This is a genomic window from Stenotrophomonas sp. 1337 (assembly GCF_031455455.1).
GTDB classification, from domain to species: Bacteria; Pseudomonadota; Gammaproteobacteria; order Xanthomonadales; family Xanthomonadaceae; genus Stenotrophomonas; species Stenotrophomonas indicatrix.
Map to the genome: position 1 here is coordinate 1 of NZ_JAVDSR010000022.1, position 46,026 is coordinate 46,026.

A 46,026-nucleotide genomic window follows, 5' to 3' on the forward strand; every position below is an offset into this window, starting at 1 on the left:
CGCGCGGAAGCCGCCCACCAAGGTGGGCATCTACCAGGGCGTTCGCTGGCATGGCCCGGCGCTACCGATCCACCATGACCCGGTAGGTGCCAACCTTGGTTGGCACGCGCGGAAGCCGCCCACCAAGGTGGGCGACTACCAGGGTGTTCGCTGGCATGGCCCGGCGCTACCGGTCCACCATGACCCGGTAGGTGCCAACCTTGGTTGGCACGCGCGGAAGCCGCCCACCAAGGTGGGCAACTACCAGGGCGTTAGCCGGGCATGGCCCGGCGCTACCGGTCCACCATGACCCGGTAGGTGCCAACCTTGGTGGGCACGCGCGGAAGCCGCCCACCAAGGTGGGCATCTACCAGGGCGTTCGCTGGCATGGCCCGGCGCTACCGATCCACCATGACCCGGTAGGTGCCAACCGTGGTTGGCACGCGCAGAAGCTGCCCACCAAGGTGGGCGACTACCAGGGCGTTCGCCGGGCATGGCCCGGCGCTACCGGTCCACCATGACCCGGTAGGTGCCAACCTTGGTTGGCACGCGCAGACGCCGCCCACCAAGGTGGGCATCTACCAGGGCGTTCGCTGGCATGGCCCGGCGCTACCGATCCGCCATGACCTGGTAGGTGCCCACCTTGGTTGGCACGCGCGGAAGCCGCCCACCAAGGTGGGCGACTACCAGGGCGTTCGCCCGGGCATGGCCTGGCGCTACTCCCCGATCCAGCCATCCAGCAGGTCGGCGAACTCATCGGCGTGCTCCTCCTCCTGCGCCAGGATCTCCTCCAGGATGCGCTTGGTGGTGGTATCGCTGTCGCCGATGAAGTTGATCATCTCGCGGTAGCTGTCGATGGCGATGCGCTCGGCCACCAGATTCTCGCGGACCATGTCGCGCAGGTCGCTGCCTTCCTTGTATTCGGCGTGCGAGCGTGCGGTCAGCGTGTCCGGATTGAGGTCAGGCTCGCCGCCGAGCTGGACGATGCGTTCGGCCAGCTTGCCGGCGTGCGCCTGCTCCTGTTGTGCGTGCTCGAGGAACTCGCCCTTGACCGCATCGGCCAGCATGCCCTTGGCCATGAAGTAGTGCCGGTAGTAGCGCAGCACGCATACATATTCGGTGGCCAGCGCGTCGTTGAGCAGCTTGATCACCACCTTGCGGTCGGCGCTGTAGCTGTCGGTGATCGCTCCGTCTTCGATGTTCTTCCGTGCCCGCTCGCGCAGGGTCTGGCGATCGCTGATGCCAGCGACCTTGGCGGAAGGGGAGGTGTTGCTGGCTTTGGCTGGCTTGTTGGACATGGCTGGCCGGTTTCCTCTGCAGTAAGGGTTTCAGGTGGGCAGGTGATCCAGTACGTAGTCGGCTGACGACACCTCGAACTGGCCGGGCTCCTCGATCCAGGCCGCGCGCACCGTGCCGTCCACCACGTACAGGGCAAAGCGACGCGAACGCGTGCCCATGCCGGATGAACTTGCATCCAGTTCCAGGCCAAGTGCACGGGTCAGTTCGGCATTGCCGTCGGACAACATCAGCAGACCGTCGGGTACGTGCTGGTCGGTGGCCCAGGCTTTCATCACGAACGGGTCGTTGACCGCCACGCAGTAGACATCGATGCCGCGATGGCGGAACGCCTCGAACTTTTCCACGTACCCGGGCAGGTGGCGGGCCGAGCAGGTGGGGGTGAACGCACCGGGCACGGCGAACAGCACCACCTTGCGCCCGTCGAACAGGGCGTGGGTATCGAGGGTCTCGATGCCTTCGCGGATGCGCTTGAGGGTGACTTCCGGAATACGGTCGCCGACATGGATGGTCATGGGAACTCCTTGCTGGGTGAGGGTAGGGGCCAGGAGGGGACGGACGCGTCAAGACATTGGAAAACCCATGTATACACCCCATCTCCGTCGTCCGCGGCGGGCGGTCAGCCACAGCATGGGGCCGGGCGATGGCAGGCGCATTGCGCTGGATCAGTCGGCCTCACCGTTGCCGCACGACCGGCGGCGTAGCATCGCCGGCGCGTAGAATGAACCCGGGGCGGCGCCCACCGGCGCGGCCGAAGCGAATCGAGGTAGCTGGATGGAATTCAAGGATTATTACGCCACCCTGGGGGTGGAACCGAGCGCGGGCGAGGCGGAGATCAAGACCGCCTATCGCCGGCTGGCACGCAAGTACCACCCGGACGTCAGCAAGGAGGCCGGGGCCGAGGACAAGTTCAAGGCCATCAACGAGGCCTACGAGGCGTTGCGCGATCCCGAGAAGCGCGCGGCCTATGACCAGTTGCGTGCGCAGGGCTATCGTCCGGGCGAGGAATTCAACGTGCCGCCGAACTACGGCGGTGGCGGTTTCAATTTCGAGGAAGTGTTCGGCGGCGGTGGCCCCAACGGTGGTTTCAGCGACTTCTTCGAGAGCCTGTTCGCGCGCCAGCGCGGCGGCCAGGGTGCAGGCCCGGGCCCGGGCTTCAGCAGCCATGGCCATGCGCCCAACCGCGATACCCGGGCCAAGCTGTCGGTACCGCTGGAGGCGGCCTACAGCGGCGACAGCCTGCGCATCACCGTCAACGGCAAGCAGCTGGACGTGCGCGTGCCCAAGGGCATCCGTCCCGGGCAGGTGATCCGCCTGGCCGGGCAGGGCAATCACGGCGGCAACCTGCTGCTGGAAGTGGAGTACGCCGCGCATCCGCAGTTCGAGGTCGACGGCCGCAACATCCTGTACACGCTCCCGGTCACCCCGTGGCAGGCGGCGTTGGGCACCAGCATCAGCGTGCCGACCCTGGGCGGCGCAGTGGAACTGAAGATTCCGGCCGATTCCGATGCCGGTCGCAAGCTGCGGCTGCGTGGGCGCGGCCTGCCGGGCAGCCCGGAGGGTGATCAGATCGTCGAGCTGGAGATTGTCGCCCCGGCGGCGACGGACGACGCGCAGAAGAAGGCCTATCGGAATCTGGCCAAGGCGTTTGGCGAAACGATCTGAAATTCGCTTCGGTGGGTGCGGACCACGGTCCGCACGCCTTGCGGTAGTGCCGGCCGCTGGCCGGCAGAGGCGTGCCAACCAAGGTTGGCATCTACCAGAGCGGTGGGTCAGCCTTGACCGGCACGCCTTGCGGTAGTGCCGGCCGCTGGCCGGCAGAGGCGTGCCAACCAAGGTTGGCACCTACCGGAGCGGTGGGTCAGCTTTGACCGGCACGCCTTGCGGTAGTGCTGGCCGCTGGCCGGCAGAGGCGTGCCAACCAAGGTTGGCATCTACCAGAGCGGTGGGTCAGCTTTGACCGGCACGCCTTGCGGTAGTGCTGGCCGCTGGCCGGCAGAGGCTACCGGAGCGGTGGGTCAGCCTTGACCGACACGTCTTGCGGTAGTGCCGGCCGCTGGCCGGCAGAGGTGTGCCAACCAAGGTTGGCACCTACCGGAGCGGTGGGTCAGCGTTGACCCCCACGTCTTGCGGTAGTGCCGGCTGCTGGCCGGCAGAGGTGTGCCAACCAAGGTTGATACCTACCAGAGCGGCGTCAGCCTTGACCGGCGAACACCCGCTCCAGCACTTCGGACAGTTCGTCTTCCGAGAACGGCTTGGTGATGTAGGCCTTGGCGCCCTGGCGCATGCCCCACATGCGGTCGGTGTCCTGGTCCTTGGTGGTCACCAGGATCACCGGAATATGCCGGGTCGCCTCATCGCGGGCGAGCGTGCGGGTCGCCTGGAAGCCATTGAGGTTGGGCATCACCACGTCCATCAGCACCAGGTCGGGCAGCTCGGCCTTGGCGGTCTCCACCCCGGCCGCACCATCGGTGGCGGTCAGGATCTGGTGCCCGAGCTTCTCGACGATGCGCTGTATCCCCAACAGCTGCGACGGTGAGTCGTCGACGATCAGAATGCGTGCCATGTTGTTCCCCATGTGATGCCGGAAGTGTAGTGCCGGCATCCTGTTGGCGGGAGGGCGACAGCTGCCGTCCGTCGCCTGCCTGCGACGTTCAGTCGATCCGCACCACCGTGCGGCCAAGCGAGCCGCCCGCCAGCATGCGATCGAACACCGCAGGCAGACCGTCCAGACCGACTTCGGCGGTGCAGATGCGGTCCAGGTGCTGCGGTTTCCACGCGTCACCCAAGCGTGCCCACACTTCTTCGCGCAGCGCGCGCGGGGCATTGGCCGACGAAACGCCGAGCAGCGAGACACCGCGCAGGATGAAGGGCATTACGGTCATGTCCAGCGTCGGGCTGGCGGCCAGTCCCGCACTGACCACGCTGCCGTAAGGCACGGTCTGGGCCAGCAGACTGGCCAGCATCGGCCCGCCGGCGTTGTCCAGGCCACCGCCGAAACGTGCCGACTGCAGCGGACCGGTGTCGGCAAGGGCATCACGCGGCAGCACCTCGGCAGCACCGATACCGCGCAGGAAGTCGCTCTGTTCCGGTTTGCCGCTGATCGCGTGCACGGCATAGCCGGCGCGGCTGAAGATGTCCACGGCCAGAGCACCGACCCCACCGCTGGCGCCGGTAACCGCCAGTGGCCCAAGCTCGGGCGTCTGCCGGTTGTCCTGCAGGCGCAGCAGCGCCAGCGCGGCGGTGAAGCCGGCGGTGCCCAGCACCATCGCCTCGCGTGGGCTCAGGCCCGCCGGCTGGGCGATGACCGCGCTCGATTCCAGTCGCACGTACTGGCTGTAGCCGCCATCACGGGTTTCGCTGAGGCCGCAGCCGGTGGCCAGTACCGCATCGCCCTCGCGCCAGGCCGGATCGGTGGAGGCGACCACCGTGCCGGCCACGTCGATCCCGCCCACCAGCGGGAAGCGGCGCAGGATGCGGCCTTTGCCGGTGCCAGCCAGGGCATCCTTGTAGTTGACCGAGGACCAGTGGGCGCGGATCAGCACCTGGCCGGGGTTGAGGTCGTCCAGACGCAGCGGGACCAGGCCGCTGCGGTAGCCGGCGTCGTCTTTTTCGATGCGGAAGGCGGTGAACGGGGTGGTGGGGGCCATCGGCGTTGCCTGACTTCGAGGAAAACGCCACCTTACCCGCTCCAGCCCCTTTCAATCCTGCCGGTCCGCCCCATCTTGTATGATCGGTAGTGGTTAATGGCTGGCGTTGCGGGAAGGGCCCGCGTCGCAGCCCACATCTTGATGGAGCGTGCATGGCCTGGAATACACCCGGCGGCAACAAGGGCGGACAAGGCCCCGAGGACAATCGACGCGGGCCGTTCGGGTCGCGCGGCGGTGGCAATGGTGGCGGCTGGGGCGGATTGCCCGGACCGCTGAAGGACCTGTTCGACGGCGGCATCCTGCGTTGGGTGGTGGCGGCAGTGGTCCTGCTGGTGCTGTTCTCCAGCTTCCAGCTGATCGGCGAACAGCAGCGTGGCGTGGTGCTGCGCTTCGGCCAGTTCTCGCGCGTCCTGACCCCTGGCCCGAACTTCAAGTTGCCCTGGCCGATCGAATCGGTCACCAAGGTCAACGCCACCGAGATCAAGACCTTCTCGATCCAGGTGCCGGTGCTGACCCGCGATGAGAACATCGTCAATGTCTCGTTGAACGTCCAGTACCGCATCGATGACCCGCAGCAGTATCTGTTCGGCACCGTTGATGCCAACCAGGTGCTGGAACAGTCGGCGCAGAGCGCGGTGCGCGAGGAAGTCGGTCGCGCCGACCTCAACGCCGTATTGAACAACCGTGGCCCGCTGGCCGTGGCCGCCGAAGAGCGCCTGCAGACATTGCTGCGTGCCTTCAAGACCGGTCTGACCGTGACCGGCCTGACCCTGCAGGACGCCCGTCCGCCGGAGGAGGTCAAGCCGGCCTTCGACGAGGTCAACGGTGCCCAGCAGGTCAAGGAGCGCCTGATCAACGAAGCCCAGGCCTATGCGGCCAAGGTCGTGCCTGAAGCGCGCGGCCAGGCCTCGCGTGCCCGTACCACCGCCGAGGGCTACAAGCAGGCCGTGGTGTCCAAGGCCGAGGGTGATGGTCAGCGCTTCAGCCTGCTGCAGGCCCAGTACAAGGACGCACCGGAAGTCACCCGCAAGCGCCTGTGGCTGGAAACGGTGCAGCAGGTGCTGAGCGAGAACCGCAAGGTCATTGGTGGCGATGGCCGCCAGCTGATCTACGTGCCGATGACCGGTGATACCCGTGCCAGCACCTCGGCACCGGCGCCGGTTCCGAACCCCGATGTGGTGATGCCGTCGCTGCCGGGTACCACCGCAGTGGAAGCTTCCCGTGATCCGGGCCGGCCGGTGGGCCGCCCGACCGGGCGTTCGAGCGGCCGTGAGGAGGGCAGCCGATGAGAAATTCAATCTGGATCGCCGTTGTCGTAGCGGTGCTGCTGGGCCTGCTCGGCTCGGTGTACGTGGTCCGTGAGGACCAGACCGCCATGGTCCTGAACCTGGGCAAGGTGGTGCGTTCGGACATCAAGCCGGGCCTGCACTTCAAGCTGCCGGTGGTGGAAACGGTGCGGGTGTTCGACCGCCGCTTCCAGGTGCTGGACACCGCGCCGGCCCGTTACTTCACGGCCGAGCAGAAGGACGTCAGCGTCGACTTCTTCGCCATCGGTTACATCTCCAACGTGGGTGATTACTTCCGTGCCACCGGTGGCGATCCGCGTATCGCCAACGCCCGCCTGGCACCGATCATCACCGACTCGCTGCGTAACCAGATCAACTCGCGCACCCTGCAGCAGCTGGTCTCCGGCGACCGCAGCGAGCTGATCGCCGAGCAGCTGAAGGGCATCAACGAAGCCGTTGCCGGGCTGGGCATGCAGATGATCGACCTGCGCATCAAGCAGGTGGACCTGCCCACCGACAGCCAGGTGATCAATGACGTGTACGAGCGCATGCGCGCCCAGCGCAAGCAGGAAGCCGCCAAGCTGCGCGCCGAAGGCGAGGAGCAGTCGCTGACCATCCGCGCCCAGGCCGACCGTGACAGCACCGTGCTGATCGCAGAAGCCGAACGCGATGCCCAGCGCCTGCGTGGTGAAGGCGATGCCGAGGCCGCACGCATCTACGGCAAGGCCGGTTCGGCTGACCCGTCGTTCTACGCGTTCTACCGCAGCCTCGAGGCCTACCGTGGCTCGATGACCGACGGCAACGGCGTGATCGTGCTGGACAAGAACGACCCGTTCCTGCAGTACCTCAAGAACGATCGCTGAGTCCGCACGGCAGTACCTCACGGGGCCCGGCCATACGCCGGGCCTCGTGCTTTTCCGGAGTTCCCCCATGAAAGATCTGTTCGCCGCCGTCTGTCTGGTCGCGGTGCTGGAAGGCCTGTTGCTGTTCGTGGCCCCCGTGGCCTGGAAGCGCATGGCCGAACGCCTGCTGGACCTGCCCAGCCCGGCCCTGCGCAGCTTCGGTGGCCTGGTCCTGCTGGCCGGGTTGAGCCTGCTGTGGTGGGTACGGCATTAGAAGGGTGGTGCCGGCCGCTGGCCGGCAACCTGGGACTGCCGGCCAGCGGCCGGCACTACCGGGGCGGGGTGGCTGACCGGCTGGTGAAGCCGCCCGTCGGAAAGGTGGCACCGGACCCCGGAAACCCGGATAATGCACAAAAGCCGGACGGGCCTCCCCGTTCGGCTTTTTCCGTGTCTGGGCCTTCCATCGCCGGCCGCTCCCCGTTTGGAGCCGCCACCCAAGCGCTGGCCAGCCCCGCTGCGGTTTACCCGTCCGCGGCCCCGATGGCCGCAACAAATAGAGGAACCCGTCATGGGTCAGTCTGTCGTAGTGCTTGGTGCCCAGTGGGGCGATGAAGGCAAGGGCAAGATCGTCGATCTGCTCACTGAGGAAATCGGCGCCGTCGTGCGCTTCCAGGGCGGCCACAATGCCGGCCACACCCTGGTCATCAACGGCAAGAAGACCGTCCTGCACCTGATCCCGTCGGGCATCCTGCGTGACGATGCGCTGTGCCTGATCGGCAACGGCGTGGTGATCTCGCCGGCCGCGCTGCAGAAGGAAATCGCCGAGCTGGAAACCTCCGGCGTGGAAGTGCGTTCGCGCCTGAAGATCTCCCCGGCCGCGCCGCTGATCATGCCGTACCACATCGCCCTGGACCAGGCGCGCGAACGCGCTGCCGGCGGCAAGGCGATCGGCACCACCGGTCGTGGCATCGGCCCGGCCTACGAAGACAAGGTGGCGCGTCGCGGCATCCGCATCGCCGACCTGCATTATCCGAAGCAGCTGGAAGAACTCCTGCGCACCGCGCTGGATTACCACAACTTCGTGCTGACCAAGTACCTGAACACCGACGCGGTCGATTTCCAGAAGACCTTCGACGAGGCGCTGGCCTTCGGCGAATACGTGCAGCCGATGAAGTCGGACGTTGCCGGCATCCTGCATGACCTGCGCAAGCAGGGTAAGCGCGTGCTGTTCGAAGGTGCGCAGGGCGCGCTGCTGGACATCGACCACGGTACCTACCCGTACGTCACCAGCTCCAACACCACCGTCGGTGGTGCGCTGGCCGGTGCCGGCGTCGGCGCCGATGCGATCGACTACGTGCTGGGCATTGCCAAGGCCTACGCGACCCGCGTTGGCGGCGGCCCGTTCCCGACCGAGCTGGACGATGAAATCGGCCAGGGCATCCGCGACCGCGGCGCCGAATACGGTGCCTCGACCGGCCGCCCGCGTCGCTGTGGCTGGATGGACATCGTCGCGCTGAAGCGCGCCGTGGCCATCAACGGCATCAGCGGCCTGTGCATCACCAAGCTGGACGTGCTGGACGGCATGGAAAAGCTGAAGGTCTGCATCGCCTACGAATACAACGGCAAGCGTACCGAGTACGCGCCGCTGGACGCGCAGGGCTGGGAAGAGTGCACCCCGGTGTACCTGGAGTTCCCGGGCTGGACCGAAAACACCCACGGCATCACCAACTGGGACGACCTGCCGCCGGCCGCACGCGCCTACCTGCGTTCGCTGGAAGAGCTGGCCGGCTGCCCGATCAGCATCGTCTCCACCGGCCCGGACCGCGACCACACCATGGTCCTGCAGGATCCGTTCGCCTGAGCGATGCGGCGATGCCAGACGCTGCCTGGCAACGCTGCCGCACCGGTAGCGCCGGGCCATGCCCGGCGTCGCTGAAAGAAGAAGCCCCGCGAAAGCGGGGCTTTTTCGTTAGTGTGTACGCAATGCCAGCAGGGAAGCGGATCGATGACCGGCGATGTCAGCGCGAAAGGGACGCGGGTGCTGCGGATCACCCTGTGGGTGTTCTGGGGCCTGTGGGCAGTCGCCTGTGTGGTGTTGGCGGTGGGCGCCGTGGCCAACCACCTCGCGTCACGCACGCAGACCCTGCCGCTGGTGCTGAGCCCCGGTGCGAGCGCGGAGATCACGGTCTACCGCTTCATTGATGATCGTCTGCGGTTGCGGCTGCGTTACCCGCCCAACGCCGCCGACCCGGCCCTCGACCCCGACGTGCTGATGCGTGTCGACACCCCCAACGAGCATGCGGACTTCCGTGCGGGCGTGCGTTCTGGCCCAGCCGGAACGGATGTTGTGCGCAGGCTGGAAACCGTTGAAACGGCTGTTTTTACCGCCGCGTACTTCGGCTATGGCCGCGGTGATGCATTGCCCCGTGGCCGCTCCTGGCTGCGGGTGACCGTGCTGGAAGTGGAGCCGGCGCTGGCCGGCAGGCCGGCAACGATCGAAGTGCAGCCGCCGTTGGATCTTCTGAAACTGACCGACCTCGATTACCTCTGGCTGTGGCCGTTCTTCTTCTGGAAACTGGCAGCGCTGCTGCTGCTGGTTCCAGGCATCGCACTGGTGATCTTCACCATCGCGCTGCGCAGGCAGCGTCCACGCACTGCCTAGCCGCCACGACCAGACCGTGCGGGTTGCGACTTAATCCCCTCCGTCCCCTTTTTTCAGCAATGGATAGGGATTGATCGACTCGCCCTTCCACCATTGCTTCTCCGGGCCCAGCACGTGCACTTCGAAATGCAGGTGCGGGGCTTCGGGGTTGGCGTTGCCGGTGCTGCCGACGTAACCGATCACATCGCCGCGCTTGATGGTCTGCTTCTCGGCCAGGCGGTCGGCGTAGCGCTGCAGGTGCGCGTAGTAGTAGCACCAGCGGCCGCTGGGTTCGAACTGATAGATGGTCAGGCCGCCGCGTTCGCTGTCGAACAGCTTCTCGACATGGCCATCGGCCACCGCCAGCACCGGTGTGCCGGCAGCAGCCATGATGTCGATCGCATCGTGCACGCGGCCTTCGCTGCGTGCGTCGGTGAAGGTGTCCTGCAGTTGCGAGGGCGTGATGCCCTGTACCGGCAGCAGCAGGCCGGAGGGTGTTTCGCCCGTTGCTGCTGGGGCGGGCGCAGCGATTGCCGTTGTCGCCTGCTCCACGGGTACGGCACGGGCGCTGTCGGCTGCAGCGGAGGTCTGCGCCACTGCAAGGGGGCGGCCACCCGTGTCATCGGGCGGCTCGCCATCACGCTGCAACCACCATCCGGCTGCCACGCCCATCACCAGCCCCAGTACGATCAGTTGCGCTAGTCGCATCGGCTCACTCCTGCATGACGACCGGTACCGACGTATCCACGGCTGCAGCCACGCGCAGCACATCCCAGTTGGTCATGCGCACGCAGCCGTGCGATTCGGTCTTGCCGACATGGCCGGGCACCGGCGTACCGTGCAGGCCGTAATGGGGTTTGGACAGGTCGATCCAGACCCGGCCGACCGGATTGTTCGGGCCGGGCGGAATCGTGGCCTTGCGATCGCCCTTCCTGGCATCCCAGAACAGCTTCGGGTTGTAGTGGAATGGCGGATCCGGGTAGACGCCGAGGATCTTCCACTCACCGATCGGCAGCGGGTCGTGCTCGCTGCCCGACGACACCGGTACCTGCGCGATCACCTTGCCCTGCGCGTCCAGCAGCTGCAGGGTGGAGTCGGATTTGTCGACCACCAGTTTGGCGGCCTTGGGCAATGCAGCGGGCGCAATGTTGGGCACCTGGATGCGGCTGCCGGCCTTGCTCAGATCCACACCGGGATTGAGCGCCTTCAGCAGCTCCGGTGCGGCATGGAAGCGCTCGCCCAGCGCTTCCTCCACGCTGCTGAAGCCCAGTGCCTTCAGCTTGGCCTGGTCGGCGGGCTTTTTGGGAACCGCAACGAACGGACCGGCCACGTCCTCTGCGGTCAGCGTGTAGCTGGCAAGGGGGCCGACCGAGTCGGCCTGCAGGGCCTTCCAGGTGGCGTCGTCCAGTTCGCCGCTGACCGTCAGCCCGTGCGCTGCCTGGAAGCCGGACACCGCGCGGCGTTGATTGCTGCCCACTTCGCCATCGATCTCGCCCGGAGAGAAATTGGCGCGGTCCAGAAGTACCTGGGCGTGCAGGGGCGAGTGCGCCGCCGTATCCGGGCCGGCCTTTTCGGCGATGGGTGCTGGCAGGCCGGCGGGCGGGGGCGTCTGCGCAAAGGCGGGCGACATCAGCAGCGACAGGGCGAGCAGGGCGGGGCGGCATACGGGCATGGGCATCTCCAGGCAGATCACGCCTCCACCCTGCCCGTGGACGCTGCGCAGCCGCCGTGAAAGAAAACTGATGCCAGCATGAGCAGTGGGGCCGGGCCGCCGGGCCATCCTCCCGCGGCAGAAGCGGGAGGCCGGGTCTCACCAAGGTGAACGGCTTCCGACGCAGTAGAGCGGGAGGCGATCAAGATTCCCGGCTGGCGGGCCGATATGGACGCATCCCCCCGTTTTGGATTCACCCCATGAACTACTTGAGGAACGTCAGGGTCGCCTGGCGTCTTGGGCTTGGCTTTGGCCTGTTGTTGTTGCTGGTTGCCGCCGTGGTCGCTACCGGTGCCACCGCCACGATGGTGCAGAAGCGCGCGATGGAGCAGGTGGTCGAGGTTGGCGTAGCCAAGGTGCGGCTGCTGTCGGAGATGCTCGATGCCAACAACCAGATGATGGTCGTGCGCCGCGAGATGCTGATCCGCCAGGGCGAAGACCGTGCCAACGACGAGCAGCGCATCGCCGCTCTGGTCAAGCGCTACGAGGCCAGTTGGACGGCCTACCAGGCCCTGCCCGGCGATGCCGAAGGCAAGGTGATCGGCGAGACCATCGCCGCCAAGCGCGCGCTCGCCCGTCCGCTCAACAAGCAGACCAGCGAACTGATGGAACAGGGCGATTTCCCCGGCGCCGTGGCGCTGACCCTGGGCCCGGTGCAGGAAGCGGCCAATGGCTGGAACAAGGCGCTGGCCGATGGCGTGGCCTATGAAGAAAAGGAAAGCCGCGAGGCCGCTGCCGAGGCGATCCGCCTGGGCGAGCGCAGCCTGCTGCAGCTGCTGGTGCTGGGTGGCGTGGCGCTGCTGGCAGGCATCACCGCATCGGTGCTGATCGGTCGCAGCATGACCGGCCCGCTGGCGCGTGCAGTGCAGCTGGCCGAGCGCCTGTCCAAGGGTGAACTGGACCAGGAATTCCGCCTGGGCGGCCGTGACGAGCTGACCCAGCTCGGCGAGGCCATGGCCAGCGTGCGCCAGAGCGTGCAGGCCGCCATCGGCGCGCAGCTGCAGATGGCCGAGCAGCATGAAGCCGGCGCGATCCGTTACCGGATGGACGCCAGCGCGTTCCCCGGCGACTTCGGTCGCATGGTGCAGGCCACCAACCACCTGGTCGAATCGCACGTGCAGGTGCAGCTGCTGATGGCCGAGGTGATGCAGCGCTATGCCATCGGCGACCTCAGTCGCGATCTGCCCGAGTACCCGGGTGAGAAGGGTACGCTGACCCGTACCCTGGCGGCGGTGAAGCAGAGCCTGATGGCGATCAACGCGCAGATCGATGAACTGGCCCGTGCCGCGCGCGCTGGCGATTTCAGCGTGCGTGGCGACGCCGCGGCATTCCAGTACCAGTTCCAGGCGATGGTGAACCACCTCAACGGCATGATGGCCAGTTCGCAGGCCAGCATCGCCGATGTCTCCGACGTGCTGCGCGCCATCTCGCATGGCAACCTCACCGCGCGCATGGAGGGCGAGTACGAGGGCGTGTTCGCGCGCATGCGTGACGATGCCAATGCCACCACCACGCAGCTGACCGGAATCGTGCGTGGCATCCAGGTGGCCGCCGACAGCATCAACAACGCGGCACAGGAACTGGCGGCCGGCAACAACGATCTGTCGCGCCGTACCGAACAACAGGCCGCGAATCTGGAAGAGGCTGCCGCCTCGATGGAAGAGCTGACCTCGACCGTGCGCCAGAACGCCGAGCTGGCACGCCAGGCCGACAGCGAAGCGCATGCGGCCGGCGTTGCCGTGCGCGAGACCGAGCAGGCCATGGCGCAGATGGCCACGGTGATGGGCGAGATCGACCAGTCTTCGGCGCGCATTTCGGAAATCTCCACGGTGATCGATGGCATCGCCTTCCAGACCAACATCCTGGCGCTGAACGCTGCAGTGGAAGCGGCGCGTGCCGGCGAACAGGGCCGCGGCTTTGCGGTGGTGGCCAGCGAAGTGCGTACGCTGGCACAGCGTGCCGGTGTCGCTGCCAAGGAGATCAAGGAGTTGATCGAGGACGCCGCTGCCAAGGTGCAGAGTGGTCTGGCCGTGACCGTGGAATCGGAAGCCGCCATTGCCCGCGTGGCCCAGGCGAGCTCGCGTACCACCCAGCTGATGAGCGATATCGCCGCCGCCAGCAAGGAACAGGCGGCCGGCATCGAGCAGGTCAACCAGGTGGTGGTGCAGATGGACCAGGTGACCCAGCAGAACGCTGCGCTGGTGGAAGAGGCGACCGCTGCCAGCCGCGCGCTGGAAGAGCAGGCGCATGCGCTGACCACGTCGGTGTCGGTGTTCCAGCTGGAGCAGGGGGCACGCATGCCCAGCCTGCCTGCACGCGCGGCGTAAGCCAACGACAGCGCGATGTTGGATGGCGCCCTGCATGCGATGACCCGCATGCAGGGCGTCGATGCACGCAACGGTTGAGGGCCGCTAGCGCCCGCGTGCCGAGCGTTCGATCAACCAACCGGCCGCGTACAGCAACAGCAGGGTTGGCGGAACCAGCACCGCATACGCGGTCGACCAGGGCTTGCCGTACAACAGGCTGCCTGCGCCGATGGCATCAAGCGCGGCGGACTGCAGGGTGATGGGGAGTGCCATCAGGATGTAGGTACCCTTCGGGTCGGCGTCTGTCTGCGCGCCGTGGACCAGCCACGCGGTCAACAGCAGGTAGACCACGCACAGCGCAAGGCCTGTCCAGCTCAGCAGTCGTCGCATCTTCATCTGCAGGCCCCCTGTCAACGGACGTCGAAGCGGGCCTGCAGGGGCAGGCTTACATTCCGCAACAGATCCCTGACCACCACCTGCGCGGTCCACGTGCCCTTCGGGTCACCTGCCTCGGCAACGAACTTCAGCTGCACACTGGTCATGTACAGCAGGGTTGGCGGGCCGGGCAGGGCGGCAGTGAAGCAGGGAACATCGCGTTCGTCGACACTGGTACTGCCGTCCGGGCGAAGCATGCGCAGATCGCAGTGCACCTTGGGTACGCGGTTCTCATCCAGTTGCGGGTTGGACAGGAATGTCAGCAGGAACAATTCTCCGCCCAGGTGGACTTCGCTGGCCTCGGTAAAGCTGGGAGTGCTCTCCGGTGGAGTTTCCCACTTGGCCCGCCAGTCGGCGTCGGAGGTGACCAGCAGGGATGCCGCAAAGCCATCGCTGGATTTCATGGCATCGGTCTGCGGCACCGCCTTGCCGTCGCCATTTATCCAGCCATCGCTGGCAAAGGTGGTCAGTGGCAGCATCAGGGCCATCATGGCCAGTGCGTAGGTCCCTCGCATCAACGCTCTCCTTGGTAGCCGCATCCTGCGGCAGAGCCGGCAGTATCGCGCAACCTTGGCCGGCACAGCAGAGGGAGAGCCAGGAAGAGGTTCCTTCGCCTGCCGATCCGGGCGATGCTTGCCAGCAAAGGAGCTGGCATGGGAACGGGACGTGAGGAAAAAACAGGGCTGTGATGCCGCGTCGGCCGTGCCGCTGCACGTACTGATGCTGCCAGGCCTGGATGGCACCGGCAGCATGTCGACCCCGTTGCTGTCCGCACTGCAGGCTCATGGGCTGACGACGCAGGCGATCGCGCTGCCTGCGCAGGGCGGGCAGGATTACGCCACGCTTGCCAGATGGCTGTGGCCGCAGCTGCCCCGTCACCCCTTCATCCTGCTTGCCGAGTCCTTCTCGGGGCCGTTGGCGGTCGAGCTGGCCGCGCGCCAGCCCGCAGCGCTGCGCGGACTGGTGCTAGCCGCGACCTTTGCGCGCCGGCCCGTGCCATTGCCGGCAGCCGGCGCGGCACTGCTGTCACCGGCCTGGCCGGTGCCTCCCGTGGCGTTGCTGGCGCGCCTGCTGCTGGGGCGCTGGCGCACCGGTGAACACATGGCGATGCTGCGCGCTGCGTTGGCTCAGATTCCAGCGACCACGTTGCGGCAACGCGCCGCAGCGACCCTGCGGGTGGACGTACGCGCATTGCTGCCGCAGATCGGGGTGCCGACGCTGTGCCTGCAGGCGGGTCATGACCGGCTGCTGTGGCCACCGAGCGTAGCCGAACTGCAGACCCTGCTGCCGGACGCGCGGCACGTGACCCTGGAAGGGCCGCATCTGCTGCTGCAGGCCCGTGCCGAACCGGCCGCCGCGGTGGTGGCCGGTTGGGTGAGGGCGCTGCCCGCCACCGGCTAACTGCTGGCGCGGGTGCGTGCGGCCTTCTTCGCCGCGGTCTTGCGTACCGCCTTTTTTGCTGCACGGGTCTTTGCGGCCTTCTTCGCAGCGGTGCTGCGTGAGGCGCTCTTCTGCGTTGCCTTCCCGGCGGCCGCCTTCTTTGCAGGGACCTTCGCAGGGGCCTTCTTCACCACCTTCTTTGCAGCAGTCTTCCTGGTGGCGGCCTTCTTCGCAGGCGTCTTCTTCGCAGCGGTCTTATTCGCCACCTTCTTCGCCGGCGCCTTGCTTGCGGAAGCCTTCTTCGCCGTTGTCTTTCTGGCCACCTTCTTCGTTGCCTTGCGCGCGCTGCCGCTGCGCTTGCCACCACCATCCTGCTTGTTCACGGTGGCCCAGGCGATGCGCTCGGCGGTGCCTTCACTGGCACCGCGTTCGCGCTCACTCTCTTCGATATGCTCGGCCTGGCGCTTCTGCTTGTCGGTATAGGCGGATTTGTCACCACGGGGCATGGGGATTCTCCTGTCGGATGGTCAGGCCAGCAGGCGCAGCTTCGGCTCGCGTGCCCACTGGCGGGTGGCGGCAGCGGTGAGGAAGGCCTTGCTGTCCTCGGCCTCCACGGTGCCGGCATCGTTGCCGACGCGCGCTGCCTTCAACAGGGCCTGTGCGCCTTCGTCACTGGCGATGGCTTTCAGGTGCGCCCAGGCATCGCTGACAAAGCCCACGGCTGCCGCTTCCTTGGCCAAGGCCTTGCCGGCGTCGGCACTCAGCACGACCGCCACTGCGTCGAACACCACCGACGGGGTACCGGCCAGCTGTCCATCGGCGGCCTGCGTTTTGCCGTCGCTGAGCGTGGCACCGCCAATTTTCGGCGCGACCAGCTTGACGCTGGCGCCGGCCTTTTCGGCGGACTTGCGCAGATTGGCGATCACCCGTGCATCGGAGCCCTCGTCGAACAGGATGCCGATGCAGCGCCCCTGCAGCAGGGGCTTGTTGCGGCCGATCACGCGGACCTCGGGTGCGGCGGGCAGGTCCTGTGCAGGGGTTGCCGTCGGTGCCGGGGCGGGCAGCGTGCCCAGTGCCAGCCCGTCGGCCACGCGCTTGGCCAGGCCTTCGTCGATGTTGCGCAGATGGCTGACGGTGCGCACGCGCACCTTCTCGGTTTCCACCTTCGACAGCTCGAACACCAGCGCCGAGGCCAGGTGCGCCTGTTCCGGTTTTTCCAGGCTGCGGAAGAACATCCGCGCCTGGCTGTAGTGGTCGGCAAAGCTCTCCGCGCGGGTGCGGCCCTTGCGCCCATCATCGGCGCTGGCGTGGCTGCGGAAACCGGCGGGCGTCTCGCGCGGGCTGTCTTCCTGCAGCGAACTGGGGTCGTAGGCCACGCGCCCCTTCGGCACCTGCATCTGCATGTGGCCATCGCGCTGATGGTTGGCGAACGGGCACTTCGGTGCGTTGATCGGAATCTGGTTGAAGTTCGGTCCGCCCAGGCGGATCAGCTGGGTATCCAGATAGGAGAACAGCCGCCCCTGCAGCAGCGGGTCATTGCTGAAATCGATGCCCGGCGGCACGTTGGCCGGGCAGAAGGCGACCTGCTCGGTTTCGGCGAAGAAATTGTCCGGCCAGCGGTCCAGCACCATGCGTCCGATCACCTGCAGCGGCACCAGCGACTCGGGGATGATCTTGGTCGGGTCCAGGTGGTCGAACGGGAAGCCATCGGCCTGTTCTTCGGTGAACAGCTGCACGGCCAGCTCCCACTCTGGGAAATCGCCGCGCTGGATCGCCTCGAACAGGTCGCGGCGGTGGAAATCGTTGTCGGCGGCCTGCAGCTTCAGCGCCTCGTCCCAGACGGTGGACTGCAGCCCCAGCTTCGGCCGCCAGTGGAACTTGACGAAGGTGGAGTTCCCTTCCTCATCCAGCAGGCGGAAGCTGTGGATGCCGAAGCCTTCGATGGTGCGCAGCGAGCGCGGAATCGTGCGATCGCTCATCGCCCACATGATCATGTGCATCGATTCGGGCATCAGCGAGACGAAATCCCAGAACGTGTCGTGTGCGCTGGCCGCCTGCGGGAAGGCGCGGTCTGGTTCCATCTTCACCGCATGGATCAGGTCGGGGAACTTGATCGCGTCCTGGATGAAGAACACCGGAATGTTGTTGCCGACCAGGTCCCAGTTGCCTTCCCTGGTGTAGAACTTCACCGCGAAGCCGCGCACGTCGCGCGGGGTGTCGACCGAGCCGGCGCCGCCGGCAACCGTGGAGAAGCGGGTAAACACCGGCGTCTTAACCCCGACCTCGGTGAGGATCTTCGCCCGGGTCACCTTGCCCAGCGAGCGGGTCAGTTCGAAGAAGCCGTGGGCGGCCGAACCGCGCGCGTGGACGATGCGCTCGGGAATACGCTCGTGGTCGAAGTGGGTGATCTTCTCGCGCAGCAGGAAGTCTTCCAGCAGGGTGGGTCCACGCGGTCCCTGGCGCAGGGAGTTCTGGTTGTCTGCAACCGGAATGCCCTGGTTGCTGGTCAGTACCGGATGGGCGCCTCCTGCGAGCTGATGCAGTTCATCGCCCTGGCCGCGGCTGTCACGGTCGGCGGAGGTGGTGGCGGGAGCGCGCTTGCCGGTCGGCTTGCTGGCGGCCATGGAGGATCTCCTGGAGCGGGTAGGGGGCAGACTCCAGACAGTGGCGCCGCCGGCGTTAATGCACGGTCCCGTAGGAGTGAACGCGCAGACAAATCGGCGGCTCGGGTATGCTTGCCGCATGCGAGTCGAACCCGCCGACATCGAAGCCCTGTTCGACGCCATTCCGGACGTGCTGTTCTTCATGAAGGACCGCCAGGGCCGCTACACCTACGTCAACCAGACCATGCTGCGACGGCTGGGCCTGCGTGCGCGCAAGGACGTGATCGGACGCACCGCGGCCGAGATCTACCCCACCGGCCTGAGTGCGGACTATGTCGACCAGGACGCACGCGTGCTGTCCGGCGAGGTGATCGAGAACCTGATGGAGCTGCACCTGTTCGCCAACCGCGAACCGGGCTGGTGCCTGACCTGCAAACGCCCGCTGCTGGTGGACGGGCAGGTCGAGGGGCTGATCGGCATTTCCCGCGACCTCGGCCAGAAGGACAGCCTGGGGACCCAGTACGAGCAGCTCCGTCTGGCCTTGGCCCACCTCAATACGCACTACGCCGAGAACGTGCGGATGCAGACGCTGCTGGACATCACCGGGTTCTCGTTGTCCAAGCTGGAGCGCAGCTTCCGCAAGGTGTTCCAGATGACGCCGCAGCAGGTGCTGACCCGGCTGCGGATCCAGATGGCCATGCACCTGCTGCATGGCAACGAGAGCATTGCCTGCATCGGCCAGGCCTGCGGTTTCAGCGACCAGAGCGCGTTCACCCGCAAGTTCAAGGCTGAAACCGGTTTCTCCCCGCGCGCCTACCGCGCCCGTATCGGCGGCAATGTCGGCGAGCCGGTACCGGCCTGAGTTTCCTGCTGCGCTGTGCCTATCCCCGCGGCGGCTGGACACGGTAAGGTGTCGCCCTTGTAGCCGCCGCCAGCCCTGCCGATGCCCGCCACCCCCGATACGACCGCTTCGCCCTCCCGCCTCGGCCATTCGCTCAAGCCACGCCAGCTGATCATGATGGGGCTGGGCAGCGCCATCGGCGCCGGCCTGTTCCTCGGCTCCGGCGTGGGCGTGCAGGCGGCCGGCCCGGCGGTGCTGGTGTCCTACCTGGTGGCCGGTGCGCTGGTGATCATCGTGATGAACGCGCTGGGTGAAATGGCCGCGGCCAAGCCGACCAGCGGTGCGTTCTCGGTGTATGCGGCCGATGCCATGGGCGCCACCGCCGGTGCCACCGTGGGCTGGCTGTGGTGGGTGCAGCTGGTCATCGTGATTGCCGCCGAGGCAGTGGGTGCGGCCGGGTTGCTGGCCACGGTCTGGCCGGTGGTGCCGGTACCGATGGCGGCATTGGCCTTCATGCTGTTCTTCACCGCGATCAACCTGCTCGGGGTGAAGAACTTCGGCGAGTTCGAATTCTGGTTCGCCATCCTCAAGGTGGCGGCGATCCTGGCCTTCATTGCCGTGGGCGTGGCGCTGCTGATGGGCTGGCTGCCGCAGGTGGCCTCGCCGGGCCTGAGCAACTTCACCGAGCACGGTGGCTTCGCACCGAAGGGCTTGGCCGGCATCGGCGCGGCGCTGCTGGTGGTGGTGTTCGCCTTCGGTGGCACCGAAATCGTGGCCGTCGCTGCGGCGGAGACCGAAGACCCCGAGCGCAGCATCGCCCGTGCCATCCGCACCGTGGCCTGGCGCATCCTGGTGTTCTACATCGGTTCGCTGAGCGTGATCATCGCCGTGGTGCCGTGGACCAGCGAAGCGCTGAAGTCGCCGTTTGCCGCGGTTCTCGATGTCGCCAATATTCCGGGCGCGGCCACCGCCATCACCCTGATCGCGGTGATCGCCCTGCTGTCAGCGCTCAATGCCAACCTCTACGGCGCCTCGCGCATGATGTATTCGCTGGCGCAACGCCGCGAAGCACCGGCCGTGCTGGGCTGGACCGATCCGCGCCAGGTGCCGGTGATCGCGGTGCTGGCCAGCGTCCTGTTCGGCTTTGCTGCCACCATCATGGAACTGCTGTTCCCGGACAAGGTGTTGCCGGTGCTGCTGAACATCGTCGGCTCCACCTGCCTGCTGGTGTGGACGTTGTCGCTGGTCTCGCAGCTGGTGCTGCGCCGTCGCGCCGACCGCCTGGGCACGCGCCTGCCGTTCCGCATGGCAGGCTTCCCGTGGCTGACCGTCTGTGCGCTGGCGATCCTGGCGCTGATCTTCGGCCTGCTGCTGAGTGAAGCGCATACGCGCCTGCAGTTCCTGTCGATGGTGGCGCTGACGGCGACCATCGCGGCCAGCAGCGCCATCGCCCGGCGCATGCGCGAGGCGTGATGGGGCCGCCGGGCATGGCCCGGCGCTACCGATACGCCGCGCCCACATTCCGCGTGCCATCCTGATCGGGTGGGCCATCACCGGCCCGACGAACGGGAGCACCGCATGCTGCGCAGCCGTCCCTTCCTGATGTTCACCGGCCAGGCCGAAGCGGCGCTGGCCCTGTACGCCGAAGCCTTCGCCGAATTCCGCCTGCTGGCCCTGCAGCGCCACCCGGACGGGGCGGGGGCGGGCGTGCCCGGGCAGGTCCGCCAGGCCATTTTCCTGCTCGGCGGCACCCACTACCTGTGCTTTGACAGCCTGGATGTGCACGACTTCACCTTCACGCCCTCGATGTCGCTGTTCGTCGAGTGTTCCGGCGCCGAATCATTCGAGCGTGCCGCGCGCGTGCTGGGTGACGGCGGGCACTGGCTGATGCCGGTGGGCGAGCAGGATTTCAGCAGCCGCTACGGCTGGGTGCAGGACCGCTTCGGCGTGTCGTGGCAGTTGAGCCTGGGGCAGATGCCCGACCCGTGACGCGTTCTGCCGCTGCGCTCGCCGGGCATGGCCCGGCGCTACGGGAAAACAAAAACGGCCCGCTTGCGCGGGCCGTTCTCATTTCCGATGCCGCGATGGCTTACGCCTCGACTTCATCATCCTTGTAGGCATCGACCGGGATGCAGGCACACATCACGTTCTTGTCGCCGTACACGTTGTCGACGCGGGCTACCGGCGGCCAGTACTTCTGCAGCTTCAGGCTCGGCAGCGGGAAGGCGGCCAGCTCGCGCGGGTAGGCGTGGGTCCACTCGCTGGCGGTCACGGCCGTGGCCGTGTGCGGGGCGTTCTTCAGCGGGTTGTCCTCGCGGTCCAGGCGGCCGTCTTCGATCGCGGTGATCTCTTCGCGGATCTGGATCATCGCGTCGATGAAGCGGTCCAGCTCGTGCAGCGATTCGCTTTCGGTCGGTTCGACCATCAGCGTGCCGGCCACCGGGAAGCTCAGGGTCGGGGCATGGAAGCCGAAGTCGATCAGGCGCTTGGCCACGTCTTCGGCACCGATGCCGCTGGTCTTCTCCAGCGGACGCACGTCCAGGATGCACTCGTGCGCGACCAGGCCGTTGCGACCGGTGTACAGGGTCTTGAAGTGCGGGGCCAGGCGCTTGGCGATGTAGTTGGCGTTGAGCTGGGCGACCTGGGTGGCCTTGCGCAGGCCCTCGGTGCCCATCATCGCGATGTACATCCAGCTGATCGGGAGAATCGAGGCGCTGCCGAAGCTGGCGGCGCTGACCATGCCGACCGGACCGTTGTCACCCAGCTTGCCCGGCAGGAACGGGGCAAGGTGCGACTTGACCGCACACGGGCCAACGCCCGGGCCGCCGCCGCCGTGCGGGATGCAGAAGGTCTTGTGCAGGTTCAGGTGTGAAACGTCCGAACCCCACTTGCCCGGCTTGGCCACGCCGACCAGGGCGTTCATGTTGGCACCGTCGGTGTACACCTGGCCGCCATGCTTGTGGATGATCTCGCAGATCTCCACCACCTCTTCCTCGAACACGCCGTGCGTGGACGGGTAGGTCATCATGATCGCGGCCAGGCGGTCGCTGTACTTCTCGGCATTGAGGCGGATGTCTTCGACGTCGACGTTGCCGTTGGCATCGGTCTTGGTGACCACGACCTTCATGCCGCACATCTGCGCCGAGGCCGGGTTGGTGCCATGCGCCGAATCCGGGATCAGGCAGATGTCACGGTGATCTTCGCCACGCGAGCGGTGGTAGGCGCGGATCGCCAGCAGGCCGGCGTACTCGCCCTGCGCACCGGAGTTCGGCTGCAGGCTGACGGCGTCGTAGCCGGTGCACTCGACCAGCATCGCTTCCAGCGAATCGATCAGTTCCTTGTAGCCCAGCGCCTGCTCGGCCGGCACCAGCGGGTGGATCTGCGAGAACTCCGGCCAGGTCACCGGGATCATTTCGGCGGTGGCGTTGAGCTTCATGGTGCACGAGCCCAGCGGGATCATCGTGCGGTCCATCGCCAGGTCCTTGTCGGCCAGCGAACGCAGGTAGCGCAGCAGTTCGTGCTCGCTGTGGTGGGTGTTGAACACCGGGTGGGTCAGGAACGCGGACTGGCGCAGCAGGCCGGCCGGCAGCGCATCGGCGGTGCTGGCATCGAGCGCGTCCACATCAACGGTGGCACCGAACAGCGCGCCTACGGCGACGATGTCGGCGCGGGTGGCGGTCTCGTCCAGGCTGATGCCGACCGAACTGCTGTCGATCGCACGCAGGTTGTAGCCGGCGGCACGGGCCTTGGCATGGATCGCGTCGGCGTCGACACCGGTGACGTGCAGCGTGTCGAAGAAGTCGGCACCGACCTGCACACCGGCAGTGCGCAGCGCGCTGGCCAGGATGGCGGCCAGGCGATGGGTGCGGCGGGCGATGCGGGTCAGGCCTTCCGGACCGTGGTAGACGGCATACATCGAGGCCATCACCGCCAGCAGCACCTGTGCGGTGCAGATGTTGGAGGTGGCCTTCTCGCGGCGGATGTGCTGTTCGCGGGTCTGCAGGGTCAGGCGGTAGGCCGGGTTGCCCTGTGCGTCGATCGAGACGCCGATCAGGCGGCCCGGCATCGAACGCTTGTAGGCGTCACGGCAGGCCATGAACGCAGCATGCGGGCCACCGAAGCCGAACGGCACGCCGAAACGCTGGCTGTTGCCGACCACGATGTCCGCACCCCATTCGCCCGGGGCGGCCAGCAGGGTCAGTGCCAGCAGGTCGGTGGCCACGGCCACCAGGCCGCCGCGCGCGTGCACGGCATCGACCAGCGCCTTGTAGTCGCCCACCTGGCCGAAGGTGTCCGGGTACTGCAGCAGCAGGCCGAAGGCTTCCGCTTCCAGCGCTTCGGCCGGGGTGCCCACGCGCAGCACGATGCCCATGGGCTCGGCGCGGGTGCGCAGCAGTTCCAGCGTCTGCGGGTGCACGGCGTCGTGCACGAAGAAGGTGTCCGACTTCGACTTGGCCGAGCGCTTGGCCAGGGTCATCGCTTCAGCGGCGGCCGTGGCTTCGTCCAGCAGCGAGGCGTTGGCGATTTCCATGCCGGTCAGGTCGGCGCACAGGGTCTGGAAGTTGATCAGCGCTTCCATGCGGCCCTGCGAGATTTCCGCCTGGTACGGGGTGTAGGCGGTGTACCAGGCCGGGTTTTCCAGGATGTTGCGCAGGATCACGTTCGGCGTGTGGGTACCGTAGTAGCCCTGGCCGATGAAGCTGCGCAGCACGGTGTTCTTGTCGGCGATCGCGCGGATCTTCGCCAGCGCCTGCACTTCGGTGATCGACTCCGGCAGCGCCAGCGGTGCCGGCGACTTGATCTTGGCCGGCACGATGGCATCGGTCATCGCATCCAGCGAGGCGTGGCCGATGACGCCGAGCATCTGCGCGATCTCGGCATCGTTGGGGCCGATGTGGCGCTCGACGAACGCCGAATGGTGCTCGAGCTCACGCAGGGAAGGGGTGTTCTGGGACATGGCGAAGGATCCGTCAGGAAAGGGCACACGCACGGGCACAAGCCGCCGGTCGGCGGTCTGCGGGCGCCCCTCTGTCCTTTTGCCTGAGAGTTTAAAAGCGCGGAAAACCGCAGCTTCGTGCCCCTTCGGCGCCGGATCGAACCGGTCTCTCCAGAGTTCTGTTACGGGTGGTATCGGGCCTGAGCGATTACGGGCGTTGCGCCTTCGGCAGCGGTGACCTGCTTCTCCCACCGTGTTGCCCGCCGATTATAGCTCGTTGCCGGCGCCTGACGGTGGCCCGGGCTGGCCTCACGGGGCTGAATGGCCGATGGCCCGGGCGTGCGTTCTGTGCATCCGTGCATGGCATCGCGCGCATTCCCCACCTATGATGGTGGGATTCTCGTATTCATCTGGCGCCGTCCCTGCTGCAGGGGATCGGCGCCCGCCGTGCGTGTCATGCATGGCCCTGCCGGACGCTTGCCCGATGACCGCCGCCGTTGCTCCTTCCACCCGCCGCATGGCCCTGTTGCTCGCTGGCCTGGCCATGTTCGGTCCGTTCTCGATCGACACCATCTTTCCCGCGTTTCCGCAGCTGGCCCAGCGCCTGGCGGTGGACGAGGTGGCGGTGCAGCAGACCATCAGCGTCTACCTGCTGTTCTACGGCCTGATGAGCCTGGCCCATGGCCCGCTGTCCGATGCGTGGGGACGCAAGCGGGTGATCCTCGGCGGCCTGGTGATCTTCGTCGGCGCCTCGGTGGGCTGTGCGTTGTCTACCGACCTGACCACGCTGCTGGCGTTCCGCGCACTGCAGGGCCTGTCCGCCGGCGTGGGCATGATCGTCGGCCGCGCGGTGATCCGCGATCTGTACCACGGCCACGACGCGCAGCGGCTGATGAGCCAGGTGTCGATGCTGTTTGGTATCGCCCCGGCCATCGCGCCGATCATCGGTGGCTGGATCCTGCTCAGCGGTGCCGGCTGGCCGCTGATCTTCTGGTTCCTGGTGGTATTTGCGCTGGTGCTGCTGGCGGCCACCGCGCGCTTCCTGCCGGAAACCCATCCGGTGGAGGCGCGGATCGCCCTGTCGCCACGCACGTTGCTGCGCGATTACGTGCGCATCGGCTTCAACCCGCGGTTCCTGCGCCTGGCCCTGGCCGGCAGCATCGGGTTCGGCGGCATCTTCCTGTACATCTCCTCGGCGCCGGCCATCGTGATGCAGCACCTGCATCTGGGTGAAGGTGGCTTTGCGTGGTTGTTCATTCCCACCATCGGCGGCATGACCACCGGTTCGTTCCTGTCCGGGCGCATGGCCGGGCACAGCACACCGACCCGGCAGGTCGCGCTCGGTTTCACCCTGTGTGCGGTCTCTGCCGTGCTGAACATCGGCTACGTCACCCTGGCGCCGCAGTTCGCGCTGCCGTGGGCGGTGATGCCGATCTTCCTTGGCGGCATGGGCATGGCGCTGATCTTCCCGATCCTGGCGCTGGCGGTGCTGGACATGTATCCGCTGCAGCGCGGCCTGGCGTCGTCGCTGCAGGCGTTCGTGCAGCTGATGATCAGCACCGTGGTGGCCGGCGTGGTATCGCCGCTGCTGCACAGCAGCCCGCTGCACCTGGCACTGGGACAGGCGGGCTTCTTCGCGGCCGGCTTCGTGTTCTGGTACTGGGAGCACCAGCGCGAACGCGCATCAGAGGCAGCCAGCACGGCGCATTGAGCGTCGTGCAGGGGTAGGGCGCGTCATCACGCGCGGATCCGTTGCGGCGCTGCGGGCAGGGATTAGGCTGGGGTTTCCAGCGAGCCGGTTCGTGGGTGCACGACAGCCAGCCATTCCGATGTCGTCGCATGAGGTACCCGCATGGCTGCGCAGCAGACCTACCGCCTGTTCGAGGTGGCGCTGAAGGAGCGCCGCGTTCTTTCTCCTTCCCTGGACCGCATGGTGTTCACCGGCGCCGACGTGGCGCACATGAAGACCGAAGGCCCGGACCAGCGAATCAAGGTGTTTTTCCCCTTGCCCGGCCAGGACGCGCCGGACGTGCCCAGCGGCGAAGACTGGTATGCCCGCTACCGGGCACTGCCCGATGAGGCGCGGCCGCCGATGCGCACCTTTACCCTCCGCCAGCTGCGTGCCGGCGAGTGCGAGGTCGACATCGACTTCGTGCTGCATGGCCAGACCGGACCGGCCTCGCGCTGGGCCACGCATGCACGGCCGGGCGACCGCGTGGTGCTGCTGGCCCCCGATGCCGACTGTGCGGACAGCAGCGGGGGCTGGGAATGGAAGCCGCCAGCCGGGGTAGGCCAGGTGCTGCTGGTGGCCGATGAGACCGCATTGCCGGCGGTGGCCGGCATCCTCGAGGAACTGGCCGGGCTGGCCGATCCGCCGCGCACGCTGGCCCTGCTGGAGATCGCCCAGGCCGGTGATGCGGTGCCGTTGAAGACCCCGGCCACGGCCGAACTGGTGTGGTTGCCACGCGGGCAGCAGGCCCATGGGCAGCGGCTGCTGCAGGCAGTACAGGCGCGGCTGGCGGCGGCCGCGACCGTCGCCGGGGCTGCCGAGCTGGACGACATCGACGTTGATGCGCAGATCCTGTGGGAGCAGGCTGACGCCAGCGCGGACGGCGCGCTGTATGCCTGGGTAGCGGGCGAGGCCGGCGCGGTGATGGCGATCCGCCGGCATCTGCTGAAGGACTGCGGCCTGGATCGCCGCGCGATCACCTTCATGGGGTACTGGCGGCAGGGGCGGGTACTGGACTGAGCCGCTACCGCACGGGCGTGAACCGGCATGCAGGGGGTGTGGGTTATCCTTGCGCCCCCGCAATGCAAGCCCCACTGATGTCGACCTCTTCCAAATCCCGCCGCGACCAGCGCCGTCGCCAGGAACAGCAGGCTGCCAACAAGGCCGCCGCCACCGCCTCGCCCGTCGAGCCGCACGCCGAGCTGCGCGACACGCAGCGCACGCTGCTGGCCGGCATCGTCCGTCGCGATGGCGAATGGGTGCTGGGCATGGATGGCCGCATCGCCGGCCAAAGCGAGAGTGCGGCCCAGGTGCTGGCGCTGATCATGCAGGCCGGTGAACTGCACGAACGGCAGGGCACGCCGGTGCGCCTGATCTATTCGGATGCGCTGCGCGATGCGGCGCAGGCCGAAGCCAACGAGAAGGGGCAGACCTTCGAGGAATTCAAGGCCGCGCTGGCCGCGCAGCTGGCGGCGAAGAAGAGCAACTGATCGTCATCGCGGTAGCGCCGGGCCATGCCCGGCGGCTTTTCATTACGCCGCTGCGCTCGCCGGGCATGGCCCGGCGCTACCGAAACGGAAAAGGGCGGATCCTCGCGGATCCGCCCTTTTTTCATTTCGCCGCCGGTGCCGCGTTGGCCTGCCAGCCGCACATCTGGCCTTCGTTCTGCTGCTTCAACCAGGCATTGACCGGGCTGAAGTACTCGATCATCGGGCCGGCATCGAGCTTGTCCGAGCCGGTCAGTTCCTTCAGCGTGGCCTGCCACGGCTGGCTGGCACCCTTGCTCAGCATCGCCCAGTACTTCTGGCCGGCTTCCTTGTTGCCGTAGAAGGTGCACTCGTGCAGCGGGCCCTTGAAGCCGGCGGCATCGCACAGGCCCTTGTAGAACTGGAACTGCAGGATGCGCGCCAGGAAGTAGCGGGTATACGGGGTGTTGCCCGGCACGTGGTACTTGGCACCCGGGTCGAAGAATTCCTCGCCACGGGCGCTGGCCGGGGCCACGCCCTGGTACTTGGCCTTCAGGTCCCACCATGCCTTGTTGTAGTTGTCCGGGGTGATCGAACCATCGAACACGCCCCAGCGCCAGCGGTCGATCATCAGGCCGAACGGCAGGAACGACACGCCCGACAGCGCCATGCGCATCTGGTTGTTGATGACCGCTTCGCGGCTCTCGGTCGGCGCGTCGACCAGCCCGATCGAGCTGAGGTACTTCGGCGTCATCGCCAGCACGATGGTGTCGCCGATCGCTTCATGGAAGCCATCGTTGGCGCCGCCCTGGAACAGCGGCGGCAGCGGGTTGTAGGCCAGGTCGTAATAGATGTGGCCCAGCTCGTGGTAGATGGTGGTGAAGTTCTCTTCGTTGGGCTTGATGCACATCTTGGTGCGCACATCGCCTTCCATGTTCATGTCCCACGCACTGGCGTGGCAGACCACGTCGCGGTCATCGGGCTTGATGAACTGGGTCTTGTCCCAGTACGACTGCGGCAACGACGGCATGCCCAGCGATACGTAGAAATCCTGTGCACGCTCGGTCATCTGCTTGGCGGTGCGCAGTTCGGCCTCGCGTTGCGCCTTGTACTGCGCGGCTACGTTCGCATCCTTGCCGGCCCTGGCCAGCGCCGCGCTCAGGTTGGTCTGGTACTGCTTTTCCAGCGCTGCAGTGATGTCCAGGCTGCCGGCGCCCGGATACGGTTCCAGCTGGTCCCACAGGTTGGACCAGTCCTGCTGCCACATGTTGCCCATCAGGTGCGCGGCGATCAGGCCGTTGCCCACCTCGGCCTTGTCCTTGCCATAGGTCTTGTCCAGCTTGCCGCGCGCGTAGCAGTGCAGCTGCTCGTACATCGGCTTGACCTGTTCCCACAGGCGATCGGTTTCCGGGCCGATCTGCTCCGGCGGCATGTCATAGCCACTGCGCCACATCTGCCCGGCATCGGTGAAGCCCATGCCCTTGGCACCTTCATTCACCAGGCCGACGAACTTCTGGTAATCACCGCGCATGCTCTTGGTGGTGCTGTGCCAGCCCTGCCAGGCATCGAGCTGCTGGTCATAGTCGCGGCTGCGCGCCAGCACCTGCTCCAGTTCGCCCAGCTGGCGGCAGGAGTTGGGATCGTTGGCGTCGGTGCAGTACTTGCCTGCGCCGTAGCTGCCTTCCATGCGGGTGGCGATCTGGGTCAGTTCGGCCAGCTTGGCCGGGTCGCGCGGCGCCGGCATCGACGACATCAGCTTCAGCAGGTGGATCGCGCGCTTGCTGTCTTCGCTCATCGGCTTGCCGTCGAACTTGCCGGCCTGCTCGATCCAGCTGTTGAGCTGGGTCAGCGAACGCTCGTTGGCCTTGGCCGCGATGCGCTCTGAATCGCTGTTGATGTAGGTGGAGGACAGCCACTGCGCCGAGGTCATCTCCGGGTAGGCCGCCTTGAATTCGGCATTGATGCGGGCCACGAACTGGTCAGCGGTTTCGCCGGCCGGTGCACTGCTGCTGGCGGTCTCGGTGCCTGGGGCGGCTTCCTTCTTGCAGGCGGCCAGGGCCAGCGTGGCGGCGGCGATTGCCGAGGCCAGCAGGAGATGACGGTGTTTCACGGGCGATCCTTGGGTGGTGAACGACCGCCGAAGGCTAGTGGGCAGGCGTTGCCACCGCAAGTGGCGGAAGTCGGCCGGGCGGCGCCCGGGGACCGCGACATCGCATGCGCGCTGTCGCTCCCACGCTTCGCTGCGCGAAACGTGGGCCCCACTTACCAGCTCCCAGACCCCCGCCGCTTCGCGGCCGCCCCCTGACTCAGGGTGCTCTGCCCCAGACGCAATTCGGTGATGGCAGTAGATCCACGCCATGCGTGGATGAGATCTGTCAGAAATCGAGACTCAAATTCGGATCCGACCCCGTGCCGACCAACGGTCGGCACCCACCAACAGCAGCGGAAATCTGTCGAAGGCGGGGTGGGTCCGGTGGCGGGAGTGTCCGCGGCATGGATGCCGCGGCCAAGCCCCCATGGACGGGTTTACGGCGTCTCCCGCCACCGGACCCACCCCGCCATCCCTCAGGAAACCCGCTTCTGCGTTTGCTTCGGCTGTTGCTGTTGCTTGCAGCAGGTGCAGGGCTGCAAGCCCTGCCGAACAACCCTAACTCTCGCAGTTGGCGAACAGGTCGCGATCGCGTTCGTACAGCGAGGTCTTCACCTGCATCAGCCCCAGCACCGACGGGAACAGGTTGTCGTGGTCGGTGTAGCTGGCCGAGCGCTTGCGCACGCACTGCAGGTCCAGTCCACGGCTGCTGGCGAAACCTGGCGAGAACCACATCGTCATCGGCACCCGGGTCTGCTCGGCCGGTGCGATCGCGTACGGCACACCGTGCAGGTACAGGCCCTTTTCGCCCAGCGATTCACCGTGGTCGGACAGGTAGATCATCGCCGTGTCGTAGTCCTGCAGGCCCTGCAGCGTGCCGATGGTCTTGCTCAGGAAATGATCGGTGTACAGCACGGCGTTGTCGTAACTGTTGGTGATCTCTTCGCGCGAGCAGCGACCAATATCCTGGGTGTCACAGGTCGGGGTGAAGCGACGGAAGGCGGGCGGGTAGCGCTCGAAATAGGCCGGGCCATGGTTGCCCAGCTGGTGCAGCACCACCACTCGATCACCCGGGCGCGCACGCACCTGCGTCGCCAGGTCCTGCAGCAGGATCTCGTCCATGCAACGGCCATCGGCACACAGCCCCGGCGTGGTCGCATCCGACAGCGACTGGAAGTCCAGGCCCTCGCATACGCCCTTGCAGCCGGACTGGTTGTCGCGCCACAGCGGCGCGATGCCCGCGCGGTTCAGTACATGCAGCAGCGACTGGTGCGCACGGATCTTCTTCTCGTCGTACTCGTGGCGTCCCCATGGCGAGAACAGGCAGGGCAGCGAAACCTCGGTGCTGGTACCGCAGGAGTGCATGTCCGGGGAATTGACCACCGCCGCCTGGGCCAGCTCCGGCGTGGTATTGCGGCCACCATTCAGGCCCCAGTTCTGCGCGCGTACCGTTTCGCCCATCACGATCACCAGCAGGCGTGGCTTGCTGGTCGCTGCGCGCGGGGTCGCCTTGGCATCGGTACCGATCGGCAGCTTCGGCGCGCGTTGCACCGGGTTGTCGCCGCGCAGGGCACGCGGCAGCCCCAGCAGCACATTGGCCGGCGTGGCCAGGTAGCGCACTTCGCGCTGGTTGCGCATCAGCGCCGACACATCCTGGAAGGACACCAGCGCGCCACCGAGTGCGGTGACCGCAGCGACCAGCAGGAAGCCGATGCGCCACAGCAGGCTGCGGCCCCAGCTGCGGCGGCGCAGGTCAACGCGCCACAGCACCACCATCGGCAACACAGCCAGCAGCAGGACCGGCCACAGCAGCGACACCGTCATCAGTTCGCGGCTTTCCTTGGGGTCGGTAGCCAGCACGTTGCGCAGCATGTCCGCATCCAGATAGATGTGGTAACGGCTCATGTAGTGCGCGGCAAACGCGGTGACCAGCAGCAGCACGCTGATCACCACCTTGGCATTCCAGCGCCACACCAGGATGCCCAGCAGCACACCGTGTGCACCCAGCAGCAGCAACAGCAGTGAAAGCGCATAGCGCAGGCTGCCCGGATGGCTGGCCATGGCGCTGTGCCAGAACAGGCCATTGCCGGCCACAGCGAAGAACAGGCTGGTCAGCACGATCAGCGCTTCGGTGGACAGCTGTGGCCGCCATGCGCGGATGCTGGCCAGTGTGGGCAGCCGCAAGGAACGTTGGACCGATGCGTTCATGCAACCGCCTCCTGGCGGGTCGAGCGATCCAGCTGGCGGCGGACCACCAGATACAGGCCCAGCGACAGCAGCCAACAGATCAAGGCGGTGGCAACGTCATGCGAAAGGAAGTGGGCGCCGCGCAGCTGTTGGCCGATGCCGAACACCAGGCCGCTGCCGAGGCCGATCCACAGCCCGGCCCAACGCCAGGCGGGGCGCCACAGCAGCGCGAAGAAGTACAGGCACATCCATGCGTATCCCGCGCTTGCGTGGCCGGCGGGGAAGCAGGCGCGGGCGGGCATGCCGGTCGGGCGGCTGCTGAGAAGACCGACGAACGGATCGTGTCCGCCATAGCGCAGCAGATCCCACGGGCAGTCCATCGGTACCAGCGACTTCAGCAGCGAGATCAGCCCGGTGCCGAGTGCCACGGCCACCACCACATACAGCAGCGCCCAGCGCAGCGTGCGATCGCGGCCGCGGCGCCAGTGGTGGAAGCACAGCAGCATCGCCACCAGTGCCGCAGCGGTGCTCAGCCACTTGCCGGCCTTGTGCACCACCGAACGCGTCAGCCATGCATCCTGCAGCGCCCAGCGGCCGCCTTCCAGCCGGAACAGATGGTCGGCCAGCCACTGGTCGCCACCCAGGCCCATCAACACGGTGAACACCGCAACGCCGATGACAGAAGGCAGCCAAAGATGGGTAACGGCAAAACGCGACGCCAGCAGCGAGGGCGCAAAGGAGACTGCCGGGACAAGAGGGCGAGCGGGCATGCAGGGAAGGGGCCGTTACGGGAATCCGCGGCCATGCTCGTCACTGGCATGTCGGAGAAGGGTCGTACACGCGTTTGCGCCGGGTTAATCGGTGCCCGGCGCGAATCATCGTTCAGTCTTCTTCGTCGTTGGCGCCTGCACGCTCGGCATGGCAGGCCGCATCCCAAGCGGTGCCCGGAAGCAACTGCCAACGATTGCGATTGGCAACACCGATCTCGATGACCTGGGCCGGATCGACACAGGGGCTCATGGCCTTGTCCAGTACCAGCAGCCAGCGCTTGTCCGGCGCCTCGGCCAACCATGGACCGGCGTCGTGCCACTGCTCTGCCCACGGCCGCTTGAAGCCGAACTCGCGCACCGGCCGGTCGGCCTGCAGCAGGTTCTGTTCGCGCCAGGCCACCAGCGCCAGCTCCGCATCGGGGCCGATCCGTGTGCCCACCCGGCGCATCACCGCCGACGCCGAGGCGTAGGGGTCCAGCGCCGGTATCAGCACCAGTCCGTACAGCATCCACAGCAGGCCGTGGGTGAGCAGTACCAGCGTGGCCGCGCGTCGTATCCGCAGCCACACCGCCAGCGTCGCCACGGCGATGGCGAAGGTCAGCAGGCCATCGCCGAACACGGGCAGCAGGGTGTCGGGCATCGCCCGCCGGGCCAGCTGCGCCTGCGCCCAGGGGCTGTCGGTCAGCATCATCACGCCAAGCGCGCCGGTGGCCAGCATCAGCAGCAGGCTGTAGCCGAACAGGTAGCGGCGCACGCACAGGCGACGCAGCAGGCCGGGCAACAGCGGCGCCACCGCCAGTGCCATCGCCGGCAGCATCGGCAGCACGTACACCTCGCGCTTGCCGGGGCTGGCAGTGAAGAACAGCAGGACCAGCGCGGCCCAGCCCAGCAGCAGCCACTGGCGCTGGTCGCCGCGACGCAGCCGGCGCCACCACGGCTTGACCATCAGCGGCAGCAGCAGCGCACCCGGCAGCCACAGCGTGGCGATCACCTGCAGGTAGTACCAGACCGGCTGGCGATGGTGCCAGGCGTTGGCATAGCGGGTGCCGGTCTGCTTGAACAACAGCTCGTGTGCGTACGACTGCAGCGATGCACTGGGTTCATGCAGCAGCGCCCAGCCCAGCGGTGCCAGCCACACCGCCGTACCCAGCAGGAAGGCCGGAATCAGCCACAGCAGGCTGGCGGGGTGGGGGCCGTCCACCGGCTGGCCGCGACGGCGCTGGTACAAACGCCAGCCCAGCCAGGGCAGCACCATCAGCAAGGGCAGGAAGCCCACCCCCTTGGTCACCGTGCCGACGCCGGCAGCAAAGCCGGCCAGCCACAGGGCCGGCAGGTTACGGCGCTCGCAGAGGTGGCGCAGCAGGCCCCACAGGGCCAGCGTGGTCATGCCCACCAGCACCATGTCGATCTGCGCGCGCTTGGCCATCAGGCCGAACTGCAGGGTGCAGAACAGTGCGCCAAGCGCGTACAACGAATGCCGTGGCGACCATAGACGGCGTGCCAGGTCGGACACCAGCCACAGGCTGAGCAGCGCGGCCAGCAGCGACGGCAGCAGGAACGACCACTGCCAGCTGCCGACCACCTGGTGGGCGGCGGCCTGCAGCCACATGAACACCGGCGGCTTCTCGGCGTACAGCTCGCTGCCCCGGTGTGGCAGCAGCCACTCGCCGCTCTCCACCATGGCACGTGCGGCCAGCACGAAGCGTGGTTCGTCCGGTGGCTGCGGCTGGCGCATGCCAAGCCCGGCCGCCAGCGCCATCACGATCAACAACCACAGCAGCGGCAGGTGCCAACGGCGGGGCAGGGCAACGGGCACGGCAGGCTCCGGGAGCAAAACGGCCATTCTGATGAGGGGCACGTGGGAAAGCCGTCGGAGCGGCCGGCATGGCGACCGCATTCCGACATCCGCAGCGCTACCATGGCATGAACTTCCGTGGATGTTTCGTGCATGCGCCTGTTGGTGATCGAGGACAACCGCCAGTTGGTGGCCAACCTGTTCGACTATTTCGAGTCGCGCGGGCATGTGCTCGACGTGGCCCCGGATGGCATCACCGGCCTGCACCTGGCCGGCAGCCACCCGTATGACGCGGTGATCCTGGACTGGATGCTGCCGCGCATGGAAGGCCCGGAGGTGCTGCGGCGGTTGCGCTCCGAGCACGCCTCGGAAGTGCCGGTGATCATGCTGACCGCGCGCGACGAACTGCCGGACAAGATCGCCGGCTTCCGCGCCGGCGCAGATGATTACCTGACCAAGCCATTCGCATTGCCGGAACTGGAAGTGCGCCTGGAGGCGCTGCTGCTGCGCGCTCAGGGTCGCAATCCGCGCAAGCGCCTGCAGGTGGGCGACCTGGTGCTGGACCTGGCCAGCCTGGAGGCGCAGCGCGCCGGCCAGGTGCTGCACCTGTACCCGGCCTGCCGCAAGCTGCTGGAAGTACTGATGCGCGCCAGCCCGGGCGCGGTCACCCGGCAGCAGCTGGAATTCGCCCTGTGGGGTGACGAACCACCGGACGGCGACCTGCTGCGCTCGCATGTGTACGAACTGCGCCGCAGCGTGGACGGCCCCTTTGCCGACAAGCTGATCCACACCCTGCCACGGGTGGGCTACCGGCTGGCGTCCACCGCAGGCGCGGACGCACGGAACGATGACGATGGCGCGTAAGCCCGGGCCGCTGTACCGGCGGGTGGTGTGGTGGCTGCTGGGCTACCTGGCGCTGATTTCGCTGGCGGTGTTCAGTGTGGGCAACTACGTGCACGAACACGCCGAGCACGCGGCGTGGCGCGCGCTGCTCAATTCCGAACTGGACAGCATCGTCGAGCACACCGAGCACGAGCCGCACTATCGCTGGCAGGACTCGGACACGCTGAGCCTGTTCCGCTTCAATGAAGCCAACATGCCCGCCAGCCTGCGCACCCTGCATCCGGGGTTGCATGACGGGGTGATGATCGGCGAGCGCGAGACGGCGGTGATGGTGCGCGATACCGGCTCGATGGGGCGGGTTGCGTTGGCCCTGGACATCTCCGATTTCCACGATCTGGAACAATTCGCAACGCGCTGGGTGATGCTGGCCGGCATCATCATGATCTTCGTCACCGTGTTGATGGCCTCCTTCGGCATGGAGCGCATGGTGCGGCCCTTGAGCCTGCTGGCCCAGCACATCGGTGCACTGCGGCCCGGCGTGCAGGGCCAGCGCATTGACGTCGATCCGCGCGGCAGTTCCGAGCTGCACACCATCGCCGATGCGCTGAACGATTACCTTGATCGCAACGAGCAGTTCGTCGAGCGCGAGCGGGTGTTCATCAGTACCGCAAGCCATGAACTGCGCACGCCGATCGCCGTGATGACCGGTGCCGCCGAACTGGCGCTGGAGCAGCCCGGCCTGCCTGAGCGCGCACGACAGCAGATGCAGCGCGTGCTGCGTACCGCGCAGGGCGTTGAGCAGCTGATCGAGCTGTTGCTGGTGCTGGCGCGTGATCCCGCTCGCCTGGCTGCCCGTGCCGAGCGCATAGCGCTGGACCAGCTGCTGCCGGAGATCGTCGACGACCATCGCCACCTGCTGGGCGACAAGGACCTGAGCATCGGCATCCAGGCCGCGCCGGTCGACATCGTCGCGCCGCTGGCGGTGGTGCAGGCAGCGATCGGCAACCTGCTGCGCAATGCCATCGAGAACAGCGGCCGCGGTCATATCGAGCTGCGCCTGACCTCGGCAGCGGTGTTGACCCTGCAGGACCCCGGCCATGGCATGAGCCCGGAGGAGATCGCAGCGATCCACGCGCGGATGGCCCGCGGTGAGCGCGGCGACCGCGGCGGCATCGGCCTGGAACTGATCGCGCGGCTGTGCGAGCACCTGGGCTGGACCCTGCAGCTGCAGCCCTGCCAACCGCGCGGCACCCTGGCCTCGCTCGACTTTGGTACATCGCGGCCAGGCTGACCTGTCCGTCGACCAGGGTCGACGCCTACCAGGCAATGGCCGCGTGCGTTCTGGTAGGTGCCAACCCTGGTTGGCACGCTGGCCGCGTCACCGCCCCGTTGGTCGCGCCACGTGCTGGTCGATCAGGATCACGTTGCCATCGGGATCGGCCAGCTGCAGATAGGCCGGACCTTCGCCATCGGGATCGGCACGCGCTGTGAGCGCGATGCCCTTGGCGTCCAGCTCGGCCTGTACCTCACGCACGTCCTGGAAGGACGCCAGTTCCTGCTTGTGCTGGTCCCAGCCGGGATTGAAGGTGAGCAGGTTGCCCTCGAACATGCCCTGGAACAGGCCGACCACGATGCCATTGTTGCGCAGTACCAGCCAGTTCTGCGCCGCATCACCACCGGTCACCGAGAACCCCAGCGCTTCGTAGAACGCACGTGAGGTGGCCAGGTCCTTCACCGCCAGGCTGACTGAAAAAGCGCCGAGTTGCATGGGGCAGGCTCCAGTAGGGAATGCAGCGATTCTCGGCAGGCCCACGCGCTGCCGCAAGCAGCGCAGCATGACCCTGCGTGAAGACTATGTTAATTTCGACCCGCGCCGCTTATGCGGCGCTTTTCTTTTCCGCTCTTTCGATCGACAGAGGATCCCATGCCGACCGAACCCGCTACTGCCCTGATCAGCAACGACATCGTTGGCCTTGGTCTGATCGCCGCCACCCTTGCCCTGATCTTCTGGGCCGCCAGTGGCCCGACGCCCCTGCTGAAGAAGATCTTCGCCTGGGTGCCTGCACTGCTGCTGTGCTATTTCATCCCCGCCATCTACAACACCGCCGGTGTCATCGATGGCCACAACACCTCGCTGTACAACCCGGTCGCCCGCGATGTGCTGTTGCCGGCGGCGCTGGTCCTGCTGACCCTGTCGATCGACCTGAAGGGCATCGCCAAGCTGGGGCCGAAGCTGCTGCTGGTGTTCTGCGCCGGTACCGCCGGCATCATGCTCGGCGCCATCGTCTCCTTCCAGGTGATGAAGCTGATCCATCCGGAAACCGTGGCTGGCGACACCTGGGCCGGGATGGCCGCGTTGGCCGGCAGCTGGATCGGCGGTGGCGCCAACATGGTCGCCATGCGCGAAGTGTTCGGCACCGATGCCACCACCTTCGGCCAGTTCGCGGTGGTCGACGTGGCCTGCGCCAGCCTGTGGATGGCGATCCTGTTGTTCATGGCCAACCGCGCCCAGCAGATCGATGCCCGCAACGGTGCCGACACCCGCGCCATCGATGAGATGAAGGCGCGCATCAGCGCCTACGAGGCACAGAACGCGCGCATCCCCAGCATGACCGACCTGATGGTGATCGTCGGCGTGGCACTGGGCGGCGTCGGCCTGGCCCATGCCATCGCCGCACCGCTGTCGGGCTGGTTCAAGGCCAATGTCAGCTGGGCCAGCCAGTTCAGCCTCGACAGCCAGTTTGTGTGGGTGATCCTGCTGTCCACCGCGATGGGCCTGACGCTCAGTTTCACCCGTGCACGCCGTCTGGAAGCGGCAGGCGCCTCGCGCCTGGGTACCGTGTTCCTGTACTTCCTGATCGCCTGCATCGGCATGCAGATGAACCTGTTGTCGCTGCTGGATCGTCCATGGCTGTTCCTGCTGGGGGCCATCTGGATGGCCACCCACGTGCTTGTGCTGTGGATCGTGGCCAAGCTGGTGCGTGCGCCGCTGTTCTTCTTCGCGATCGGTTCGCAGGGCAACATCGGCGCCGCCGCCTCGGCACCGGTGGTGGCGGCAGCATTCCATCCGACGCTGGCGCCGGTGGGCGTGCTGCTCGGTACGGTCGGTTATGCCACCGGTACCGGCCTGGCGTATGTGACCGGGCTGATCCTGAAGTGGATGGCCAACGGCTGAGCCCTCTCGCGGCCAGCGACGGAGATCAGGAACGGGTAGAGCCGAGCCCACGCTCGGCTGCTTTTCGCGGGACACTGCCGGAACTGTGCGGCACATACCGGAACGTATGGCGCGTGCGTCGTAGCGTGGGAAGCTCCTGCCGGCGTTGCCGGCGACGTTCGATGGGGCCGTCGATGACGAAGCAATGGAGGTTTCGGGTTTCCGCACTGGTGCTGTTGCTGGCCAGCACGGGGGCCTTCGCGCAGGGACCGGTGAGGGCCGGCGGCGCCGATGTGCAGGTGCTGACCGATGCCGGTGCGCGCGAGGTGGCGGCACTGATCGCCCAGCCAGGGTTCGCCGATGCAGTGCGCAGCTCGCTGCATGCGGCGCCGGAGCAGGGCGTGCCGGTGCAATCGTTGATGGGCCGTTTCGATCCGCAGGCGCAGACGCTGGCCAGTGCATCGCTGGCTGCTGGCGATCGCCAGCTGCGCCAGCGCAAGGGGCTCCCGGCACAGGGGCAGGGGCTGCTGCAGCTGCGTGCGTACGTGCCCGAGGGGCACTCGCTGGCGGCCATCAATGCGCATCCGCTGTGGGTGGCCAGTCTGCCGCGTGGCAATGATCGCGACTGGACCACGATCACCGCCTACGACGCGCAGGGCCGCGCGCATGTACTGGATGCGAAACGGGCCCCGGACTTTCCGGTGCTGATCGTCGACGTCGACACGCGGCGTGCCGTGCAGGAGGGCATGGCCCTGGTCAATGCGGGGCTGAAGGCCCGCGGCCTGCAATCGCCCGAACGCATCCAGCTGTCGGCTGACGGCACGCAGGCGTCGCTGGATATCACCCGCCTGGACCGCATCCGCCTGGCGGACGACCAGGAGCCCTGGGCGCTGGGGGCAGCCGAGGTGTTCGCTGTTGTTTCCGGTCTGCAGGTGGGCGCCACCGCACCGGAGATGGTCACCGTCGACATGCCGTACCTGGACTACGACGGTACCGACTACACCCCGCAGCAACCGCTGATCATCTGGGGCAACTATCGCTTCAACGCCGCCAACGTGCAGCTGTTCGAAGATGACGGCGATACCAATTACCAGGAGCTGCTGGTGGCGCTGAGCAACGGCGTCAAAGCCGCACTGGGCGCCTTCGCTCCTGAGTATGCCGTCATCGCCGACATCGCAGGCGCGATCCTCAAGGCCATGCCCACGTCGTGGTTTGCCAACGACATCGACTATATCGACAGCTACTACCTGTTGCAGCGCGGCCAGGCCTACCAGGACCGGATGGGAGCGGCCAACAACGCCAAGGTCACCCTGACCCCGATCACCCTCACGGAGTAGTCCCGCCGGGCGGCGCCCGCAACCGCCGACATCCACGAACAGAAAGGGGCCTGATCCGTTCTCCAGGGAAAACGGATCAGGCCCCGGATGATTCGCACCGTCACCGGAAATCTGTCAAAGGTGGGGCGGTGTGGGCTTGCAGGACCGTTGGCGCCATGGATGGCGCCATCGAGCCCCCATGGACGGGTTTACGGCGTGTCCTGCAAGCCCACACCGCCCCGTCAAACCCACAGAACCCCAGAGCCGACGCTCCAGCAGTTGCGGTTGCAGTTGATGTTGCCGTTGCCGTTGCCTCTGCGGGCGCCGGGCTGCAAGCCCGGCACCCACCGGGAACCTCAACAGCAGCGACCACCGTTGCGCCCGCCATACCGCGCTTCCTGCCGCTCGCGGAAGAACGTCTTGTAGTCCATCGGCTCGCGGTCCGGATGCTTCTCCCGCACATGCCGCACATAGTTGTCGTAGTCGGGAATGCCGCAGCACAGCCGCGCCGTCTGCACCAGGCGTCGCCAGATCCGGCGATGCGCCTGGTACTGCCCCACCGGAACCAGTTGTGTACTCATTACAGGTCCACCATTTCATGCGGCTTCAGCGCCACGTACGGGGTCTCGCGGTCGCTGCGCTGCGGATTGCGGCGCGCCGCCACGATCGTCTTGATCGAATACACCAGCACCGACGCCACCACCAGCAGGAACAGCGCGGTCAGGCCGGTGTTGACGTAGGCGTTGACCACGATCTGCTGCATCTGTGCGACCGACTTCGCCGGTGCGGTGATGGTGCCGCTGGCCAACGCGTCCTGGAACTTGTGTGCCTGTGCCAGGAAGCCCTGCGCCGGATTGCTGTCGAAGATCTTGATGAAACCAGCATAGGTGGTGCAGATCAGCAGCCACACCGCAGGCACCGCGGTGACCCACGCGTAGCGGTCACGCTTCATCTTGAACAGCACCACCGTGCCCAGCATCAGCGCGATGCCCGCGAGCATCTGGTTGGAGATGCCGAACAACGGCCACAACGTCTGGATGCCGCCGAACGGATCGACCACGCCGGTGTACAGCAGGTAGCCCCACAGCGCCACGCAGCCGGCAGTGCCGATGATGTTTGCAGTCCAAGACTCGGTCTTCTTCAGCGCCGGCACGAAATTGCCGAGCAGGTCCTGCAGCATGAAACGACCGGCACGTGTGCCCGCATCCACCGCGGTGAGGATGAACAGTGCTTCGAACAGGATGGCGAAGTGGTACCAGAACGCCATCATCGCGTCGCTGCTGCTGGGGATCGCCTCATGCAGGATCTGCGCGATGCCCACCGCCAGGGTGGGTGCACCACCGGCACGATGCAGGATGGTCGGCTCACCGATCGCTGCCGCCGTGGCGGTCAGCTGTTCGGGGGTGATGGTGAAGCCCCAGGTGTTGGTGATGTAGTGCGCGGCCGAGGCGGCATCGGCACCGATCACCGCCGCCGGGCTGTTCATCGCGAAGTAGATGCCCGGATCGATGATCGAAGCCGCCACCAGCGCCATCACGGCCACGAACGATTCCATCAGCATGCCGCCGTAGCCGATGTAGCGCATGTGCGCTTCATTGGCCAGCAGCTTGGGCGTAGTGCCCGAGGAGATCAGTGCATGGAAACCCGACACCGCACCGCAGGCGATGGTGATGAACAGGAACGGGAACATGCCGCCCTTCCACACCGGGCCGTCGCCGCTGGCCGCGAACTGGGTCAGCGCCGGCATCTTCAGTTCCGGCATCACCACCAGGATGCCGATGGCCAGCGCGATGATCGTGCCGATCTTCAGGAAGGTCGACAGGTAGTCGCGCGGTGCCAGCAGCAGCCAGACCGGCAGCACCGAGGCGACGAAACCGTAGCCGATCAGCATCCAGGTGATCTGGGTACCGGTGAAGGTGAACGCCGGGCCCCAGGTCGGGTCTGCCGCCACCTTGCCACCGAACCAGATCGCGGCGAGCAGCAGCACCAGGCCCACCACCGAGATCTCACCGATCTTGCCCGGCCGGATGTAGCGCATGTAGACGCCCATCAGGATCGCGATGGGCATCGTCGCGATCACCGTGAACATGCCCCACGGGCTTTCCGCCAGTGCCTTGACCACCACCATCGCCAGCACGGCCAGGATGATGATCATGATCAGGAAGGCACCGAACAACGCGATGGTGCCGGGCACCTGGCCCATTTCCTCGCGCACCAGGTCACCCAGTGAACGGCCGTTGCGGCGGCTGGACAGGAACAGGACCATGAAGTCCTGCACCGCACCGGCCAGCACCACGCCGACCACCAGCCACAGCAGGCCGGGCAGGTAGCCCATCTGCGCGGCCAGCACCGGGCCGACCAGTGGGCCGGCACCGGCAATGGCGGCGAAGTGGTGGCCGAACAGCACGTGCTTGTTGGTCGGTACGTAGTCCAGGCCATCGTTGTTGATCACCGCCGGGGTGGCCCGGGTCGGATCGAGCTGCATCACCTTGTCGGCGATGAACAGGCTGTAGAAGCGGTAGGCAACCAGGTACAGCGATACCGCCGCGACCACGATCCACAACGCGTTGATGTGCTCACCGCGCCGCAGCGCCACCGTGCCCAGGCAGAACGCGCCGAGCAGGGCGAGGGCCGCCCAGCCTATTTTGGAAAAACCTTTCATGAGGTGCTCTCTCCCGGAAAGACAGGCAAAGAGTCCCGCGTGCCCCTGGCAGGGTCAATGTGCACGGGACCATTCGGCGGTAGTACTTTGGTCGTACATGGGTGTGGCAGGTGGCGATGTTCCTTCGCAGCCGACAACGCAGGCGGTGCCGGCGTGCGGACATGACGTGCGGCGAACACCAGGGATGGAACAATCGGTTGCGACGGCATCCATTGGCGTTGCGCGCTGCAGCGTCCATTTTTACCGGCATCCATCCAACAGGAGTCACCATGAGCCTTCCCGAGCCGGTCCGCGTCCTGCGTACCATCCGTGGCATGCCCACCTCCGACGGTGCCGGTGTTCGCCTGACCCGGGTCATCGGCGGCCCCTCGCTGCCCGACCTCGATCCGTTCCTGCTGCTCGACGAATTCGGTACCGATCGCGCCGAGGACTACATCGCCGGTTTCCCCGAGCATCCGCATCGTGGTTTCGAGACCGTCACCTACATGCTCGATGGCCGCATGCGGCATCGCGACAATCACGGCAACGAGGGCCTGCTGACCCCGGGCAGCGTGCAGTGGATGACGGCCGGCCGTGGCCTGGTGCATTCGGAGATGCCCGAGCAGGAAAGCGGGCAGATGCGCGGCTTCCAGCTGTGGGTGAACCTGCCGGCGCGCGACAAGATGACCGCGCCGAAGTACCAGGAATTCGCTCCCGGGAAGATCCCGGTGGTGCAGCCGGCCGAAGGCGTGCAGGTCAAGGTGATCGCCGGCACGGTCGAGGGCACGGCGGGGCCGATCGCGCAGCCGGCGACCGATCCGCTGTATCTGGACATTGCACTGGAGGCCGATCGTGCCTGGACCTACTCCCTGCCCGAAGGCCACAACGTGTTCGTCTACGTATTCGAAGGCGGGTTGACGGTGGGCGAGCAGGATGCGGCGCGCGACGTGGCGCGGCAGGAACTGGCGGTGCTGGGCGGCGGCGAGCAGCTGCATCTGTCGGCAGGCAGCGACGGCGCGCGTTTGATCCTGGTGGCGGGTCGTCCGTTGCGCGAGCCGGTGATGCGGCATGGCCCGTTCGTGATGAACACCCGCGAGGAATTGATGCAGGCCTTCGTCGATTTCCAGGAAGGCAGGTTCTGAGGTCGCGCTGCGGGCCATGCCCACAGCGCATCGGTAGCGCCGGGCCATGCCCACAGCACATTGGTAGCGCCGGGCCATGCCCGGCGGATGTCCAGAAGAGCCGACACGACAGAAAGCCGCCGGGCATGGCCCGGCGCTACCGATGGATCGGGTGGAAGTGCGGGAATGCTGCCAGGCAGTCATCCCCGCAGCGCCTCAGCGGCCGTCGGCCACGGCAGAGGGCGTCAGGTTCATGGCCTGCGCAAGCTGCTGCAGTGTGCCCAGTTCCTGGGAACTGTCGGGATACAGCGCGATCTGCGCGTAGCGGCCCTTGTCCAGCTTGACCACGCTGATGCGGCGCTCGGCATAGCCCGGCGGCTGCTGGCCGCCAAGATCCGGCTGGTACCAGTACATCGATTCACCGGCAAAGCTGCCTTTTTCCTGGCGCAGCGAGCGGGTCAGTGGAATGCCCGGATCGCGCTGGCTGAGCATCAGGCTCAGTACTTCGCGCCCGTCACTGGTGGCCGCGCGGCAGACCAGGAAGCCGGACTGTGCCTGCTGCTGCCATTGCAGGCCGCTGCTGGCGGGCAACGAAGGACAGTCGACCGGGGCCTGCGCGCAGGCAGACGCTGCAACGAACAACAGGCTCGACAGAACAACAGGCGCGAACTTCATGCATCCCCCAAGGTGGCGTGTCGTTGGCACCGCCGGTGACACCGGCGGTCGAGGCATCCCATCCCCGGATGCCGTCCTGCCCGGCGAAAGCACGGGCGGATGACCAGACCTTAACGGAACGTGAGCGATCGCACAAATCGCGGTTACATCCGTAACCATTGCGGCCGAGGGTCGGCCGCAATGGCACGGTCATGGCTCAGCGGTCGTTGCCGATCCACTTGTAGATGATGCCGCCGATCGCACCGCCCAGCAGCGGGGCGACCCAGAACAGCCATAGCTGGCCGGTTGCGCCACTGCCGGCGAAGAAGGCCACCGCCGTGGAGCGGGCCGGGTTCACCGACGTATTGGTCACCGGAATGCTGATCAGGTGGATCAGGGTCAGGGCCAGGCCGATGGCCAGCGGCGCGAAGCCCGCCGGCGCCTTGCCATGGGTCGCGCCCATGATCACGATCAGGAACACCGCCGTGAGCACCACTTCGCACAGGAACGCGGCCGCCACGCTGTAGCCACCGGGTGACAGCGCGCCATAGCCGTTGCTGGCGAACGCGCCGGCCTGGCTGCCATCAATGGCGAAGCCGCTGGCACCGGAGGCGATCTGCAGCAGGATGAAGCCGGCCAGCAGGCCGCCGGCCACCTGCGCGATGATGTAGGGCACCAGATCCCGGGTCGGGAAGCGGCCACCGGCCCACAGGCCCACGCTGACCGCTGGATTGAAGTGCGCACCGGAGATATGGCCGAACGCGTAGGCGCCGGTCACCACGGTCAGGCCGAAGGCCAGGGCCACGCCGAGGAAACCGATACCCAGCGGATTGCCGTCGCCACCGAACTTGGCGGCCAGCACCGCACTGCCACAGCCACCCAGAACCAGCCAGAACGTGCCGAGGAACTCGGCGGACAAGCGTTTACCCATGCTCATGTGTTGCACTCCTTTGACGGTCTAAAGTGTGATTTATGTCACATTTCAGTGATCAGCGGGTGACTGTAGCGTCAACGCCGGGTGCAGGGATACACCTTCGGATGTGTGCAACACGCGATGCTCAGTACTGGGGCAGGGGAATGAATTCCTTGTCGTCGCCGGGAATGGTGCCGAAACGTCCGGCTTCCCAGTCGTGCTTGGCCTGCTCGATACGTTCCTTCGAACTGGACACGAAGTTCCACCACAGATGGCGCGGGCCATCCAGCGGTTCGCCGCCGAACAGCATCGCCTTCACCGGCGTCTTCGCACGCAGGCGGCCGTGCGCACCGGCTTCGGGAATCACCAGGTGCTGGGCGGGAATGTCCACACCATCCAGCTGCGCTTGGCCCTCGAGGATGTACAGCGCACGTTCGCGGTGGCCATCATCGATGTCGATCTCCGCATCCGGGTCCAGGTCGATCGCCACGTTGAGCGTGTCGGCGAACACCTTGACCGGCGACTCCTCGCCATAGGCGCGTCCGGCAATGACGCGCAGCCAGGCGCCGTTGCGGCGCTGCTCGGGCAGGGTGGCGGCGGCATGGTGGTAGAAGGCCGGTTCGATTTCCTCATGCGACTTCGGCAACGCAACCCAGGTCTGCATGCCGTGGATCGGGTTGTCATGGTCGCGGTCCGGTTGCGGCGTGCGCTCGGAATGGGCGATGCCGCGGCCGGCGGTCATCCAGTTGACGTCACCGGGACGGATCACCTGGTCCGAGCCCAGCGTATCGCGGTGGCCGATGGCACCGGACCAGAGGTAGGTGACGGTGGCCAGGCCGATATGCGGGTGCGGGCGCACGTCGATGGCGGTACCGGGGTGCATGAGTGCCGGGCCCATCTGGTCGACGAACACGAACGAACCGATGCTGCGGGCCTGCAGGGTGGGCACGGCGCGGCGCACTTCCAGGCCGCCGATGTCGTGCACGCGCGGGGCGATGATGGTGGTCATGCGGGCGTTCTCGCTGGCAGGGATCAAGGCGGTCAGCATCGCATGTGGTGGTTGCGGTGACATTCCCCGTCCGGGTAACAGGTTGTTCCAGCCAACGGCGCAGCCCCTCGTGGCTGTGGGTTGGTCGCTGAAGGCAAAAGCAGAAGCCGCGCTTGGCCGGGCGGGTGGGTGGCGCAGGACACGCCGTAAACCCATCCCTGAAGTGACCCCCTAAAGTTGGACAGTTGGGGGATCAGGCAGCCAGCGCGACCTGTTCCCGGTACTTTAACGGGCTCAGGCCCTTTAGCTTCAGTCGGATACGGTCTTCGTTGTAGTACCGGATGTACTCCGTCAGTCCCGCTTCCAGACTTTCGATGCTGTCAAAGCTGTTCAGGTAGAAGAATTCCGACTTCAGTGTCCCGAAGAAGCTCTCCATGGCCGCGTTGTCCAGGCA

Annotated in this window: 41 protein-coding genes and 1 riboswitch; of the genes, 19 read left to right on the forward strand and 22 right to left on the reverse strand. The window is 66.7% G+C overall.

Annotated features, from left to right (window positions below; translation table 11 throughout):
- Positions 1-695: 695 nt before the first annotated feature.
- Positions 696-1,277 (reverse strand): ferritin-like domain-containing protein, encoded by a 582-nt coding sequence (locus J2X70_RS19855; RefSeq protein ID WP_033831761.1) that lies wholly within the window; start codon positions 1,275-1,277, stop codon positions 696-698.
- Between the two features lie 30 nt (positions 1,278-1,307).
- Positions 1,308-1,790: a peroxiredoxin gene (locus J2X70_RS19860; protein ID WP_025877032.1), complete on the reverse strand. Its 483-nt coding sequence runs from the start codon at positions 1,788-1,790 to the stop codon at positions 1,308-1,310.
- Positions 1,791-2,049: 259 nt separating this feature from the next.
- Between J2X70_RS19860 and J2X70_RS19865 the strand changes: the two genes are divergently transcribed.
- Complete coding sequence (locus J2X70_RS19865) at positions 2,050-2,940, forward strand: DnaJ C-terminal domain-containing protein (protein WP_105164500.1); 891 nt, start codon at positions 2,050-2,052, stop codon at positions 2,938-2,940.
- A gap of 529 nt (positions 2,941-3,469) precedes the next feature.
- On the opposite strand, the gene pilH is transcribed toward J2X70_RS19865, so the two are convergent.
- Both pilH and J2X70_RS19875 read right to left on the reverse strand, forming a co-directional pair.
- Positions 3,470-3,841 (reverse strand): twitching motility response regulator PilH, encoded by a 372-nt coding sequence (gene pilH / locus J2X70_RS19870; RefSeq protein WP_005410644.1) that lies wholly within the window; start codon positions 3,839-3,841, stop codon positions 3,470-3,472.
- A gap of 88 nt (positions 3,842-3,929) precedes the next feature.
- Positions 3,930-4,925: a YhdH/YhfP family quinone oxidoreductase gene (locus J2X70_RS19875; protein WP_032976611.1), complete on the reverse strand. Its 996-nt coding sequence runs from the start codon at positions 4,923-4,925 to the stop codon at positions 3,930-3,932.
- Positions 4,926-5,077: 152 nt separating this feature from the next.
- On the opposite strand from J2X70_RS19875, the gene hflK reads away from it, so the two are divergent.
- The 5 genes from hflK to J2X70_RS19900 all read left to right on the forward strand — a co-directional run bounded on the left by hflK (position 5,078) and on the right by J2X70_RS19900 (position 9,715).
- On the forward strand, positions 5,078-6,214 hold the full coding sequence (gene hflK, locus J2X70_RS19880; RefSeq protein WP_025877038.1) for an FtsH protease activity modulator HflK: 1,137 nt from the start codon (positions 5,078-5,080) through the stop codon (positions 6,212-6,214).
- The gene (locus J2X70_RS19885) at positions 6,211-7,074 is read left to right on the forward strand and encodes a protease modulator HflC (RefSeq protein ID WP_025877040.1); all 864 of its coding nucleotides are present in this window, start codon (positions 6,211-6,213) and stop codon (positions 7,072-7,074) included. Before hflK ends, J2X70_RS19885 begins: the two co-directional genes overlap by 4 nt.
- Positions 7,075-7,141: 67 nt before the next feature.
- Positions 7,142-7,327 (forward strand): DUF2065 family protein, encoded by a 186-nt coding sequence (locus J2X70_RS19890; RefSeq protein ID WP_025877042.1) that lies wholly within the window; start codon positions 7,142-7,144, stop codon positions 7,325-7,327.
- 294 nt (positions 7,328-7,621) lie between these two features.
- On the forward strand, positions 7,622-8,914 hold the full coding sequence (locus J2X70_RS19895; RefSeq protein ID WP_025877044.1) for an adenylosuccinate synthase: 1,293 nt from the start codon (positions 7,622-7,624) through the stop codon (positions 8,912-8,914).
- A 144-nt stretch (positions 8,915-9,058) separates the two neighbouring features.
- Entirely contained in the window at positions 9,059-9,715 is a 657-nt protein-coding gene (locus J2X70_RS19900; protein ID WP_033831756.1) for a hypothetical protein, read from the forward strand.
- 30 nt (positions 9,716-9,745) lie between these two features.
- Here the strand turns inward: J2X70_RS19900 and J2X70_RS19905 are convergent, their stop codons facing one another.
- Both J2X70_RS19905 and J2X70_RS19910 read right to left on the reverse strand, forming a co-directional pair.
- The gene (locus J2X70_RS19905; RefSeq protein ID WP_309911826.1) at positions 9,746-10,402 is read right to left on the reverse strand and encodes a M23 family metallopeptidase; all 657 of its coding nucleotides are present in this window, start codon (positions 10,400-10,402) and stop codon (positions 9,746-9,748) included.
- 4 nt (positions 10,403-10,406) lie between these two features.
- Complete coding sequence (locus J2X70_RS19910; protein ID WP_309911828.1) at positions 10,407-11,372, reverse strand: L,D-transpeptidase family protein; 966 nt, start codon at positions 11,370-11,372, stop codon at positions 10,407-10,409.
- 233 nt (positions 11,373-11,605) lie between these two features.
- Here J2X70_RS19910 and J2X70_RS19915 point away from each other — a divergent pair, with 233 nt between their 5' ends.
- Positions 11,606-13,732, forward strand: coding sequence for a methyl-accepting chemotaxis protein (locus J2X70_RS19915; protein WP_309911830.1), 2,127 nt, complete (start codon positions 11,606-11,608; stop codon positions 13,730-13,732).
- Positions 13,733-13,816: 84 nt separating this feature from the next.
- On the opposite strand, the gene J2X70_RS19920 is transcribed toward J2X70_RS19915, so the two are convergent.
- Both J2X70_RS19920 and J2X70_RS19925 read right to left on the reverse strand, forming a co-directional pair.
- On the reverse strand, positions 13,817-14,107 hold the full coding sequence (locus J2X70_RS19920) for a hypothetical protein (protein ID WP_032951973.1): 291 nt from the start codon (positions 14,105-14,107) through the stop codon (positions 13,817-13,819).
- A gap of 14 nt (positions 14,108-14,121) precedes the next feature.
- Positions 14,122-14,661, reverse strand: coding sequence for a hypothetical protein (locus J2X70_RS19925; protein WP_032976617.1), 540 nt, complete (start codon positions 14,659-14,661; stop codon positions 14,122-14,124).
- A 151-nt stretch (positions 14,662-14,812) separates the two neighbouring features.
- Here J2X70_RS19925 and J2X70_RS19930 point away from each other — a divergent pair, with 151 nt between their 5' ends.
- Entirely contained in the window at positions 14,813-15,547 is a 735-nt protein-coding gene (locus tag J2X70_RS19930; RefSeq protein WP_309911831.1) for an alpha/beta hydrolase, read from the forward strand.
- On the opposite strand, the gene J2X70_RS19935 is transcribed toward J2X70_RS19930, so the two are convergent.
- A complete protein-coding gene (locus tag J2X70_RS19935) occupies positions 15,544-16,032 on the reverse strand; it encodes a hypothetical protein (protein WP_059064804.1) in 489 nt (162 codons plus the stop codon). The genes J2X70_RS19930 and J2X70_RS19935 overlap by 4 nt on opposite strands.
- Positions 16,033-16,053: 21 nt before the next feature.
- Complete coding sequence (locus tag J2X70_RS19940; RefSeq protein ID WP_309911834.1) at positions 16,054-18,150, reverse strand: catalase; 2,097 nt, start codon at positions 18,148-18,150, stop codon at positions 16,054-16,056.
- A 118-nt stretch (positions 18,151-18,268) separates the two neighbouring features.
- Between J2X70_RS19940 and J2X70_RS19945 the strand changes: the two genes are divergently transcribed.
- From J2X70_RS19945 to J2X70_RS19955, 3 genes are all read left to right on the forward strand, one after another.
- Positions 18,269-18,991: an AraC family transcriptional regulator gene (locus J2X70_RS19945; RefSeq protein WP_025877061.1), complete on the forward strand. Its 723-nt coding sequence runs from the start codon at positions 18,269-18,271 to the stop codon at positions 18,989-18,991.
- A gap of 75 nt (positions 18,992-19,066) precedes the next feature.
- A complete protein-coding gene (locus J2X70_RS19950) occupies positions 19,067-20,443 on the forward strand; it encodes an amino acid permease (protein WP_025877063.1) in 1,377 nt (458 codons plus the stop codon).
- 105 nt (positions 20,444-20,548) lie between these two features.
- The gene (locus J2X70_RS19955; RefSeq protein WP_025877065.1) at positions 20,549-20,959 is read left to right on the forward strand and encodes a VOC family protein; all 411 of its coding nucleotides are present in this window, start codon (positions 20,549-20,551) and stop codon (positions 20,957-20,959) included.
- A gap of 100 nt (positions 20,960-21,059) precedes the next feature.
- Here the strand turns inward: J2X70_RS19955 and gcvP are convergent, their stop codons facing one another.
- Entirely contained in the window at positions 21,060-23,927 is a 2,868-nt protein-coding gene (gene gcvP / locus J2X70_RS19960) for an aminomethyl-transferring glycine dehydrogenase (protein WP_025877067.1), read from the reverse strand.
- A 61-nt stretch (positions 23,928-23,988) separates the two neighbouring features.
- Positions 23,989-24,091: riboswitch (glycine riboswitch) on the reverse strand.
- A 299-nt stretch (positions 24,092-24,390) separates the two neighbouring features.
- Between gcvP and J2X70_RS19965 the strand changes: the two genes are divergently transcribed.
- The 3 genes from J2X70_RS19965 (at position 24,391) to J2X70_RS19975 (ending at position 27,125) form a co-directional block, all read left to right on the forward strand.
- On the forward strand, positions 24,391-25,617 hold the full coding sequence (locus J2X70_RS19965; RefSeq protein ID WP_309911836.1) for a multidrug effflux MFS transporter: 1,227 nt from the start codon (positions 24,391-24,393) through the stop codon (positions 25,615-25,617).
- A 141-nt stretch (positions 25,618-25,758) separates the two neighbouring features.
- The gene (locus J2X70_RS19970; RefSeq protein WP_309911838.1) at positions 25,759-26,655 is read left to right on the forward strand and encodes a siderophore-interacting protein; all 897 of its coding nucleotides are present in this window, start codon (positions 25,759-25,761) and stop codon (positions 26,653-26,655) included.
- 77 nt (positions 26,656-26,732) lie between these two features.
- Positions 26,733-27,125, forward strand: coding sequence for a hypothetical protein (locus tag J2X70_RS19975; protein ID WP_025877073.1), 393 nt, complete (start codon positions 26,733-26,735; stop codon positions 27,123-27,125).
- Between the two features lie 121 nt (positions 27,126-27,246).
- On the opposite strand, the gene J2X70_RS19980 is transcribed toward J2X70_RS19975, so the two are convergent.
- From J2X70_RS19980 to J2X70_RS19995, 4 genes are all read right to left on the reverse strand, one after another.
- Positions 27,247-29,211 (reverse strand): M2 family metallopeptidase, encoded by a 1,965-nt coding sequence (locus J2X70_RS19980; protein ID WP_309911840.1) that lies wholly within the window; start codon positions 29,209-29,211, stop codon positions 27,247-27,249.
- Between the two features lie 537 nt (positions 29,212-29,748).
- Positions 29,749-31,398, reverse strand: a complete 1,650-nt coding sequence (locus tag J2X70_RS19985; protein WP_309911842.1) for a phosphoethanolamine--lipid A transferase — start codon at positions 31,396-31,398, stop codon at positions 29,749-29,751.
- On the reverse strand, positions 31,395-32,147 hold the full coding sequence (locus tag J2X70_RS19990; protein WP_105164487.1) for a phosphatase PAP2 family protein: 753 nt from the start codon (positions 32,145-32,147) through the stop codon (positions 31,395-31,397). Before J2X70_RS19990 ends, J2X70_RS19985 begins: the two co-directional genes overlap by 4 nt.
- Before the next feature lie 112 nt (positions 32,148-32,259).
- Positions 32,260-33,963 (reverse strand): glycosyltransferase family 39 protein, encoded by a 1,704-nt coding sequence (locus J2X70_RS19995; RefSeq protein ID WP_140225710.1) that lies wholly within the window; start codon positions 33,961-33,963, stop codon positions 32,260-32,262.
- 132 nt (positions 33,964-34,095) lie between these two features.
- On the opposite strand from J2X70_RS19995, the gene J2X70_RS20000 reads away from it, so the two are divergent.
- The gene (locus tag J2X70_RS20000; protein WP_025877081.1) at positions 34,096-34,806 is read left to right on the forward strand and encodes a response regulator transcription factor; all 711 of its coding nucleotides are present in this window, start codon (positions 34,096-34,098) and stop codon (positions 34,804-34,806) included.
- Positions 34,796-36,076, forward strand: coding sequence for a HAMP domain-containing sensor histidine kinase (locus J2X70_RS20005; RefSeq protein ID WP_032951976.1), 1,281 nt, complete (start codon positions 34,796-34,798; stop codon positions 36,074-36,076). The genes J2X70_RS20000 and J2X70_RS20005 overlap by 11 nt, the downstream gene beginning before the upstream one ends.
- Before the next feature lie 87 nt (positions 36,077-36,163).
- Here the strand turns inward: J2X70_RS20005 and J2X70_RS20010 are convergent, their stop codons facing one another.
- Positions 36,164-36,553 (reverse strand): VOC family protein, encoded by a 390-nt coding sequence (locus J2X70_RS20010; protein WP_309911846.1) that lies wholly within the window; start codon positions 36,551-36,553, stop codon positions 36,164-36,166.
- A gap of 156 nt (positions 36,554-36,709) precedes the next feature.
- Here J2X70_RS20010 and J2X70_RS20015 point away from each other — a divergent pair, with 156 nt between their 5' ends.
- Together J2X70_RS20015 and J2X70_RS20020 are read left to right on the forward strand one after the other, a co-directional pair.
- Positions 36,710-37,960, forward strand: a complete 1,251-nt coding sequence (locus J2X70_RS20015) for a DUF819 family protein (protein ID WP_025877087.1) — start codon at positions 36,710-36,712, stop codon at positions 37,958-37,960.
- Positions 37,961-38,133: 173 nt separating this feature from the next.
- Positions 38,134-39,276, forward strand: coding sequence for a DUF3103 family protein (locus tag J2X70_RS20020; protein WP_189487007.1), 1,143 nt, complete (start codon positions 38,134-38,136; stop codon positions 39,274-39,276).
- A gap of 335 nt (positions 39,277-39,611) precedes the next feature.
- Here the strand turns inward: J2X70_RS20020 and J2X70_RS20025 are convergent, their stop codons facing one another.
- Together J2X70_RS20025 and J2X70_RS20030 are read right to left on the reverse strand one after the other, a co-directional pair.
- Positions 39,612-39,836: a CstA-like transporter-associated (seleno)protein gene (locus J2X70_RS20025; protein ID WP_025877091.1), complete on the reverse strand. Its 225-nt coding sequence runs from the start codon at positions 39,834-39,836 to the stop codon at positions 39,612-39,614.
- Positions 39,836-41,917: a carbon starvation CstA family protein gene (locus J2X70_RS20030; protein ID WP_025877093.1), complete on the reverse strand. Its 2,082-nt coding sequence runs from the start codon at positions 41,915-41,917 to the stop codon at positions 39,836-39,838. The genes J2X70_RS20025 and J2X70_RS20030 overlap by 1 nt, the downstream gene beginning before the upstream one ends.
- A gap of 269 nt (positions 41,918-42,186) precedes the next feature.
- Between J2X70_RS20030 and J2X70_RS20035 the strand changes: the two genes are divergently transcribed.
- Complete coding sequence (locus tag J2X70_RS20035; protein WP_309911851.1) at positions 42,187-43,038, forward strand: pirin family protein; 852 nt, start codon at positions 42,187-42,189, stop codon at positions 43,036-43,038.
- Positions 43,039-43,233: 195 nt separating this feature from the next.
- On the opposite strand, the gene J2X70_RS20040 is transcribed toward J2X70_RS20035, so the two are convergent.
- The 4 genes from J2X70_RS20040 to J2X70_RS20055 all read right to left on the reverse strand — a co-directional run.
- Positions 43,234-43,692 (reverse strand): hypothetical protein, encoded by a 459-nt coding sequence (locus tag J2X70_RS20040; RefSeq protein WP_309911853.1) that lies wholly within the window; start codon positions 43,690-43,692, stop codon positions 43,234-43,236.
- A gap of 196 nt (positions 43,693-43,888) precedes the next feature.
- Complete coding sequence (aqpZ, locus tag J2X70_RS20045) at positions 43,889-44,608, reverse strand: aquaporin Z (protein ID WP_032951977.1); 720 nt, start codon at positions 44,606-44,608, stop codon at positions 43,889-43,891.
- A gap of 121 nt (positions 44,609-44,729) precedes the next feature.
- The gene (locus J2X70_RS20050) at positions 44,730-45,593 is read right to left on the reverse strand and encodes a pirin family protein (RefSeq protein ID WP_309911856.1); all 864 of its coding nucleotides are present in this window, start codon (positions 45,591-45,593) and stop codon (positions 44,730-44,732) included.
- 232 nt (positions 45,594-45,825) lie between these two features.
- The coding region (locus tag J2X70_RS20055; RefSeq protein ID WP_309911855.1) for an IS3 family transposase at positions 45,826-46,026 on the reverse strand (201 nt) is incomplete at its 5' end.

Coding starts and splice junctions, on each gene's coding strand:
- J2X70_RS19855 (WP_033831761.1), bottom strand. CDS start 1,277: ATGTCCAACAAGCCAGCCAAAGCCAGCAACACCTCCCCTTCCGCCAAG.
- J2X70_RS19860 (WP_025877032.1), bottom strand. CDS start 1,790: ATGACCATCCATGTCGGCGACCGTATTCCGGAAGTCACCCTCAAGCGC.
- J2X70_RS19865 (WP_105164500.1), top strand. CDS start 2,050: ATGGAATTCAAGGATTATTACGCCACCCTGGGGGTGGAACCGAGCGCG.
- pilH (WP_005410644.1), bottom strand. CDS start 3,841: ATGGCACGCATTCTGATCGTCGACGACTCACCGTCGCAGCTGTTGGGG.
- J2X70_RS19875 (WP_032976611.1), bottom strand. CDS start 4,925: ATGGCCCCCACCACCCCGTTCACCGCCTTCCGCATCGAAAAAGACGAC.
- hflK (WP_025877038.1), top strand. CDS start 5,078: ATGGCCTGGAATACACCCGGCGGCAACAAGGGCGGACAAGGCCCCGAG.
- J2X70_RS19885 (WP_025877040.1), top strand. CDS start 6,211: ATGAGAAATTCAATCTGGATCGCCGTTGTCGTAGCGGTGCTGCTGGGC.
- J2X70_RS19890 (WP_025877042.1), top strand. CDS start 7,142: ATGAAAGATCTGTTCGCCGCCGTCTGTCTGGTCGCGGTGCTGGAAGGC.
- J2X70_RS19895 (WP_025877044.1), top strand. CDS start 7,622: ATGGGTCAGTCTGTCGTAGTGCTTGGTGCCCAGTGGGGCGATGAAGGC.
- J2X70_RS19900 (WP_033831756.1), top strand. CDS start 9,059: ATGACCGGCGATGTCAGCGCGAAAGGGACGCGGGTGCTGCGGATCACC.
- J2X70_RS19905 (WP_309911826.1), bottom strand. CDS start 10,402: ATGCGACTAGCGCAACTGATCGTACTGGGGCTGGTGATGGGCGTGGCA.
- J2X70_RS19910 (WP_309911828.1), bottom strand. CDS start 11,372: ATGCCCATGCCCGTATGCCGCCCCGCCCTGCTCGCCCTGTCGCTGCTG.
- J2X70_RS19915 (WP_309911830.1), top strand. CDS start 11,606: ATGAACTACTTGAGGAACGTCAGGGTCGCCTGGCGTCTTGGGCTTGGC.
- J2X70_RS19920 (WP_032951973.1), bottom strand. CDS start 14,107: ATGAAGATGCGACGACTGCTGAGCTGGACAGGCCTTGCGCTGTGCGTG.
- J2X70_RS19925 (WP_032976617.1), bottom strand. CDS start 14,661: ATGCGAGGGACCTACGCACTGGCCATGATGGCCCTGATGCTGCCACTG.
- J2X70_RS19935 (WP_059064804.1), bottom strand. CDS start 16,032: ATGCCCCGTGGTGACAAATCCGCCTATACCGACAAGCAGAAGCGCCAG.
- J2X70_RS19940 (WP_309911834.1), bottom strand. CDS start 18,150: ATGGCCGCCAGCAAGCCGACCGGCAAGCGCGCTCCCGCCACCACCTCC.
- J2X70_RS19945 (WP_025877061.1), top strand. CDS start 18,269: ATGCGAGTCGAACCCGCCGACATCGAAGCCCTGTTCGACGCCATTCCG.
- J2X70_RS19955 (WP_025877065.1), top strand. CDS start 20,549: ATGCTGCGCAGCCGTCCCTTCCTGATGTTCACCGGCCAGGCCGAAGCG.
- gcvP (WP_025877067.1), bottom strand. CDS start 23,927: ATGTCCCAGAACACCCCTTCCCTGCGTGAGCTCGAGCACCATTCGGCG.
- J2X70_RS19965 (WP_309911836.1), top strand. CDS start 24,391: ATGACCGCCGCCGTTGCTCCTTCCACCCGCCGCATGGCCCTGTTGCTC.
- J2X70_RS19970 (WP_309911838.1), top strand. CDS start 25,759: ATGGCTGCGCAGCAGACCTACCGCCTGTTCGAGGTGGCGCTGAAGGAG.
- J2X70_RS19975 (WP_025877073.1), top strand. CDS start 26,733: ATGTCGACCTCTTCCAAATCCCGCCGCGACCAGCGCCGTCGCCAGGAA.
- J2X70_RS19985 (WP_309911842.1), bottom strand. CDS start 31,398: ATGAACGCATCGGTCCAACGTTCCTTGCGGCTGCCCACACTGGCCAGC.
- J2X70_RS19990 (WP_105164487.1), bottom strand. CDS start 32,147: ATGCCCGCTCGCCCTCTTGTCCCGGCAGTCTCCTTTGCGCCCTCGCTG.
- J2X70_RS20000 (WP_025877081.1), top strand. CDS start 34,096: ATGCGCCTGTTGGTGATCGAGGACAACCGCCAGTTGGTGGCCAACCTG.
- J2X70_RS20005 (WP_032951976.1), top strand. CDS start 34,796: ATGGCGCGTAAGCCCGGGCCGCTGTACCGGCGGGTGGTGTGGTGGCTG.
- J2X70_RS20010 (WP_309911846.1), bottom strand. CDS start 36,553: ATGCAACTCGGCGCTTTTTCAGTCAGCCTGGCGGTGAAGGACCTGGCC.
- J2X70_RS20015 (WP_025877087.1), top strand. CDS start 36,710: ATGCCGACCGAACCCGCTACTGCCCTGATCAGCAACGACATCGTTGGC.
- J2X70_RS20020 (WP_189487007.1), top strand. CDS start 38,134: ATGACGAAGCAATGGAGGTTTCGGGTTTCCGCACTGGTGCTGTTGCTG.
- J2X70_RS20025 (WP_025877091.1), bottom strand. CDS start 39,836: ATGAGTACACAACTGGTTCCGGTGGGGCAGTACCAGGCGCATCGCCGG.
- J2X70_RS20030 (WP_025877093.1), bottom strand. CDS start 41,917: ATGAAAGGTTTTTCCAAAATAGGCTGGGCGGCCCTCGCCCTGCTCGGC.
- J2X70_RS20035 (WP_309911851.1), top strand. CDS start 42,187: ATGAGCCTTCCCGAGCCGGTCCGCGTCCTGCGTACCATCCGTGGCATG.
- J2X70_RS20040 (WP_309911853.1), bottom strand. CDS start 43,692: ATGAAGTTCGCGCCTGTTGTTCTGTCGAGCCTGTTGTTCGTTGCAGCG.
- aqpZ (WP_032951977.1), bottom strand. CDS start 44,608: ATGAGCATGGGTAAACGCTTGTCCGCCGAGTTCCTCGGCACGTTCTGG.
- J2X70_RS20050 (WP_309911856.1), bottom strand. CDS start 45,593: ATGACCACCATCATCGCCCCGCGCGTGCACGACATCGGCGGCCTGGAA.